Raw genomic sequence first — 49,374 nt, forward strand, 5'->3', positions numbered from 1 at the left:
TGTCGGTGACCTTGGAGCTGAAGGTCAGCGCGATCGGCATCGCGATGCCGTAGGTCTGGTTGTCGCCGACGTTCAGGCTGGCGGACAGCTGCTTGCGCGGGCTGACGGTGGTGAACGAGCCGCCGATGGCGACCTGCTTGCCGTCGCTGCCCAGCGCGGTGCCCGACCACGTGTACTTCTTGCCGTAGCCGAGCGGTTCGGTGATGGTCCAGCTGCGCTTGTCGGCGCCGAGCTGGCCCGCGACCTGCTTGCCCTCCGGGTTGGTGAGCGTGACCGACTGCAGCTCACCGTCCGTGACCGTAACCTGCGCGGAGTCCGCGGGCGCCACGTCCTTGGCGCCGTCCGCGGGCTGCACGGCGAGCTTGGCCGGCCCCGCCGAGGTCTGCTGCGCGTCGGCGGACGTGGTCTGCCCGGTCCCGGTCGTGCCCGGCGAATCGCCGCCGCTGCACGCACTCAGCGCCAGCAGCGCGGCCAGACCGAGCCCGATCAGCGCCAGCGGCTTGCGCCGCTTGTGAAGTCCTGTCACCTCTGAAGCCCCTTCTCCCCTGTCGCCAGACAGACGCGCGTCCGTAGGTGATCGTTGACGCTGAGGAGTGTGACTCGCCTCACTATCGAGGGACCCTCGATGCCGGAACGCCACGGTCGGCCGCTAGTTGATCAGCCTATCGAGTGGGTCCGACAGTGACCGGGTGACCGCACTACGCCATCTCAGTGACGGAATCAATGGGGTCCGAAATCGCTCACATCCGGGTAGGCTTCCGCGCAGGCCGTTGTTTTGCGTGGTCGTGGCTACACACTCGCGGAACTTTCGACGCGAGCCGGGAGCCGCACGCGCTCGTCGCTCACCCCGTCGGAACCGTCCGGGCGGCCCGAGTTATTGACGAGGAGCAACAGCGGTGGCGCAAGGCACTGTGAAGTGGTTCAACGCCGAGAAGGGCTTCGGCTTCATCGCCCAGGACGGCGGCGAGGGCGATGTCTTCGTGCACTACTCGGAGATCGAGGGCCGCGGGTTCCGCACCCTCGAAGAGAACCAGCGCGTGGAGTTCGAGATCGGCCAGGGGCAGAAGGGGCCGCAGGCCCAGAAGGTGCGCGTCATCTGACGCTCACCTGTCCATGAACGTCCCGTCCCCGGCGGTCCTCCGCCGGGGACGGTTTTTGTCTGCGGTCAGACGCGGCCGGCGCGCGGCCGGTCCCAGTTCTGGTCGAAGTGGTGCTGGTCGGTGTCGGCGACGCCGGTGTGGTCGGCGAACTGGCGGCGCTCCTGCGAGGCGGCCTGCGCCTCCCAGGCGAGGCGCTCGAGCACCCATTCGCGGGCCAGCGCCTGCGGCGAGGTGCCGCGCTCGGCGGCGATGTCCTTGAGCTGGGAGCTCGCGACCAGGTTCATGCGCAGCTGGTAGACCTGCGCCTCGCCGAAGCGCTTGCCGGTCCCGGTGCTTTCCGGGCCGGTTTCCGGCGCGAGCGCGGCGAGGTAGCTGGTGAGCTCGTGGTCCTCGACGGCGCCCTGCGATTCCTTGTCCGCCGAGTTCCGGTGCTTGCCCGGGTTGACCGGCTTCAGGTTGGTCCGGGTGTTGTTCCGGCGTCCGAGAGAGGGAAGAGGCACCCGGCCACGATAACGGTTAGGTCTCGAGACGATCCTCATTGTGGTGCACGACACACGGGTTCTTCCCGATATCCTGGGCCGTTCGGGTGGGACGTACGCCCACATGTCGCAATCCCGGGCTGACCGCGAGTCATTCACGCAGGCCGGAAATGCGGGCCGGAATGTGCCCTGGAAATGGAGGGGCCCCCGCGCCAGGGGGAGGAACGCGGGGGCCGGAGGGGATCTCCACAGGCGCTGACCGGGGGTGTGTCAGCAAGTCGATTGTTACATGATGCGGCCCGATGACGCGAGTGCTGGACGGGAAAAATTGCCCCAACCCGTCATCGCGCCGTCGCCTGCGGTTCATCTGCGCGGACGCGGAACGGGAACGTTGCGTGTTCACAGGTTCACTCTGCGGGGGGCTGCGTGGCCGACGCCCCGCTCGCTAGCCTCGCGGCGAAGTTGTTGGTGTGACAGTCCTTTCGGGAGGAGCTATGAGCGGGTCTGTGGAAGTTCGGCAGTTCCTCCTTCGATACGAAGGCGGCGATCCGGCCGGGGTCCCCACGCAGCGTTCCGGGCAGGCCGATGCGCCACGCGTGTCGGACGACCAGGTGCGACGTGCGAGGTTGGCGGTGGCCGCCGGCGCGATCGACGCGCAGGACTGCGCCCAGTTGCTGGACATGCTCGGACTGGTGCCGGACGAGGAAGGCGTCAACCCGGTCCAGCGGTGATGTTCCCGGTGCTTCCCGGTCAGGGGTGCACCCCCTGGTCGCACCCCTGACCGGCCCCAGGTCCGGAAAGATACCGGCGTTGCTCCGCTCGGGGCAAACAATTTCCACCCAGTTGCTTCGCTGTCGGTGAAATTGCCGCCATGGTTCTTCGCTACAGGTAACATAACACTGTTACCAGTCGAGAGGAGCCGGTCGTGCGGTGGAGATCGCGCGGGAGATCCGTCCTGCGGTGCAGAAGTACGGGGGCGCGTTCATGACGTCGCCGGAGCTGGCCGAGGTCGAGCGCGAGGTGGGGCTCGGGCGGCGGGCGTTGTACTTCCGCGGCCGGTCCGCCGTGCTCGGCGACCCGTCACCGTCCGTGGTCGCCGAGCTGTTCGGGATCTTCCCGCGCTGGGTGGTGGATCTTGTTTTGCCCTCGGCAACCGAGGTTTTGGGTTCGACCGCGGCGGTCTCGGCGTACACCGAGGCGCTGTACCGGTGGTCGAAGGCGCCCCTGCGGGAGTCGGCGCTCGGCGAGTTGCTGCCCCGCTTGGTGGCGGCCGCGGACGCGAGCGGGCTGGCGTTGTTCGCGGGGTGGCAGCGGGTTCCGTGGCCGGATGATCCGGTCGCTCGGATCGGCCACGGGTTGATGCTGCTGCGCGAGTACCGCGGCGGGTTGCACTTCGCGGCGCTGCGGGCGGTGGGGCTGACGGTGCCGGAGGCGGTGGTGGCGGACCCGGAGGGCGGCCGGGCGCGCCTGTTGCGGACGGCGTGGTCCCCGGAGGCGGCCGACGAGCTGATCGCCCGCGCCCGGCGGCGCCCGGACCTGGAAACCCGCTGGCGGCGCGCGGAGTCCCTGACGGATGAGCGGATGGGCGAGCTGCTGGAGGTGCTGCCTGAGGGCGATCGGGATGCCTTGGTGCGCTCGCTGGCTGACCTCGGTCGCGAAGAGTGACCGGGGACACGTTGGCGGCCGGCGGCTGCCCGGGCTGGGTCGCCGGGGGTTCGGCTCGCGTGTTTCCGCAGCTCAGGCCCGGTTTTTACCGTTAAGGGATACCCGGTGGAAGGGGGCTCGTGGAGTGCCCTATGCTTGTAATCGCTCCCAGGGAGACCTGAGAGCGCGGTCGGTCGGTCACCCGAGCCGGCCGGGCTCCCATCGTCTAGCGGCCTAGGACTCCGCCCTTTCAAGGCGGCAACGCGGGTTCGAATCCCGTTGGGAGTACGCATGACAAATGCATATGGCCCTGTGGCGCAGTTGGTTAGCGCGTCGCCCTGTCACGGCGAAGGTCGCGGGTTCGAGTCCCGTCAGGGTCGCAGTAGCGTCTGGCTTCAGCCGGCGTTTCCGGCCAGGTAGCTCAGTTGGTACGAGCGTCCGCCTGAAAAGCGGAAGGTCGCCGGTTCGACCCCGGCCCTGGCCACGGTCGATGAACCGCTCCGATGCAGGTCGGGGCGGTTTTTTCATGTCTGCGGTCGCGCCACCGGCCGGTGGTGATCTTGGTTCGCCGCCGATGGCCGCGTCTTGACCGGAGGGTGCTGTGGAGCTGGTTCGCCTTGGGGACGAACTCAACGGCGTCCTGGTGCGAGTGCTTGGTCGCTTCGGGGCGGGGGCCCTTCAATTTCACGATCACCTCGCCGCCGAGGTGGTTGTGGCGACCGAGTTCGTCAGCGGCAAGCTCGATCTCGTGCTCGCGCCCGCGGACCTCCAGGACTGGGAGCACGCCCTGGACGCGCTGGCGGTCGGCGGGGGCGTTCGATGGCTGGACGGCGGCCGCTCGCCCGAAATCCAGCTGTCCGGGCGGGAGTCCGGGAGCCTTGTCCGGGTGACCGTGGTCGATGAGCCCGCCTCCGGTGTCTCCGTGACTCTCGAGCTGTCCGTTGCCGACGGGTGGATCGACGACCACCGGGCGCGGCTGCGGGCGGTGCGGGAGGCGTGGCCGAGTGAGGTCGTGGAGGCCTCGCCCGGTGTGTACGAATGGCGCTGCCCGTAGTTCTCCCGTACCGCAAGCCCGCGGCGCTGCGTTCGGGGCCTTTCGCGTGGCTACGGAGCGTCAGCGGCGCCGCCTAGGGTGGGGGCGCTATGGACTCGCCCGTGGATGTCAACCTCGTCGTCTTCCAGGTCAACGGCAGGGATGACGACCTGCTCCACGGGGCCGCCCCGGCGCGGGCCGAGGACGCCGTCCGTCAGGCTTGGCGCCAGGTGCAGGAACAGCGCGACGTCCAGGCGAGCGAGGTCACCCGCATCCACAGCACCTGGCAACCCTCCCGCGTGGATCGCGTCTTCCTGGCCGGCACGTTCCCCCGCGCCGAACGCACCCACGACTTCGACCGGCCCGACGGCGACGACTGGGACACCGCCCTCGACGCCGCAGCCGCGGCCCGCGCCGGTCAGGACAGCTTCGTCCAGGCGGAACGGGACGGCGAGTGGCTGCCCATCCTCCACACCTACGACGGCCCGCTGAAGCTCTACGCCTCCCTCCCGCTCGTCGACGGCCGCCTGTACCTCGGCTTCGCCAAGACGACGATCACCCCCGCCGGCCGGATCGGCATGTCCCACCTGCTCAAGAACCGCTTCGAGGCGATGACCGGGGACGAGCTCCAGGAACTGCTCGACGAAGCGTGCGGCAACCTCGCGCGCGGGCTCCGCTTCGGCGTGCACGACGACGAGGCGAAGGGGCGCCTGGTCAGCGTGGAGCGCGGCGACGACAACCTGTGCGCGGCCTCGGCGATCGTGCTCGGCCAGTTCCACGACAACGTCGCCCACCACGTCGGTGAGGACAGGCTGATCGTCGGGCTGGTCAGTCCGGACCACATCTACGTCGCCGGCGCGAGTTCCGGCTGGGTGGAGGAGATCACGGACTGGGTGCGGACCTCGCCCGACACGAGCGGCGACCTGGTGCCGACCGTCCTCCTGATCGACGGCTCCGGAAACATGGAGATCATCGCCGAGCGCCCGACCGGGCGAGTGCCCGCCGACGCGACAGTCTGACCGGTCAGCGGGCCGCCACCCAGGCTTCGATCCCGTCCAGGAACCGGTCCACCCCGAACTCGAGCGCGGCCGGCAGCGCCTCGCCGTCCCCGAGGTCCTCAGCGGACTCGGCGGCCTGCACGGCGGCCAGCGCCGGGTAGTCCGCGGGGTTGATCAGCTCGCCCAGCACCTGCGTGAGTTCGGCTTCACTGCGCGGAAAACCGTCCTCGGTCTTGCCGGCGCCGCTCATACCGAGGCTGATCTGGGCGACGCCGCGCACCACCGCGGTCAGGTGCAGCGCCGCCGCGCGGGCCTGGCCGCCGACCAGCCCCGCCTTCAACAGGGGCCGCAGCAGACGGTCCAGCCACGCGAGCTGGTGCGGGCCCATCGGCGCGTGGTCGAGCGGCACGAGCAGGAGCCACGGCCGCGCCTGGAACCCCGCCCACAGCGCGGCCACCCACTGCCGCACCGCCTGCCGGAAGTCGTCCGTGTCGTCGAGCTCCGGCGGCTTCCCGGCCGCCACATCGGCGACCACCTCGAGCAGCAGGTCCTTGCCCGGGATGTGGTTGTAGATCGACATCGTCGAGTAGCCCAGCTCGGCGGCGATGCGTTGCATCGACAGCGCCTCCAGGCCGTCCGCGTCCGCGATCCGGACCGCGGCCTGCGCGATCCGCTCCACGTTCAGCCGCGCTCGCGGCCCGCGCCGGCCACGCGATCGCCCGGACCACAGCAACGTGAGGTTGCGCTGGAGGTTGGTCGCCTTGCTGTCGTCCGCCACCGCGTCATTCTAAAACTATGTACCTCATACGTTTATATGTATGGTGTACATAGTTTTGGAATCGGAGGAACAGACCATGACCTCGACGACGAACGCACCCCGCACCAAGCCGCCCAGCCGGCAACGGGCCTGGCGGCGCAGCCCTTGGATGGTCCCGCTGGCTCTCGTGGCGGTGGCGTTCCTGGCCTTCTCGGTGCCGCCCTACCTGACCTTCGACCCCGCCCGGTCCCGTCTGGAACCGCCGCCGGGCAACGACCTCTACTACCCGCTGCTCGTCGGGCACGTCCTGTTCGGCGCCGTCGCCATGGCCACGGCGTGCTTCCAGATCTGGCCCGCGTTCCGCGCGAAACACCCGCGCGGGCACCGCATCACCGGGCGGGTCTACGTCTTCGCGGGGGTGCTGCCGGCCGGGCTGCTCGGGCTGTACATCGGGTGGCACACCGCGGCCGGGCCCTCTGTCCGCGTGGCGAACCTCGTCGGTTCGGCGCTGTGGCTGGTCGTCACGGCCGTCGGGTGGCGGATGGCCCGTCGGCGCCGTTTCGGCGATCACCGCAGGTGGATGGCGCGCAGTTTCGCGCTGGCGATGTCGATCGTGCTCAGCCGGGTCGTCAACGTCGTCGCCACGATCGTCCTGACGCCCCAGGTGGACACGACCTTCCTCGGCAGCGCGGAGCTGATGACCTACAGCGCCGCGAGCATCGGGGTGTGGCTCAGCCCCTTCGTCCTGTGGGTGGTCACGGACCTGCTGCTGGAACGCCGCGGTCAGGGCCTGGTCAGGAAGAAGTAGGCGTAGCGCTCGTCCAGTTCGTTCTCCGGCACCAGTTCGATCGCCTCCGGGCGGAAGCCCACGCGCGCGGCCAGCTTCCAGAACTCCGGGATCGCGTAGGTCGTCATCTGCGACGGGCCCGTCCGGTACGAGCGGCGGCGCGGCCTGGTCAGCCAGCGGCCCTCGTCGTACTTGATCTGGATCAGGGCGAGGCCGCCGGGGGCGAGCACGCGGTGCGCGAGCCGCAGGATGCGTTCGCCGTACTCGGGGGTCGGCAGCACCTCGAAGACGTAGAGGCACAGGAACACGTCGCACGGCCCGGGGATCTCCCGCAGTGCCGCTTCCGGTGCCGGGACGTCGACGGCGACGCCGCGGAACGGGGTGTCGCACACCGCCTTCACCTGCTTTTCGCACTCCAGCAGGCTTTCCGTCGAGATGTCGACGCCGACGAACTCCTTCGCGTGCGGCGCGAAGTGCACCGCGTTCGCGCCGCCGCCGCAGCCCCACTCGAGGACCCTGTCCCACGGGCGGTCGAAACCGGCCATCCGCGCGCCGCGGCGGAACATGTCCAGGTGCCGCCTGCCGATCTCCTCCCACGGCACCTTCTCGCCGAACACCGGAGCGTCCGCCCAGTGCGAGTTGTCCTTCCAGTCCACGTCGGACCGGTCGGACCAGAAGGACTGCGCGTCGGCGGCGATGCGGCGTTCGGACTGCGTCAGGCCGATGGTGGCGAGCCCGCGGTGCCACGCGGCCAGCGCGAGCGAGACCGCGCGGCGTCTTCTTTCGGACATATCGGTCATCCTGCCGGATTCACCCGTTTGGGAGGAGTCCCGTCGGCAATGTGGTGCGGGATTCCGAGCACGGCGTGGTCGGCGTACCCGAGCGCCTCGGCGACCAGATCGGCCAGGTGGTCGCTCGTGATGCGGTAGAGCATCCGGCGGCCCTCCCGGCGCGCCCGCACCAGGCCGGCCAGCCGCAGCCTGCCGAGGTGCTGCGAAACCGACGACCGGGACGCCGGCACCTGCGCGACCAGGCTGGACACGTCCTGCTCGACCGACAACAGCCGCAACAGGTGCAGCCGCGTCGGGTCGGCCAGGTGGCCCAGCACCTCCGCCGCCACCCGCAGCCGGGCGGCATCAGTTGTGTCGTCATGCGCGCGCATGCTTGCATATTGCCATGGGGACCTCGCACGGACACGGACACGGCCACCGAGCGCGGCGGCTGCGGCACCTCGTCACGCCGCACAGCCACGACAGCGCCGACCGGTTGGACAGCGCGCTGGAGACCAGCAGGCGCGGGATGCGCACGCTCGTCTGGTCGTTCCTGGCGCTGTTCGTCACCGCGGCCGCGCAGCTGGTCGTCGTGTTGTTCACCGGCTCGGTCGCGCTGCTGGGCGACACCATCCACAACTTCGCCGACGCGCTCACCGCGGTCCCGGTCGGCATCGCCTTCGCGCTCGGCCGCCGCGCCGCGAGCCGCCGGTTCACCTACGGGCTGGGCCGGGCCGAGGACCTCGCCGGGGTGGTCGTCGTGGTGATCATCGCGGGGTCGGCGGCGCTCGCCGGGTACGAGGCGGTCCGGCGGCTGATCGAGCCGCGGCCGGTCACCGGGCTGTGGGTGGTGGCCGCGGCGGGCGTGATCGGGTTCCTCGGCAACGAGCTGGTCGCGCGGTGGCGCATCACGGTCGGCAGGCAGATCGGCTCCGCGGCGCTGGTCGCGGACGGGTTGCACGCGCGGACGGACGGGTTCACCTCGCTCGCGGTGGTGCTCGGCGCGCTCGGCGTCGCGCTCGGGTTCCCGATGACCGACCCGATCATCGGTCTCGTGATCACCGCCGCGATCCTGCTGGTGCTGCGCGACGCCGCGAAGGAGGTGTTCCGGCGGCTGATGGACGCGGTCGATCCGGCGACCGTCGACCTGGTCGAGCGGGCCGCGCGGTCCGTCGACGGGGTGCGCGCGGCGCGGGACGTGCGGGTGCGGTGGATCGGGCACAGCCTGCGCGCCGAGCTGGCGGTGGCGGTCGACCCGGCGCTGACCGTGACCGCGGCGCACCACCTCGCGCACCAGGTGGAGCACCGGCTGACGCAACGAGTGCCGCGACTGACGGCGGCGGTGGTGCACACGGAGCCGGCGCTGGGCGCGGAGGGGGCGCACGAGCTGGTGGGGCCGCGGTAGTGGAGGGGGTGTTGCGGGCGCCTCACGGGTTCGCGGTAGCGGGGGGGCGAGGTGGTTTTTCTTTAGGGGGGGCGGGTTGCGGGCGGGTGTTGGCATTGCGCGGCGGGGCGGCGGGCCGGTCTGTCGGTGGCGTCGCGGTAGTGGGGGCGAGGTGGTTTTCCTTTAGGCAGGCTGGTTCGCGGGCGGGTGTTGGCACTGCGGGACGGGCGCGCCTGAAGGGCTGCATCAGTGGGCGCGGTGGCTTTCTGCGGCGCAGGACATTCAATTGCTGTGATTCTCATCACTTGCTCCGCACATTGATCGTCTGTATTGTGCTTCCTTGGCGCAGTGGATATCGAGCACATTCGACAGGAACTGGCCACTTTCCAAGGCTCCCGGATCGTCGAGGCGAACGGGGACGTCTTCGCCATCTACGACCCCCGCGGGGACCTGCCGCCGCAGCGTCAGATGCCCTGGGCGACCATCGTGACCTCGGACAACCCGTACGACGACACCTCGAACCTGGATCGGCCCGGGGTCTTCCGCCTCAACATCGGGCTCACCCGCGACCGCTTCAAGGAAGTCGTGCCGCACGGGGACTACGACGTCACCGCCCTGGACGTCCTGTTCCCGCACCCGCTGTACGGCGGGCAGCACTGGGTCTGCGTGATCAACCCGGACGAAACCTGGCCGCAGGCCCGGAAACTCCTCGACGAGGCCTACGAGTTCGCGGTCCGCAAGTTCGAGAACGCGGAACGCCGGCGTCGGTAGCCTGCCCGCATGGACGTACGGCGCCGGCGGGTGGCGGCCCAGCTCTTGGACCGGTCGAAAACACCGACGCTCGTCGGCGCCGTGCGCCACCTCCTCGCCGTGCAGGCCCAGGAACCGACCGCCTTCCCGCTGGCGCTGCGGGCCCGGGTGCCCGGCCTGACCGCCGCCGAACTCGACGAAGCCCGCCGGGACGCCACGCTCGTCCGCTGCTGGGGCCCGCGCGGCACCCTGCACCTGATCGCCCGCGACGACCTGCCCTGGCTGTATCCGCTGGTGAAACCGAATCCGGTCACCTCGCTCCGGCGGCTCAAGGAACTCGGCGTCGACAACCCCGACGCCTCACGCGCTGCCGAGGCTCTCGACGGCCGCGGCCCGCTCACCAAGGCCGAACTCGGTGAGCGGACCGGGACCGAGGGGCAGGCGACGGTCCACCTGGCGATGCTCGCCGCCGCGCGCGGGCTCGTCGTGCTCGGGCCGGAACGCGCCGGCAAGCCCACCTACGTCCACGCCGCCGACTGGCTGGGCGCACCCCTGCCGACCGAACCCGGCGACACCGCCCTCGGCCAGCTCGTCGCCCGCTACCTGGCCGCGCACGTACCAGCCGAGCCCGCCGACCTCGCCGCCTGGTCCGGAATCCCCGTCACCAGGCTGAAACCCCACTGGCGCGAGTCCACAGTAGACGTCGAAGAAGCGGGCACCACAGTCCGCCTCATTCCGGCCTTCGACGAGTACCTCCTCGGCTGGCGCACCCGGGACCACGCCGTCGCCCCGGAACACCGCAGGCTCGTGCACCCCGGCGGCGGCATCGTCAAGGCAGCCGTCCTCGTCGACGGCCGCGTCGCGGGCACCTGGACCCGCGCGGGCGGCCGCGTCGACATCCAGCCCTTCGAAGACCTGCCGGACCTGACCGCGGAAATCGAGGACCTGCGCCGGTTCGACGGAAAATGAGTCGATCACCGCGACCGGCGCCAGCTATGCTGCCGGACGTGAACAGCCCCGAGTCGGACAGAGGCCGGCGGATCAGCCGCTGACCCTGTTTTCTCCGACTCGGGAGCTTTGTCATGCCCTTTGCCGTCTACCTGCTCGGGCTCGCCGTCTTCGCCCAGAGCACCTCGGAATTCATGCTGTCCGGGCTGGTCCCGGACATCGCCGCGGACCTGGACGTCTCGATCGCCGCCGCGGGTTACCTGACCTCGGCGTTCGCGGTCGGGATGATCGTCGGCGCGCCGCTGCTCGCCATCCTCGCCCGCCGCTGGCCGCAACGCCGGGCGGTCACCGCGTTCCTCGTCGTGTTCGCCGCCGCGCACGTGCTCGGCGCGCTCACCTCCAGCTACGCCGTCCTGCTCGTCACGCGGATCGTGGCGGCGCTGGCCAACGCCGGGTTCTGGGCGCTGGCCACCACGGTCGCCGTCGCGCTGGTCGCGCCGGACGCCAAGGGCCGGGCGATGTCCGTGGTGATGGGCGGCGTGACGCTCGCCTGCGTCGCGGGCGTGCCCGGTGGCGCCGTGCTCGGCCAGGCCTGGGGCTGGCGCTCCGCGTTCTGGGCCGTGGCCGCGCTTGCCGTCGCGGCGACGATCGCGGTGGTGCGCACCATCCCGGTGTCCAAACCGGACACCGAGGCGACCGCCGTCCGTCCGCTGCTGCGCCGTCCGCTGCTGCTCACCTACGCCACGAACGCCCTCGTCCAGGGCGCGACCTTCTGCACGTTCACCTACCTCGCGCCCCTGATCACCGAGGTGGCCGGGCTGTCCGAGGCGTGGGTGCCCGCGACGCTCGTGTTGTTCGGCGTCGGCGCGTGCGTCGGCATCGTGTTCGGCGGCCGCGTCGCCGACGCCCGGCCGCGCACGGTCCTGCTGACCGGCACGGCAGCGCTGACCGTCGGCTGGGCCGCGCTCGCGGTGAGCGCGTCCAGCCCGGTCGTCACGCTCGTTCTCGTGTTCCTGCAGGGGATGCTGGCGTTCGGGCTGGCGCCGGCGCTGACCGCGCGCGTGTTCTACCAGGCCCCGGGCAACGCGCTGGCCGGCGGCTTCACCACGGCCGCGTTCAACGTCGGCAACACGCTCGGCCCGGCACTGGGCGGGCTCGCGCTCGACGCGGGTCTCGGGTTCCGCTCGCCGGTCGTGGTCAGCGCGCTGCTCATGGTCGCATCAGTCGCGCAGGTGTACGGCCAGGTCCGACCGGCCAGGCGCGAGGTCGGCGCGTAGCACCAGGTCCTCGTCGTAGTCGCCGCGGTTCTGGTGGCGGAACGGGATCGGCTCCGCGCTCTCCAGGGTGCGGAGCCGATCCCGCAATCCGGCTACCGCCACGTCGAACCCGGCGTCGTCGAGGCGGTCGGCGCTCAGCACGGCGAACGGCGGCAGCGGCGCGATGCCGGTGTACCAGAATGTGCCGTGGTGCAAGGGGAACAGCAGGTCGTTCAGTTCACCGTGGACACCCCGCGGTCCGATGCTGGACGGCCGCGCGCCGATCGTCGTCACCACCATCGCACGCTTGCCGGTGAGCTTGCCGTCGCCGTAACGCAGCACCGTGCCGTCCTCGGCGGCGATCCCGTAGCCGAGGCCCTTCACGAAGACCCGGTCGAACCAGCCCTTGAGGATCGCCGGCAACCCGTACCACCACATCGGGAACTGCACCACGATCGCGTCCGCCCAGTCGAGCTTTTCCTGCTCCGCGCGGATGTCCGCGGGCAGGCGGCCGGACTCGTACGCCTCCTGCGAGGCCGAGGCGACCAGCATCCGCTCGGCCGGGTCGTGCTCGAAGTCGCCGTAGTCGACCACCGGGTTCCACTTCATCGCGTACAGGTCCGACACCCGGTAGGAGTGGCCGAACTCGTCCAGCGCCTTCAGCCCCTCGTCACGCAGCGCGGCGTTGAGCGAGCGTCCCTCCGGGTGGGCGAAGATCCACAACACGTTCATGCCACCAGGCTCCGCCGTCACGGCGCCTGCGACGAGTGGCCCGATGGTCAGCATGTGTCAGGATCGGGCCATGACGGTTTTCGCGAACGACGGCAGGCACCGGGTGGCCGTGCTGGTCCGCGACGGTCTGCTGCCGATCGAGGTCGGGATCGTGCACCGGCTGTTCGGGCAGGCCAGGGCGGGTGACGAACCGCTGTACGAGGTGCTCACCTGCACCCTCCACCCCGGCGTGGTGCGAACCGACGCCGACTTCACGGTCAACGTCGAGCACGGCCTGGACGCACTGGCCGAGGCCGACACGGTCATCGTGTCCTCCTCCGACGAGGACTACGGCCCGCAGCCCGGCGGTCCCCTGCAGGGCCCGCTCGCCGACGCCTTCGCGGCCATCGCGCCGGGCACCCGCATCGCGTCCATCTGCAGCGGCGCGTTCGTCCTCGCCGCGGCCGGGCTGCTCGACGGCCGCCCCGCCACCACGCACTGGCAGTCCGCCGACGACCTGCGCACCCTGTACCCGCGCGTGCAGGTCGACCCGAACGTCCTCTACACCGAGTCCGGCAACGTCCTGACCTCGGCCGGCGTCGCGTCCGGCATCGACCTGTGCCTGCACATGATCCGCCGCGACCACGGCGCCGCGGTGGCCAACGAGGTCGCGCGCGGCACGATCGTCGCGCCCCACCGCGAGGGCGGCCAGGCCCAGTACATCCCCCGGCCGGTGCCGCAGCCGACGGTGTCCTCGACCGGCGCGGCGCGGGCGTGGGCGCTGGAGAACCTGCACCGTCCGCTGACGCTGCGGCAGCTCGCCGCCCGCGAGTCGATGAGCGTGCGCACCTTCACCCGCCGCTTCCGCGAGGAAGTCGGCCTCTCGCCGGGGCAGTGGCTCACGCAGCAACGCGTCGAACGTGCCCGCCAGCTGCTGGAGGAGACCGATCTGCCGATCGACCGGGTCGCCGAGGACGCCGGGTTCGGCAGCGCCGGTTCGCTGCGCCAGCACCTGCAGGCCGCGCTGGGCGTCTCACCGAGCGGCTACCGCTACACCTTCCGCGGCAGCCGCACCGAGGATCAGGACCACAGCTCGGCGGCCGGGAGCGGCCGGCCCAGGTAGTAGCCCTGGGCCTGGTCGCAGCCGAGCCGCTTGAGGATCTCCAGCTGCTTGGCGTTCTCCACGCCCTCCGCGACGACGGTCAGGTGCACGGCGTGGGCCATCGCGATGATGCTCGTGACGATCACCTCCGCGTCCCCGGACTCGCCCAGCCCGGTGATGAAGGACCGGTCGATCTTCAACGTGTCCAGCGTCAGCCGCTGCAGCTGCGCCAGCGACGAGTAACCGGTGCCGAAGTCGTCGATCGCCAGGCACACCCCGAGCTCGCGCAGCGCGGCCAGCGTCTTGCTGGTGACCGTGGAATCCCGCATCAGCGCGCTCTCGGTGATCTCCAGGCACAGCGCGTCCGCGGGCAGCCCGGTCACCGCCAGCGCCTCCTCCACGGCCAGCACCAGCGCCGGGTCGTCGAGCTGCCGGGTGGACAGGTTGATCTTCAGCCCGACCTTCGCGCCCCGCGCCCGGCGCGACGCCACCTCCCGGGTGGTCTCCCGCAGCATGTGCGAGCCGAGCAGGTTGATCAGGTCGCTCTCCTCGGCCAGCGGGATGAACTCCGCGGGCGAGATCGGCCCGTGCACCGGGTGCGTCCAGCGCAGCAGGCCCTCGACCGCGACCATCTCGTCGGTGCGCAGGTCGACGACCGGCTGGTAGGCGGCCCACAGCCGGCCGTGCCGGACCGCGTCGCGCAGGTCCTGCTCCAGCCGCAGGCGCCGCTGCATCCGCATCCGCAGCTCGACGTCGAAGAACTCGTAGCGGCCGCGGCCCAGCGTCTTCGCGTGGTACATCGCGACGTCCGCGTCGCGCAGCAGCTCGTCGGCCTCACGCTGGTCGCCGGGGCCGGTCAGCACGATCCCGATGCTCGCGTCGACGTGCAGGCGGCGCCCGTCGACCGAGATCGGCGTGGTCACCGCGTCCCGGATGTGGTTGGTCAGCGCCCGCACGCCGGACTCGTCGTGCACGCCGAACGCGATCACCACGAACTCGTCCCCGCCGAGCCGCCCCACCACGTCCCCGGCGCGCACCGCGTGCCGCAGCCGCTCGCCGGCGATCTGCAGCACCCGGTCGCCGATCGTGTGACCGAGCGAGTCATTGATGACCTTGAACTTGTCCAGGTCGATGAACAGCACCGCGGTGGCGCCGTAACCCTCTTCGTGCAGGGCCGCGTTGAGCCGCTGCAGCACGAGCGTGCGGTTGGCCAGCCCGGTCAGCGGGTCGTGCGTGGCGTCGTGCGCGAGCCGCTCGCCGATCGCCTTGCGCTCGGTGATGTCGCTGAACGACAGCACGAACGCCGAGGAGGCCATGTCCTCCGGGTTCATCGCCCGGCAGGACACCGACAGCCACACGATCCGGCCGTCCGCGCGCTTGGCCCGCATCACCCGGCCCTGCTGCGGCTCGCCGCCGCGGCGCAGCTGCGCGGACGGGTACTCCGACGGGTCGAGCCGCCGCCCGTCCTCGTCGTAGAGCGGCCAGTTGTCCGGCGGCGTGGCCATCAGCTCCGCCTCGGTGGCGCCGAGGATGTGCTCGGCCGCCGGGTTCGCCGACATCACCCGGCCGTTCGGGCCGATCACCAGCACACCCTCGTCCAGGGCCGCGACAACCGTGCTGAACTGGCGTTCCGCGCGGCGGCGGGCGGTCTCGTCCGCGCACACCAGCACGTAGCCGTCGTCCATCTCGGCCGCCGACACCCGCACCGCCAGCGCGGAGCCGTCCGCGGCGCGGTGGGTCGTCTGCGCGACGCCGCCGTGGGCGAGCACGTCGGCCGGGTCGAGCGGCGCGCCGACCAGCCGGCCGACCTCCTGGCCCAGCGCGTCGGCCGCGCGCCAGCCGTAGATGTTCTCGGCCGCCGGGTTCCAGCTGGTCACGCGGCCCCGCGCGTCGGTCGCGATCAGCGCGTCGCTGACGTGCTGGACGAGCGCGGCCTGGTAGCGCAACGCGGCCTCGGCGGCCTTCTGCGCGCTGACGTCGCGCATGATCACCTGGAAGGCCGGCTTGCCCTCCCAGGTCGTGCGCACCGACACCGACTCCACGGCGATCCGCTCGCCGTCGAGCCTGGTCAGCACCGCCTCCGCCGGCTCGGACGTGGCGCCCGGCTCGCTCAGCCCGGCGATCCGGCGCAGCATCGACGGCACCGACGGCGGATCCACGAAGTCGGTGATCGGGCGCCCGATCAGCTCGGACGCGGTGATGGCCCCGACGAACCGGACCGCGGCGGGGTTGGCGTAGGTCAGCACGCCGTACTGGTGCACGACGATGCCGTCCGGGCTCAGCTCGACCAGCAGGCGGTAGCGGTCGGCGAGGTCGGCGAGCTCACGGCGGTCCTCGTGCCGGTCGGTGACGTCCGTGGCGATGCCGAACAGCCCGCCGTCGAACGTGCGGGCGCGGAACCGGATCCACCGCGAGTCGCCCGCCGGCGTCTCGTAGGGCTGCTCCAGCTCCAGGTCGTGCCACACCGGCGCGGTGCGGGCGGCCAGCATCAGCGGCTCGACCAGCTCGGCGAGCCGTGCGCGGATCTCCGCGTCGGGCGCGCCGGGCAGCGCGAGCAGGCGGTCGAGGCCGGGCCGCCAGGTGAGGACGTCGTCGGCGAAGCCGAAGGACCAGATCACGGCGCGATCGGCGGACAGGGCCAGGTCGATCACCTGTTCATGATCGACGGACAGGCCGGCCACGCCTTCCCCGGGGTTGGCGTTTGGCTCCATCTTCCGTCCGATCCGCCGAGCATCTTCTGCTGTCCGATTACACCATTCGGCCGCTTCACCGTGGTCCTTGTGCACCAATCTCCGGCAGCGGACTGCGCTCGGTTATGCCCTTCCGGCTGCTCGACGTTGGCTTGGAACGAGTCCGTTCCTCGGGACGGATCGTAGAGGCAATGACGAAGGAGGGGCGAGTGCGATGGACTCGCGGCAAATGGCAATCTGCGGAATCGGAGCGGTCACCGGCTACGGCTGGGGCCGCGAGCAGCTGTGGGACGGCCTGACGTCCGGCAAGCCCGCGGCCGGGCTGGAAGCCGGGTACGGCGCCCACCCGGACGAACCCGGCTGGGTGGCGAAGGTGACCGACGGCGGTAACCCGATGGACGGACCGAGCCGGTTCGCGCGGGCGATGCGGGCCGCGGCCAGGGAGGCGATCGCCGACGCGGGGGAGCGCGGCTGGCAGCCCGGGAAGCGCGTCGGACTCCTGCACGCGGTGGTGCTCGGCGAGGTGGACCTCTGGCGGGAGTTCTACCTCGACCGGGGCCGTGACCTGCGGCCCCGTGAGTACCTCGGGCTGATGCCGTCCACGCCGATGTCCACCTTCATGCAGGAGTACGGGTTCCACGGCCCGGCGATGAACGTCTCGGCGATGTGCGCCTCCGGCAACGCCGGGCTGCTCACCGCCAAGGCCTGGCTGGACGCCGGCATCGTGGACGACGTGGTGTTCGTCGCCACCGACATCTCCGCGACGCCGGAGAACGTCCTGCACTTCGTGCGGCTCGGGGTGGCGGTGACCGACACCGAGCCGCTCGAGGCGTGCCGTCCGTTCCAGGAGGGCAGCCGCGGCTTCCTGATGGGCGAGGCGTCCGTCGCGTTCGTGCTGTCGCGGAACGCGACCCGGCCGTACGCGGTCGCCCTCGGCGGCGCGATGACGCACGACGGGTACCACGTGACCTCGGTCGACCCGGACCTCGGCCAGGTCCGCGGCTGCTTCCGGGACGCGCTGGCCAACGCCGGGGTGCCCGCCGCGGCGGTGCGCTACCTCAACGCGCACGGACCGGGGACCAAGCAGTGCGACACCGCCGAGGCGACCATCCTCGAAGAGGAGTTCGGGTCGTCGACCGGGGTGTACTCGGTCAAGCCGCTCGTCGGGCACTGCCAGGGCGCGGCCTCGGCGGTGGAGGTGTCGGTCGCCGCGCTCGGGTACGACCGCGGCTACGTCCCGGCGCCGCCCGCGGTGGCCAAGGGGCACCCGCAGCTGCTCACCGGCCGGGTGCCGATCGGTGACGGCCTGACCGTGAAGTCGTCGCTCGGCATGGGCGGCCACAACTCGGTCGTCGTGCTCGGCCCGCCCGCCTGATCGCGGCCTCCGCCCCGCGGCTCGCAAGGGGGTTGCCGCGGGGCGGAAGGCGGGCTTGTGCGCGGTGGTGCGCTGCCCGAAGATCGGGGCATGACTGTGCGCACGACACCGCCGTTCCGCGCCGATCACGTGGGCAGCCTGCTGCGGCCCGCCGAACTCCACCGGGCCCGCGAGGACTTCGCCAAGGGCGCCATCGGCGCCGGCGACCTGAAGGCCGTGGAGGACAGCGCCATCCGCGACGTCGTCGCGATGCAGCGCGAGGTCGGGCTGCGCTCGGCCACCGACGGCGAATTCCGCCGCGCCTCCTGGCACATGGACTTCATCTACGCCCTCGACGGGATCTCCCGCAGCGACGAGAAGCTGCACGTCAAGTTCCACAACGCGGCCGGGGACATCGAGTTCAGCCCGGCCGGGCTGAAGGTGGACGGCAAGGTCGGGCTGTCCGGCACGATCTTCGGTGACCACTTCGCGTTCCTCAAGTCCATTGTGGACGACACCCAGACGCCGAAGCAGACCATCCCGTCGCCCAGCATGATCTACTACCGGGGCGGTCGCCGCGCCGTCTCCGAGCAGGTCTACCCCGACCTGGAGGAGTTCTACCGCGATCTGGCCGACGCGTACGCCAAGGAGATCGCCGGGATGGCCGAGCTGGGCTGCACCTACCTGCAGCTCGACGACACCAGCCTCGCCTACCTCAACGACCCGGCGCAGCGGCAGCTCGTCGCGGAGATGGGCGGCGACCCGGACAAGCAGCACGTGCGCAACATCAAGACGATGAACGCCGCGCTCGCCGGCCGCCCGGAGGGGCTGACCGTCACCACCCACCTGTGCCGCGGCAACTTCCGCTCCTCGTGGGTGGCCTCCGGCGGGTACGACTTCGTCGCCGACGCGCTGTTCAACGAGCTGGAGGTGGACGGCTACTTCCTCGAGTTCGACGACGAGCGCTCCGGCGGGTTCGAGCCGCTGCGGTTCGTGCCGAAGGGCAAGTACGTCGTGCTCGGCCTGGTCACCACCAAGCGCGGCGAGCTGGAGTCGGTCGACTCGCTGCGGCGGCGCATCGACGAGGCGGCGCGCTACGTCGACCTGGACCAGCTGTGCCTGTCCGGGCAGTGCGGGTTCTCCTCGACGGAGGAGGGCAACGACCTCACCCAGGACGAGCAGAAGGCGAAGCTGGAGCGGATCGTCGAAACCGCCGAGCTCGTGTGGGGCCGTTAACCTGGGCTGATGCGGCACACATCGGCGCAGGCGCCCTCGGTCGTCGACCGCGTGCTGGACGTGCTGGCCGCGTTCACCCCCGAACGTCCGGCGATGACGCTGTCCGAGCTGAGCCGCCGCACCGGGCTGCCGTTGTCGACCACGCACCGGCTGGTCGGCGAGCTGGCGCGGCGCGGGGCGCTGGAGCGGCAGGACGACGGGCAGTACCGGGTCGGGCTGTGGCTGTGGGAGGTCGCGTCGCTGTCCCCGCGCGGGCCGGTGCTGCGTGACGCGGCCATGCCGTTCCTGGAGGACCTGTACGAGGCCACGCACGAGAACGTGCAGCTCGCGGTGCTCGACGTGCCGGACGTCGTGTACGTGGAGCGGATCTCCGGGCGCAACGCGGTGAGCATCGTGTCCCGCCCCGGCGGGCGGCTGGCGGCGCACGCGACCGGCGTCGGGCTGGTGCTGCTCGCGCACGCGCCGTCCGACGTGCAGGAACAGGTGCTGGCCGCGCCGCTGCGCCGGTACACGCCCAAGACGATCACCGGGGCCGACGAGCTGCGCCGGGTACTGGCCGACGTGCGGCGCGACGGGTACGTGATCAGCGACCGGCAGGTGGAGATGGTGTCCCTGTCCGTGGCGGCGCCGGTGTACGGGGCCGACGACGCGGTGGTGGCGGCGATCTCGATCGTCATCCCGGCCGCTGGGCCGGATCCGAGGTCGATGGTGCCGGCCGTGCGGGCGGCGGCGCGGGGGATTTCGCGGACCTTGGGGGCGCCACGCGCCTTGCGGCAGCCCAGCTGAGGGGGTTGGGTTTTGCGGGCTGGTGTGATGCCGGTGCCAGCGAGCGGTGGACGCTGCGACGCCCCCAGTTGAGCCGAGGGGATCTCGGGGGCTGGGCGCGTCCGGGGCACCTCGGCCCAGCTGAGCCAGGCCTCAGCTGATCCGCCGGGCCGGGGTGATGCCGGTCAGCAGGCGGCGCGTGCGTTCGGGTGCCCACTCCGGCAGCCCGGCCACGATGTCGCCGAGGGACTGCGCCGCCAGGCTGGCCCGCCAGGCCTCGTGGGCCTCTGCCATCTTCGCCGCCAGCACGCACGTGTCCCGGCAGTCCTCGGGCGGCAGCGCGCCCCTGCCCCGCTGCCGGATCTCCCGGCACTCGTACGGCGCGGACGCCCCATCGACCGCCTCGACGATCTCCAGCAGTGTGATCTCCGACGCGGGCCTGGCGAGCCGGAAACCGCCGCGGGGGCCGGTCGTCGCCGTCAGCACGCCGGCCCGGACCAGCGCTTTCAGCTGCTTGGCGAGGTAGGGCGCCGGCAAGTCGAAGTACTCCGCGAGCTGCGCCGTCGACGCGGTGGACCCCGGCTCGAGCTGCGCCAGCGAGGTGGCGCAGTGCAGAACCCACTCGGTGCTCGATGGCAGCTTCACAACCCCAGTGTATCTCCGATATTATGGACCTAAGACATCCACAATAGGAGGAAGCAATGCGAATCGCAGTCGCCGGAGCCACTGGCAACATCGGCAGCCGCACCGTGGCCGCGCTCGAGCGGGACGGGCACGAGGTCGTGCGGATCAGTCGCTCGCTCGGGGTCGACCTCGCCACCGGCGCGGGCCTGGACGACGCCCTGACCGGCGTCGACGCGGTCGTCGACGCCCTCAGCGCGCCACCGATGAGCAGAGACGAAACGGTGGCCTACTTCGGGAACGCCACGCGCAACCTGCTCGCCGCCGAGGAGCGCGCCGGCGTGCGGCACCACGTCCTGCTGTCGATCCTCGGCGTCGACCGCGTCGAGGGCAACGCGCACTACGCGGGCAAGCGCGAGCAGGAGGACCTGGTCGCCGCCGGCGTGGTGCCGTGGTCGATCGTCCGCGCCGCCCAGTTCCACGACTTCGCCGAGATGGCCGCGGGCTGGGGCGAGCAGGACGGGGTCGTGACCATCGCGCCGCTGCTGGTGCAGCCGATCGCCCCCGCGGACGTGGCCGCCGTGCTCGCCGAGGTCGCCACCGGCGAACCGCTCCGCGACCGCCTCGACCTCGCCGGCCCGGAGCCGCAGGACCTCGTCGACATGGCGCGCCGCACGTACGCGGCGCGCGGCCGGTCGGCGAAGTTCGTGCCGACCTGGTCCGGCCTGTTCGGGCCGGAGATGGCCGGTGAGGTGATGCTGCCCGGCGAGGGCGCCCGGCTCGCGCCGACGACGTTCGACGACTGGCTCGCCGAGCAGCACTGAGCTCCCACTGAGTGGAAGCCCTGCTGGCCCACGGCCCGGGCCGACCCGCATGCTGGGTGCCGGAACAGCGGAGTTTGGAGGACGCAGTGACGCGCACACAGGTCGGGATCATCGGCGCCGGGCCGGCCGGTCTGCTCTTGTCGTACCTGCTGCACGCCGAGGGTGTCGACGCCGTGGTCCTCGAGACGCGCAGCCGCGCCTACGTGGAGAAGCGGGTGCGCGCCGGGGTCTGCGAGCACCCGACGGTCGAGCTGCTGCGGGAGATCGGCGTCGGCACGCGGTTGGACGCCGAAGGCCTGCCGCACCACGGGTTTTCGCTGCGGTTCGACGGGCAGGACCACCGAATCGCGCTCACCGAGCTGACCGGCAAGTCGATCACGGTGTACGGGCAGCAGGAGATCGTCAAGGACCTGATCGCCGCGCACGAGGCCAAGGGCTACCCGATCCACTTCGAGGTCAGCGACGTCGAACTCCACGACGTGGACACCGACAACCCGCGCATCACCTACCGGGACGCCGACGGTGCGGCGCAGACCCTGGCGTGCGACGTGATCGCCGGGTGCGACGGCTTCCACGGCGTCAGCCGCCCGACGATCCCCGCGGACAAGGTCAAGACCTTCGACCGCGAGTACCCGTTCGCGTGGCTGGGGGTGCTGGCGCAGACCCCGCCGTCGCACGAGGAGCTGATCTACACCCACCACGAGCGCGGGTTCGCCCTGCACAGCATGCGCTCGCCGGAGATCACGCGGCTCTACCTGCAGGTGCCCAGCGACGAGAAGATCGAGAACTGGTCCGACGATCGCATCTGGTCCGAGTTGGACGTCCGGCTCACCACGAACGCGCACGACTTCGTGTTGCGTGAGGGGCCGATCCTGGACAAGGGCATCACGCCGATGCGCAGCTTCGTCACCGAGCCCATGCAGTACGGACGGCTCTTCCTCGCCGGCGACGCGGCGCACATCGTGCCGCCGACCGGGGCGAAGGGCATGAACCTGGCCGTCGCCGACGTGCGCGTGCTGTCCCGCGCGCTGGTGGAACTGTTGCAGCACAAGCGGAGCGAGCTGGCGGAGTCCTATTCGGACACCTGCCTGCGGCGCGTGTGGCGGGCCGAGCACTTCTCCTGGTACATGACCTCGATGCTGCACGTGGACCCCTCGGCGGACGACTTCACCCGGCGGCTCCAGCTGTCGCAACTGCGGTACACGGCGTCCTCCCGCGCCGCGGCGACCAGCGTGGCGGAGAACTACGTGGGGCTGCCGTTCGCCTAGGGGGCGCCACGTGTTTTCCGCGCGTGCGTCGAAATCGCGGTGCGCTCCCGGCCACGCCAGAGAAATTGACGGGAAGCGCCGACGAGGCGGTTGATCTCAGTTCGCCTCAAGCGGAAACGTCAACCTTGGGTTGACGACCCAACATCGTCAACCTAGGGTTGACGCATGACCAGTTCAGTTCGCCTCGACGACTTGATCGAGGCCATCAAGCGGCAGCACCCGGACTCCGATCCCCTCCAGCAGCTCTCCGACGCGGTGCTCCTCGGTGAGCACCTCGGCGACGTGGCCGACCACCTGATCGGCCACTTCGTCGACCAGGCACGGCGGAGCGGCGCGTCGTGGACGGAGATCGGCGCCAGCATGGGCGTTTCCAAGCAGGCGGCGCAGAAGCGGTTCGTGCCGAAGGATTCCCCCGGCGCCGGCATGGAGGCGTTCAGCCGCTTCACCGAGCGCGCCCGCCGGGCGGTCGTGAACGCCGAGAAGGTGGCGCGCGGCGCCGGCAACGAGCAGATCGAGACCACGCACATCCTGATCGGCGTGATCGGCGAGCGGGACGGCCTCGCCGCGAAGGCGGTGGAAAACCTCGGCGTCACACCGGAATCGGTCGGCGAACGGGTCAACGCGACCCTCCCGCCGCCGGTGGACGGCGAGCTGCCCGCGCACATCCCGTTCAGCCAGGACGGCCGCAAGGTCATCCAGCTCACCGTGCGCGAAGCGCTCCGACTGGGGCACAACTACGTCGGCACCGAGCACATGCTGCTCGCCCTGCTCGACCAGGCCGAGGGGCCTGCCTACGAGGTGCTCACCGAACTCGGCATCACGAAGGACGCCGTCGAGGGGCAGATCCGCGAGATGCTGCGGGGCATGTTCCCGGACGCGTGACGGGCGCCGCGCGGGCGCCCGTCACGCGCGCCGGCTATGGCCAGCCGCTTCCCGCCACCATCCTCAACGGCGACGCTTCGCGTCCAGCTATGCCCCGACCTCGGGGCGGCCGTCCTCGGCCCAGCGGGTGTGGAACGAGCCCTCCCGGTCGACCCGGCGGTAGGTGTGCGCGCCGAAGAAGTCGCGCTGCCCCTGCACCAGGGCGGCCGGGAGGCGCTCGGCGCGCAGGCCGTCGTAGTAGGCCAGCGCGGTCGAGAAGCCCGGCGTCGGGATGCCCAGCCGGACCGCGGTGGAGATCACCGACCGCCACGAGTCCTGCGCGTCCTCCACGGCCTTGCGGAAGTCGCCCGCCGTGAGCAGCGTCGGCAGGCCCGGCTCGGCCGCGTAGGCGGAGCGGATGTCGTCCAGGAACTTCGCCCGGATGATGCAGCCGCCGCGCCAGATCGCGGCCAGCGCGCCGAGGTCGATGTCCCAGCCGTACTCCGCGCCACCCGCCTGGATCTGGTTGAAGCCCTGCGCGTAGGCGACGATCTTCGACGCGTACAGCGCGCGCTCGACATCGTCGGCGAAGGTTTCCGCCGCCGCGCCGGTCAGCGGGGCGCGCGACGGGCCGGGCAGGCCGCGGCTGGCCGCGCGCAGGTCCGCGCTGCCGGACAGCGACCGCGCGAACACCGCCTCCGCGATGCCGCTGATCGGCACACCGAGGTCCAGGCCGATCTGCACGGTCCAGCGGCCGGTGCCCTTCTGCTCGGCCTGGTCGGTGACCACGTCGACGAACGGCTTGCCGGTCGCGGCGTCGGTGTGCGCCAGCACCTCGGCGGTGATCTCGATCAGGTACGAGTCCAGCCGACCGGTGTTCCAGGTGCGGAACACCTCCGCGATCTGTGCCGGCTCGTACCCGAGCGCGCCGCGCAGCAGGTCGAACGACTCCGCGATCAGCTGCATGTCGGAGTACTCGATGCCGTTGTGCACCATCTTCACGAAGTGCCCGGCGCCGTCCGGGCCGATGTGGGTGCAGCACGGGTCGCCGTCGACCTTGGCCGAGATGCTCTCGAACAGCGGGCCGAGCGACTCGTAGGACTCCTTCGAACCGCCGGGCATGATGCTCGGCCCGTGCAGCGCGCCCTCCTCGCCGCCGGAGACGCCGGTGCCGACGAAGTGCAGCCCGCGCTCGCGCAGGGCGGCCTCGCGCCGCCGGGTGTCGGCGAAGTGCGCGTTGCCCGCGTCGACGATCACGTCGCCCTCTTCCAGCAGCGGCGCGAACTCCTCGATGACCGCGTCCGTCGGGGCGCCGGCCTTGACCATGATCACCAGCTTGCGCGGCCGTTCGAGCGCGTTCACGAACTCCTGCGCGGAGTAGGTGGGGATGAATTCGCCTTCGTCGCCGAACTGCTCCACCAGGTCGCGTGTGCGCTGTTCCGAGCGGTTGTGCAGGGCGACGGTGTGCCCGTGCCGCGCCAGGTTGCGCGCCAGGTTCCGGCCCATGACGGCCAGGCCCGTGACGCCGATGCTCGCCTTCTTGCTCATGCGCAGCCTTCCCTCTCGAAGCTCTCTCCGCACCCTAGCGCGAAGCCCTGTTCCCGCAGGTGAACGCGTGAGTAACTAGCGTTCAACCACTTTTCCTGCCAAACTCCATCCAGTCATCGCCGCGCTACGGTGCGGCATGGAGTACGGTCATGGGTTCCACTACGAGGGGACGAGGCGGGACGAGGTGCCGTGGAGCGGGTGAGGGCGCGGAAATAGGCAATGGCTAGCACCGTTACTTCCCGTCGCAAGCAACTCGGCAACGAGCTCCGGCACGCGCGACTGGCCGCGAAGATGACCCAGCAGCAGGTCGCCGAAGTGCTCGGGTGCACGCAGGGCAAGGTCAACAAGATCGAGTCCGGCGCGGTGGGCGTCAAGCTCGGCGACGTGCGCACCATGCTGGAGGCGTTCGGCATCAACGGCGACGAGTCGGAGGCGCTCATGAGCCTGGCGCGCGCCGCGGCCGGGCAGCGGGGCGCCTGGTCCGGCTACCGGTCCGTCGTGCCGCACTGGTTCCGGACGTTTACCGACCTCGAGCCGGCCGCCGTCGAGATCATGACGTGGCACGGCGAGCGCATCCCCGGCCCGCTGCAGTCCGAGCACTACATGCTCAAGCAGTTCACCGAGTTCGGCGCCACCGACGTGACGTCGCTGGTGCGCAACCGGCTGGACCGCAAGGCCGTCTTCGACCAGCCGCAGCCGCCGTACTACCGGTTCATCATCAGCGAGGCCGCGCTGCACCGGGCGCCCGGCGGCCGGGCGCCCGCCGTGATGCTGGACCAGATCGAGCACCTGCTGGAGCTGGACCGGCGCCAGCGCGTGTACATCCACGTGCTGCCGTTTGGGGCCAGGCTGGCCGCGGTGCCCAACGACTTCACGATCATGCGCTTCCCCGACCGCACCCGGGACTTCGTCTACATCGAACACTCGGCGGGCGGGATCTACCTGGACGACCAGAAGGACTTCCAGCTGTTCGTCGACGCGTGGGACCGCCTGCGCGGCGCGGCGCTGGAACGGCAGGAGACGCGCGAGTTCCTGAAGAACATGGCCGATCAGTACCGCGTCGCGATGGGAGCCTAGGCTTCGTTCAAGATCAACTTGTTGGGGGCTGGGCGTGGCTGAACCGGATCAGGACAACGTGGACCTGGACCGTCCCAACGCCGTCCGGATGTACGACTACTACCTGGGCGGCACGGGGAACTGGGCGATGGACCGCGTCCTCGGGGACAAGGTCCTGGCCGAGGTCCCGTTCGCGCCCCTGATCGCGCGCGCCAACCTGGAGTTCCTGGAACGGGTCCTGCGGTACTGCGTGCGCAACGGGATCGACCAGTTCCTCGACGTCGGCTCCGGCGGGCCGACGGTCGGCACCGTGCACCGGATCGCCGACGCGCTCGACCCGCGCAGCCGGTGCGTGTACGTGGATCGCGAACAGGTCGCCGTCGCACACGGGCAGCTGCTGCTGGAGCGCGAGGGCGACCCCGAGCGGCACGCGATCGTCCGCGCGGACCAGCGCGATCCGGACGCTGTGTGGCAGGCCGCGATGGGGGCCGGAGTGCTCGACCGGACCCGGCCGATCGCGTTGATCTTCTGCGCGGCGCTGCACTTCATCCCGAACGCCGAGCCGGCAGGCGAAATGCTGGCCCGTTACCGCGCGCCCCTGCCCGTCGGCTCGTACCTGGTGATTTCCCACGCGACGTTCGACGACCTGGACGTGCCAGCGGAGTACGCGGCGAGCATCCGGGCGGCGTTCGAGTTGTACGAGAAGTCCGGCACGCCCGCGTTCTCCCGGCGGCACGACGAGATCGTGTCGTTCTTCGGCGACTTCGAGATGGTGGAGCCGGGCGTGGTGTGGCTGCCGCAGTGGCGGCTGGACGAGGCGCCGTCCCCGGTGACGCAGAACTTCGTGGCGAACCCGTCGATGTCGATCGGGTGGTGCGGAGTGGGCCGGAAGCGCTGAATCGTTCGTCCCGCACCCGCCCGGGTGTCAGCCGACCGATATCCGGCGCCCGGCTGACCGTTCCGGCGAACGGTAGTCCTCAGCTGCGGAACCCGGTCGACCTGGTCGTGCCGGGGGACTCCGACACGACGATCGCGACCATCCAGCGGTTCCCCGTCAGGGTCGGGCAGTAGCCGTCAGCCGCGGGGCCGGGGCAGCGCCAGTTCCGCGTTGTGCCGCCACGCGTGCCAGTGCCGCCGGAACGAGCGCGGCAGCAGCGTCCACCGGCGACGGCCGGGGGTGTGCACCGCGGGCTCGCTCCGGTGCGGAGCCGTCGAGTCGGTCAGGATCCGGACGGTCATCTCCGTCCCCCTTCCAGTAGCGGCCGGGGATTCCGGCAGACGCCCGCCGTGGCGAGGCAGTGCTCGCACGGCATGCCGGCCCCGATGGGCAGCCATTCGATCTCCGGCAGCCGGAGGCGCGCGCCGCAGCCGGCGGTCAGCGCGCCACGCAGGACCGTGCCGGGTTCGAGCGGGAACAGGTGCGCGCAGCGCCGGGTCTCGCGCGCGGTGCCGGGGGCCGGCCTGCCGATCACGGTGACCGGGCCCGGCCAGTCCTCGCGCAGGTACCAGACCGCCGAGGCGTCGGCGTCCGCCGCGAGCCAGCCGAGCATCCGGGAAAGCGCTTCCGCCGGGCTGCCCACGCGAGCGGCCTCGTCCCGGCCGTTGACCTTGCCGACGACCACGAACGGGTCCGGCCGGCACGGGGCCGCGGGCCGCTCCGCGACATCCACTCCGAGCACCGTCGACCTCCCCCAGAACACGCGACGCGGGTCTGTGATCGACCCGACCGGCGGGAATAATCCTACTCCTGGAATAATCCCAGTGTCGAGTGGTCAAAGTTTGCATCACCCGACTGGACCCACGTGGTTCCAACGAAAGGACCAGGGATCGCCCCGCTTCGCCACGCGGCGGGACGGGACCTCAGGCACGGAGGTAGGGACTGATGCCGGAATACCCGCGACCGGTGGATTACGACCCGCAGACGGCGGCGCACCTGTTCGACGAGTCGAAGTGGCAGAAGTCCTTCGCCAGCGAGCCCAACGGCGGGAACTGCGTGGAGGTCAACATGGCCGCGCCGGGGCTGGTCGGGGTCCGCGACACCAAGCTGGCGAGCAGCCCGGTGTTCGTGTTCGACGCCGGCGAGTGGGCGGCCTTCCTCGAAGGGGTCAAGGCGGGCCAGTTCGACCTGCGCTGATCCGGGATTATCGAAACTCGTGTGTTATTGACCACATCCGGGCGAGTGGCGCTTCCGGGTCGCCGGACGACCCGGAAGCGCCTGCCGGATCAGTTGGACGGCCTGCTGCCGCCGCCCGGAAACCCGCCCTGACCACCGGGGAAGCCGCCCTGCTGTCCACCAGGGAAGCCCTGCTGGGCCGAGCCGTCGGTGACCGACGTGGCGGTGGCGGTGTCGCCGGAGACCTTCGCCAGCACCGTGACCGTCGAGCCGGTGGCCAGGTTGCCAGCCTTCTCCGTCGACGAGTCGATCACGTAGGTCTGGGTGTAGCCGTCCTTGCTCTTGACCGTGATCGAGGTGGCGCTCAGCGCGCTGACCTCGCCGGTCTGGAACCGCTCGATGGCGTAGCCGCCGTCGGCCGACACCGTGAAGTCGCCGTGCAGCGCCTCGCGCAGGATCGACGCGGTGCCGCCGGCGCCACCCATCATGCGTCCGCCGCCGGGGAAGCCACCCATCCCGCCCTGCTGGTTCGCCTCGGACGAGGTGCCCGCGTAGATCGCGACCCCGCCGACGGCGGCGATGACGACCGCGACGGCCGCGGCGATCGCGGTCTTCCTGCCGGACCACTTCGGCGCGGGCGGTTGCGGGTCGCCCCACGCGGCGGCAGGTGCCTCGGTGGTCGTCGGCTCCGTGCTCATCGTGTCCCTTTCGCGTTCGGTCGCGGCAGGGTCCGCCCCTGCCACCCCACAGGTTCGGCGGCCCGGCTGTGCGGAGGCTGTGTGCGAGGTGGGCGGACCCTGTGCGCGTCCACCGCTCACAGGGAACACACAGACGGGTCACAGGGAAGACCCACCGGAGCGGTCGAAGATGGGACCATGACCAGCATGAACGCCGCGACGTCCGGTGCGGGCAAGGCCGATCTCAAGCACCCAGACGGCTCGGCGGTGCGCGTCCTCGTGGTCGACGACGAGGAGACCCTGGCCGAGCTGGTGTCGATGGCCCTGCGCATGGAGGGCTGGGAGACCCGCAGCGCGGGCACCGGCACCGAGGCGGTCCGCGTGGCTCGCGACTTCCGCCCGGACGCCGTCGTCCTCGACGTGATGCTGCCCGACTTCAGCGGCCTGGAAGTGCTGAGCAAGCTGCGTGCCGAGGCGCCGCACCTGCCCGTGCTGTTCCTCACCGCGCGGGACGCGGTCGAGGACCGCATCGCCGGGCTGACCGCGGGCGGCGACGACTACGTGACCAAGCCGTTCAGCCTGGAAGAGGTCGTGCTGCGGCTGCGTGCGCTGCTGCGCCGCTCGCGGGTGGTGTCCGCCAACGAGGGCTCGACGCTGACGGTCGGCGACCTGACCCTGGACGAGGACAGCCGCGAGGTGTTCCGCGGCGGCGACCCGATCTCGCTGACCGCGACCGAGTTCGAGCTGCTCCGCTTCCTGATGCGCAACCCGAAGCGGGTGCTGTCCAAGGCCCAGATCCTGGACCGGGTGTGGAGTTACGACTTCGGCGGACAGGCCAACATCGTGGAGCTCTACATTTCCTACCTGCGGAAGAAGATCGACGCGGGCAGGGAGCCGATGATCCACACCATGCGCGGCGCGGGGTATGTCCTCAAACCGGCAGGCTGAGCACGCCCGCCCGCGGCGGCTCCTGCCCTCCTCCCTGCGCGGCAAGCTGATCGCGCAGGTCATCGCGCTGCTCGCGCTCGTGTGCCTGGTCGTCGGCCTGGTCACCGAGATCGCGCTGCGCAGCTTCCTCTACCACCAGCTCGACGACCGCCTGGCCGCCGCGAGCGAGCGCGGCACCCGCCAGCCGCCGCCGGGCTCCTGGAACGGCTCGCCCAACCAGCCGCCGCCGGACTCGCTCCGGGTCCCCGGGCAGGGCATCGGCACGCTGGCCGTCGTCGTCTTCCCGGACGGCGCCGTGCGGGCCGGGGTGCTGCGCGGGGGTTCGACTTCCTCGGACAACCCGTTCCCCAGCGATCCGGTGCCGTCCGCGGAGCTGCGCACCCTGCTCGCGCTGCCCGCCGACGGCAAGCGGCGCAGTGTCGACCTCGGCGACCTGGGCGACTACCGGGTCGTGTCGGTGCGCGCGCACGACGGCGCGCTGCTGATCACCGGTCTGCCGCTGGCGGAGGTGAACGAGACGCTGTGGCGGCTCGGCTTCATCTTCGGCGGGGTCGCGCTCGGCGGCCTGCTCATCGCGGGCGGGCTCGGCGCGATCACCATCCGCCGCACCATGCGCCCGCTGGACCGGCTCGCGGACACCGCGTCGAAGGTGTCCCAGCTGCAGCTCGACCGCGGTGAGGTGGCGTTGTCGATCCGGGTGCCGCCGGTGGACACCGACACCCGCACCGAGGTCGGCAAGGTCGGCGCGGCGTTCAACCAGATGCTCGGGCACGTCGGCGCGGCGCTGAACGCGCGGCAGGCCAGCGAAAGCCGGGTGCGCCAGTTCGTCGCCGACGCGAGCCACGAGCTGCGCACGCCGCTCGCGGCCATCCGCGGGTACGCCGAGCTGGCCCGGCGCAGCGGTGATCAGGTACCGCCGGACATCGCGTTCGCGATGGGCCGGGTCGAGTCCGAATCGGCCCGGATGACCACCCTGGTCGAGGACCTGCTGCTGCTCGCGCGCCTGGACTCCGGGCGGCACCGCGTCTACGAGCCGGTCGACTTGTCCCGCATCGTCGCCGACGCGGTGTCCGACGCGCACGTCGCCGGGCCGGACCACCGGTGGCAGTTGGACGTGCCTGCCGACCCGATCACCGTCGTCGGCGACGCCGACCAGTTGCACCAGGTCGTGCTCAACCTGCTCAACAACGCCCGCACCCACACCCCGCCGGACACGGTGGTCACCACCAAGCTGTCCGTCGAGGACGACGAGGTCGTGCTGCGGGTGACCGACAACGGACCCGGCATCGCGCCGGAGGTCCTGCCGACCGTGTTCGAGCGGTTTGCCCGCGGCGACACGTCCCGGTCCCGCGCGGCCGGCAGCACCGGGCTCGGGCTGGCGATCGTGGCCGCCGTCGTCGCCGCCCACCGCGGCCGCGTCGGCGTCCAGAGCAAGCCGGGTCACACCGAATTCACGGTGTGTTTTCCCAGGTAGCCCGTTCGGGAGCCGCTCACAGGCTCCGCACAGCTCGGGCACATGATCGCCACAACGCGGCGGGCCACCGTCGGTGTCATGACGACCTCCGCCGACGCCTCTCCCGCACCTCGGCCGGCCGACCCGCAACGGAGCACGTCCCCGGTCCTCGACGTCGTCGTCCCCGTGTACAACGAGGAGACCGACCTCGCGCCCTGCGTGCGCCGCCTGCACACCTACCTCTCCGACGCGCTGCCCTACCCGTTCCGCATCACCGTCGCCGACAACGCGAGCACCGACTCGACGCTGTCGATCGCGCGGGCGCTCGCCGCCGAGCTGCCCGAGGTCGAGGTGCGCCACCTGGACCAGAAGGGCCGCGGCCGCGCGCTCAACGCCGTCTGGTCCGCCTCCGACGCCCAGGTGCTGGCCTACATGGACGTCGACCTGTCCACCGACCTCGCCGCGCTGTTCCCACTGGTCGCGCCGCTCATCTCGGGGCACTCCGACCTGGCGATCGGCTCCCGGCTGGCCCGCGGCGCCCGGGTGGTGCGCGGGCCCAAGCGCGAGTTCATCTCGCGCTGCTACAACCTGATCCTGCGCGGCGCGCTGGCCGCCCGGTTCACCGACGCGCAGTGCGGCTTCAAGGCGATCCGCGCCGAGGTCGCCCGCGAGCTGTTGCCGCTGGTCGAGGACACCGGCTGGTTCTTCGACACCGAGCTGCTCGTCCTCGCGCAGCGCTCCGGCCTGCGCATCCACGAGGTGCCGGTGGACTGGGTGGACGACCCGAACTCGTCGGTCGACATCGTCGCCACCGCCACCGCGGACCTCAAGGGCGTCGCCAGGATGATCCGCGGCTTCGCCCGCGGCACCCTGCCCATCAGCCAGATCCGCGCCCAGCTGGGGAGGCACCCGATCGCCGTCACCGAACCCGGCGTCCCGCCGAAACTGGCCAGGCAGCTCGTCCGGTTCGCCGCGATCGGCGTCGGCAGCACCCTGGCCTACCTGGTGCTCTACGTGCTTCTGCGCACCGGCGTCGGCGCGCAGGCCGCGAACCTGATCGCGTTGCTGGTCACCGCGGTCGCCAACACCGCGGCCAACCGGCGGTTCACCTTCGGCGTGCGCGGGTCGAAGGGCGCGGGGCGGCACCAGTTCGAGGGCCTGATCGTCTTCGGGCTCGGGCTGGCGCTGACCAGCGGATCACTCGCGCTCCTGCACGCCGGCGCCGAACCGGGCCGGTTCGCCGAGCTGGTGGTGCTCGTGCTGGCCAACCTGGCCGCGACCGTCCTGCGGTTCCTGCTGTTCCGCAACTGGGTCTTCCGAAAGAACCGATAGGAGAACCGACTCGACATGTCGACTGCGGCTGTTTCCTCCGATCCGGCCCGCCTCGGGCCGGTCCCCGCCGCGGCGCGAACGCGGACCGCGGGCCGTCCGCCGTGGGTCCGGCCGTCGGTCGCCGTCCTGCTGGTCGCGACCGCCGCGCTGTACCTGTGGAACCTGAGCGCGTCCGGGTACGCCAACGACTTCTACGCCATGGCCGTGCAGGCGGGCACGAAGAACTGGGAGGCGCTGTTCTTCGGGTCGCTGGACCCGGGCAACGTCATCACCGTCGACAAACCGCCCGCGTCGCTGTGGCTGATGGCGCTGTCCGGGCGGCTGCTCGGCTTCTCCAGCTTCAGCATGCTGCTGCCCAACGCGTTGTGCGGCGTGGGTTCGGTGGCGCTGCTGTACGCCGCGGTGCGGCGCACGTCGGGTCCGCTGGCCGGGCTGATCGCCGGGGCGGCGCTCGCGCTGACGCCGGTCGCGGCGCTGATGTTCAAGTTCAACAACCCGGACGCGCTGCTGGTGCTGCTGATGGTGGCCGGCGCGTACTGCACCGTCCGGGCGCTTGACCGGGCGAGCACCGTCTGGCTGATGCTCGCCGGCGCCGCGCTCGGCTTCGGGTTCCTCACCAAGATGCTGCAGGCGTTCCTGGTGCTGCCCGCGTTCGCGCTGGTGTACCTGGTCGCGGCGCCGACCGGGCTGGGCAGGCGGCTGCTGCAGCTGGTTTACGCCGCGGTCGCGCTCGTCGTCGCGACCGGGTGGTGGATCGTCGCCGTCGCGCTGTGGCCCACCGAGTCCCGGCCCTACATCGGCGGGTCCACCGACAACACGCCGCTGGAGCTGGCGTTCGGCTACAACGGCCTCGGCCGCATCTTCGGCGGCGACGGCAACGGTGGCGGTGGTGGCGGCATGGGCGGCAACACCATGTTCGGCGGCGAGACCGGCCTGTTCCGCATGTTCGGCGCCGCGTTCGGGGTGGAGATCTCGTGGCTGCTGCCCGCCGCGCTGATCGCGCTGGCCGCCGGGCTGTGGTTCACCCGGTTCGCGCCGCGCCTGGACCGGACGCGTGCCGCGCTGCTGCTGTGGGGCGGCTGGACGGTCGTCACCGCGCTGGTGTTCAGCTTCATGAGCGGCACGATCCACCCGTACTACACGGTGGCGCTCGCCCCGGGCATCGCCGGGCTGGTCGGCATCGGCGCGGTGGAACTGTGGCGCGGACGGCACAACTTCGCCGCGCGGATCGTGCTGGCGCTGATGCTCGCGGCGACCGGTGTGTGGGACTTCATCCTGCTGGCGCGGACGCCGTCCTGGCAGCCGTGGCTGAGGTGGGTGCTGCTGGTGCTGACCGCGCTGGTGGTGGCCGGGCTGCTGTTCGGGCTGGACCGGATCCGGCGCGCGGGAATCGTGCTCGCCGTCGCCGGGGTGATCACCGGGCTGCTCGCGCCAGGGGCGTACGCCGTGGTCACCGCGAGCCAGGGGCACACCGGGTCCATCCCGACGTCCGGGCCGTCCGGCAACTCGATGGGCTTCGGCGACCGGGCAGGAGTCGAGTCGGCCGAACTGATCGCGCTGCTCCGGCAGACCACCACCAAGTGGTCCGCGGCGACCAACGGCTCCCAGTCCGCGGCCGGCCTCGCGCTGAACTCGGACACCGCGGTGATCGCCATCGGCGGCTTCAACGGCGGCGACCCCGCACCGACGCTGGCGGAGTTCCAGCAGTACGTCGCCCGCGGCGAGATCACGTACTACGTCTCCGGCGGCATGGGCCGCGGCGGCTCCGGCGAGATCGCGCAGTGGGTGGCGGAGAACTTCACAGCTCAGACGGTGGGCGGCAGCACGGTCTACGACCTGACGACAGGTGCGACGACCGGTTGAGTACACTGAAGGCGGACCCCCGCGGCGTCCATCCTGTGAACCTCCCCAGGGCCGGAAGGCAGCAAGGATAAGCAGGCTCTGACGGGTGCGGGGGTCCCCTTTCATGAAGGGCCTCGCCCTTCTTGAAAGGGGACTTCGTCCACTGTGTCTTTCGGGGGGCGACCCCCCGGGCCCCCACGGTGCGAGCTCCTCGGCCTGGCGGGCGCTGGGCGCGTTGGGTTTGGACCAGCTCAGGTTTCGGCTGTCAGGATCGGCTGGAAGAAGCCGCTCTCCTCAGGCTCGTGCCACATCGGTCCGGAGAATCCAGCCACGTCGACCAGGTCCTGCAACTCAGCGCGGGTGATCGCCCAGTACGTCGTCGCGTGGATCTTGACTGTCAGGTCGGGGAGTACCTGGAACAGCTCCACGTCGTAACGTTCGCCATCGGGGTGCCAGTGCCAGAGTTGGAAAGTGATCGTGCGGCCGTCCGGGGCCTCGTGCACTGACGGGGGTGTGGCGGCGGGGTGGGTGCGTCTTGCCTCGTCGTAGTCGCGGGTGCTCAGGATCAGCCGGCCGGGTTCGCGCAGGACGCGGTGCATCTCGGTGAGCGCCCGGAGCACGTCCTCGGGCGTGAGCAGGTGTGGGAGTGAGTTGTCGGCGCAGACGACGGCGTCGAAGGTCGCGGCCGGGAACGGCAGGGCGCGCATGTCGGCGGCGGCGACCGGGAGGTCGGGCACCCGGGCCAGCGCGCCGGGGCTGAGATCGGTGCCGACCACACGGTGCCCGAGCGCGGCCAGGCCGACGGCCTGCGTGCCGATGCCGCACGCGCAGTCCAGCACCCGCTGCGGGTGTCCGCCCAGCAGCCGGTGCAGCGCTTCGCCCTGGCGGCGGACGCTCGACGGCCAGTCCGCGTAGATGCGGTGGTAGTCCGCGGCCAGCCGGTCGTAGAAGCGGCGGGTCACGCCCAGCAGGCTAGTCCGAGCTTGTCGGTGGCGGCCGGTACTCTCGCCTCGTGGCCCTGGCTCTCTACCGCAAGTACCGTCCGGCGACCTTCGCCGAGGTCGTCGGGCAGGAGCACGTCACCGAACCGCTGCGTGCCGCCCTCACCGCGGGCCGCATCAACCACGCGTACCTGTTCAGCGGGCCGCGCGGTTGCGGCAAGACGTCCAGCGCGCGCATCATGGCCCGTTCGCTGAACTGCGTCGAAGGCCCCACCCCGGACCCGTGCGGCAAGTGCGATTCGTGCCGCGCGCTGGCGCCCGAGGGGCCGGGCAGCATCGACGTCACCGAGCTCGACGCGGCCAGCCACGGTGGTGTCGACGACGCCCGCGAGCTGCGCGACCGCGCCTTCTACGCGCCCGCCGAGTCGCGGTACCGGGTGTTCATCATCGACGAGGCCCACATGGTCACGACGCAGGGTTTCAACGCCCTGCTGAAGATCGTCGAGGAGCCGCCGGAGCACCTGATCTTCATCTTCGCGACCACCGAACCGGACAAGGTGCTGCCCACCATCCGGTCGCGGACGCACCACTACCCCTTCCGGCTGATCCCGCCGAGCGCGATGCGTGACCTGCTGGAGCGCAACGTCGCGGCCGAGGGCATCCACGTCGACCCGGCCGTGTACCCGCTGGTGATCCGCGCGGGCGGCGGCTCGGCGCGCGACACCCAGTCGGTGCTGGACCAGCTGCTGGCCGGCGCGGGCCCGGACGGCGTGACGTACGACAGGGCCATCTCGCTGCTCGGCGTCACCGACTCGGCGCTGATTGACGACATGATCGACGGCCTCGCCGCGGACGACTCGGCTGCGGTGTTCGGAACGGTCGAGCGCCTGGTCGAGGCCGGGCACGAGCCGCGACGCTTCGCCAGCGACCTGCTTGACCGGCTGCGTGACCTGGTGCTGCTGCGGTCGGTCCCGGACGCGGCGGCGCGCAACCTGGTGTCGGCGCCCGCGGACGAGCTGGACCGCATGACGGCGCAGGCCGAGCGCGCCGGCCTGGCGACGCTGACCCGGTACGCGGAGATCGTGCACAACGGCCTGCTGGAGATGCGGGGCGCCACCGCGCCGCGGCTGCTGCTGGAGCTGTTGTGCGCCCGGATGCTGCTGCCGTCGGCGTCGGAAAGCGAAGCGGCGGTGCTGCAGCGGTTGGAGCGCCTGGAGCGGCGGGTCACCGTGAGCGGCGGGGGAAGCCTGCCCGCCGCTGATGGGCAGGTCGCCGCTGCCGCACCCGAGCGGTTCCAGCGGCCGTCGCAACGCGCGGCGGCTCCGGCGGCTGCCGCCGAGGTGGCTGCCGCGCCGTCACGGCCGGCCGCTGAGGCTGCTGCCCGTCCGGCGCCGGAAGCACCGGTCCGCCGGGCCACTGAGCCGACCGCCGCGCCGGAGCCCGCGGCTGCGCGCCCGGCTCCGGCGGCGTCGCGTCCTGCTGCCGGTCCTGCTGCCGGTCCCGCGGCGCCGGAGGCGCCGGTGCGGCGCCCCACCGAGCCCGCGGTCCCCGACGAGGCTCCCGCCGGGGCGCCCGCGCCGGGCGGGATCGACGCGGCCGCGATCCGCCGGGTCTGGCCGGACCTGCTGGCCGCCATCCGCAAGACGAGCCGCAGCACCGAAGCGATGATGATCAACGCGACGGTGCAGAGCGTCGAGGGTTCGACGGTCGTGCTGGCGCACAGCGCGGAGCCCCTCGCGCGGCGGTTGTCGGAGCCGCGCAACGCGGACTTCATCGCCGGCGCGCTGCACGAGGTGCTCGGCGGAACGTGGCAGGTGCGGTGCGTGCACGGCGGTGGCGGCGGAGGAGGTTCTGCCCGCCGCGACGGCGGCCCGAGCCCGCGCCCGAACCCGCCCACGCGGGAGGCCCCGCAGCAGCAACAGCGAACCTTCCAGCGCCCGACGCCGGCGGCCGCCCCGGCCCCACCGCCCGAGCCCGCGCCGAGGGCGCCGCAGCCGCCCCCGGAGCCCGCGGACGACATCCCCCTCCCGCCCGAGCCGGAGGACGAGGAATCGATGATGGCCGAAACGGGCGGGCCGGTGCCGGACATCGCGCCCGCACCGCAGAACGACCCGGAGGAACAGGCGCGCCGCCTGCTGGCCGAACACCTGGGCGCACGGCCGATCGACTGACCCCCGCGGTGGGCGGGTCGGGCGCTGGCGGCCACGGAGCGGCCAACGCTGCGCGGTGGCTGCGGGAGCCGCACCCGGTGGGGGCTGGTGCCGCGGGAGTGGATTCACGGGTGCGCGGTGGCTGCGTGAAGGGCTGCGGGGGCCGCGCCCGGTGGCCTGGCGGCCACGGAGCGGCCACTGCGCGGTGGCTGCGGGGGCGGCACCCGGTGGGGGCTGGTGCCGCGGGAGTGGATTCACGGTGCGCGGTGGCTGCGTACAGGGTTGCGGGGGCCGCGCCCGGTGTGGCCTGGTGGCGCGGGAGCGGATCAACACCGCACAGTGGCTGCGTGCAGAGCCGCGGGAGCCGCACTCGGTGTGGCCTGGTGGCGCGGGAGCGCGGGCCACACCGCGCAGTGGCTGCACACAGGGTTGCGGGAGCCGCGCCCGGTGTGGCCTGGCGGCCACGGGAGCGGGCCAACGCGGTGTGCTGTGCTCCGGCGGCTCGCCTGAGCCGGTGGCCCCCACGGAGTGGGGCTGCGCGAAGCGCCGCGGACTCCGCGCGTGGCGCCGCTTCCACAGTTGGGGGTCAACGGCGTGGGGCTGGTGGGCGCGGGAGCGGGGCAGTGCTGCGCGGTGGGCAGGCTGGCTTGCCGGGCTGGAGTTGCTGGCCCCACGGAGTGGGGGAAGGCGGCGGAATCCGGGCGTGGCGTGGGACAGAGGCTGCGGATGCGGGCCAGCTCGGGGTGCCGGAGCCGCTGGCCCCACGGAGTGGGGCATGCCCTGGAACGAGCCAAACCCGCCCAGGGATCAGAAACCCGCGTGCTCCCGCAAGAAAGCCACCACGCCGGAAGCGATCGCCGCGGCGTAGCGGGCTCGTCCGTCCACACTGGACATCGCCGCGGCCTCCGCGGCATTTCGCATGTTCCCGCACTCCACCAGGACCGCGGGGCGTTCCGAGAGGTTCAACCCGGCCAGATCATCCCGCGGGGCCAAGCCGTCGGACCCCAGGTAGTTGGACAACGGGAAACCCCCGGCGAGCAAACCCGAACGCACCGCCTCGGCCAGCTCCACCGACGGCGCGCCCTGCGCCGCGTTCAGTGGGGGTGCCGAGTACGCCACGTGGAAGCCCCTGGCGCCCGCCGACGTGGCGCCGTCCGCGTGGATCGACACCACCGCCGCCGCGCCGGCTCGGTTTCCGATCGCCGCCCGCTCGTTCACGCACGGGCCCACCCCGGTGTCGTCGGCGCGCGTGTAGACCACCCGCACCCCCTGCGCCTCCAACAGCGAACCCACCCGCTGCGCCACGTCCCAGTTGAACGCGTGCTCCGCGTACCCCCGGTCCGTCGCGGTCCCCGTCGTGTTGCACGGCTTCGTCTCGCCGCGTCCGGCGGGCACCGGGGCGTTGATCACGTCCGGCCGCCGCGCGTTGCCGCCGTTGTGCCCGGGGTCCAGCACCACCGTCACCGGTTCCCGCGCGACCGACGAGGTCACAGACGACGACGCCGGTGCGGGAGCCGAAGACACCCGCGCCGCCGCGGACGGAACGGGCGGTGGCGGCACGGGCGACGAGCACCCCGCGACCAGCAGCACCCCGCTCAGCACCAACCCCACGAGACTGCGCACGGCGAACACGGTGCCACAGCCGACCGAGCTACGCTGGGACCCACAGGACAGCACGACGAAACGGGGATCATGGTGCAACCCGGCGGTGGAATGCCCGACATGCAGGCCATCCTGCAGCAGGCGCAGCAGATGCAGCAGCAGCTCGTCGCCGCGCAGGAGGAGCTCGCCCGCACCGAGGTGACCGGCACCTCCGGCGGTGGCCTGGTCAAGGCGACCGTCACCGGCGGCATGGAGCTGAAGTCCCTGCAGATCGACCCGAAGGCGGTCGACCCTGACGACACCGAGACGCTCGCCGACCTGGTGGTCGCCGCGGTGCGGGACGCGATGAGCAGCGCCCAGAAGCTCACCGAGGAGAAGCTCGGCCCGGTCGCCGGCGCCCTCGGCGGTGGCGGCGGCATGCCCGACCTCGGCGGACTCGGTCTGCCCGGCCTGAAGTAGCGGGCCCCGTTGTACGAAGGCGTAGTCCAGGACCTGATCGACGAGCTGGGACACCTGCCCGGCATCGGTCCGAAGAGCGCGCAGCGGATCGCGTTCCACCTGCTCGCCGCCGACCCGGCCGACATCGCCCGGCTGCAGGACGTGCTCGGCAAGGTCCGCGAGGGCGTGCAGTTCTGCGAGATCTGCGGCAACGTCTCCGAACAGCAGCAGTGCCGCATCTGCCGGGACGCCCGGCGTGACACGTCGCTGATCTGCGTGGTCGAGGAACCCAAGGACGTGCTCGCCGTCGAGCGCACCCGCGAGTTCAAGGGCCGCTACCACGTGCTGGGCGGCGCGCTCGACCCGCTGTCCGGCATCGGTCCGGACCAGCTGCGCATCCGCGAGCTGCTGGCCAGGCTCGGCGCGGAACAGGTCACCGAGGTGATCATCGCGACCGACCCGAACACCGAGGGCGAGGCCACCGCGACCTACCTGGTGCGGATGCTGCGGGACTTCCCCGGCCTGACCGTCACCCGGCTCGCGTCCGGCCTGCCGATGGGCGGCGACCTCGAGTTCGCCGACGAGCTCACCCTCGGCCGCGCCCTCTCCGGCCGCCGCGCCCTTTGACGCTGGCCGACGACGTGCTGGCCGGCCCGCCCCGCTGCGGGCGGGTCCGGCTGGTCGCCGTCGACGGCCCGTCCGGCGCGGGCAAGACCACCTTCGCGGCGCGACTCGCCGCCGACTTCCGGGCACGCGGCGCGGCGACCGCGGTCGTCGCCACCGACCACTACGCGACGTGGGACGACCCGGTCGCCTGGTGGCCGCGGCTCGTCTCCGAGGTCCTCGACCCGCTCGCCGCGGGCCGTCCCGCCGTCTACCGCCCACTGGACTGGACCACCGGTGAGCCGCGGCCGGGGCCCGTCCGCACGGTTCACCCGGTCGACGTAGTCGTCCTCGAAGGGGTGTCCTCCGGCCGCGCCTCGATCCGGCCCCGCCTGTCCGCGCTGTGCTGGGTCGCGGGCCCGGACGCCGAAACTCGGCTCGAACGGGCAGTGTCGAGGGACGGCGAGGGCATTCGAGGCCCGCTGACCGCGTGGCAGCGGTTCGAATGTGGTTGGTTCGCCGTTGACCTTACCCACCAGTACGTACACCCGAACGGCCTAGTACTTTCGTCCGAACTTACGCAGGGTGAGCACTGAACGTAACCCCGTAAGCCAAATGTGTTCGCACGTCCGGTTTGACGTAGCGCGATCGTAACCTCACGCGCTTAACGAATTCCCAACATGCGGACTAGGGTCGTCGATCACGTACCCGAACTTTCTCCTAGGAGTGCCACCATGCTCCCAACGCGGGCAGTTGGGTTGCGCCGCATCGCCCTGATCGGGCTTGCCGGCGCCCTCGCGGTCACGACGGCCGCTTGCGCTTCCGAGCGCGGCTCGGGCGACAGCGCCAGCGACACCTTCATCTTCGGCGCGGCCGGTGCCCCGAAGAACTTCGATCCGATCTTCAACGACGACGGCGAAAGCTTCCGCCCCGCCCGCCAGATGTTCGACACCCTGGTCACCTACAAGCCGGGCACCACCGAACTGGAGGGCGGCCTGGCCACGGCGTGGACGCCGAGCAACGGCAACACCACCTGGACCTTCACGCTGCGGCAGGGCGTCAAGTTCCACGACGGCACCCCGTTCAACGCCGCGGCGGTCTGCTTCAACTTCGACCGCTGGTACAACATGAAGGGCGCCGCCGCCCAGAGCCAGATGATCTACTACGGCGACGTCTTCGAGGGCTTCGCGCAGAACGAAGGCGACATCAGCGGCGACCCGGTCTACAAGAGCTGCGAGGCCAAGGACGAGCACACCGCCGTCCTCAACCTCAACAAGGCCAAGGGCGCCTTCCCGGACGCGTTCGGCCTGACCTCGCTGTCCATGTCGAGCCCGGACGCGCTGAAGAAGTACGACGCCGACAACGTGACCCAGAGCGGTGAGGCGTTCACCTACCCGGCCTACGCCACGGACCACCCGACGGGCACCGGGCCGTACAAGTTCGAGAGCTTCGACAAGGCCAACAACACGATCACCCTGGTCCGCAACGAGGACTACTGGGGCGAGAAGGCCAAGACGGCCAGGCTGATCTTCAAGATCATCCCGGACGAGAACGCCCGTAAGCAGGAGCTGGCCGCGGGCACCATCGACGGCTACGACTTCCCGAGCCCGGCGGACTACAACTCGCTCAAGCAGGCAGGCGACCAGGTCCTGATCCGGCCCGCCTTCAACATCCTGTACCTGGGCATCAACCAGAAGAACAACCCGAAGCTGCAGGACGTGCGGGTCCGCAAGGCGATCGAGTTCGCGATCAACAAGGACCAGCTGGTCAAGAACCGGATGCCGTCCGGCGCCTACCCGCAGGACCAGTTCCTGCCGAACAACGTGCCCGGCTACACCCCCGCGGTGGAGAAGCACAGCTACAACGCCGACACCGCCCGGCAGTTGCTGGCCGAGGCCGGCGCGAGCGACCTGACGCTGAACTTCTACGTCCCGACCGAGGTCACCCGGCCCTACATGCCGAACCCGGTGGACATCGCCGCCGCGATCACCGACGACCTGAAGGCCGTCGGCATCAAGGTCAACGTGGTCCAGGAGCCGTGGAACGGCGGGTACAAGGACTCCGTGCAGAAGGCGGGCAAGCACGACCTGCACCTGCTCGGCTGGACCGGTGACTACGCCGACCCGGGCAACTTCGTCGGCACGTTCTTCGGGCGCACCAAGCCGGAGTTCGGCTTCGACAACCCGCAGATCTTCGACGCGCTGTCCAACGCCGACGCCCAGACGACGCCGGAGACCAAGAAGTCGGCCTACGAGAGCGCCAGCGTGCTGATCTCGCAGTACGTCCCGGCGGTCCCGCTCTCGTCGTCGCCGCCGGGGATCGTGGTGCGGTCCGATGTCCAGGGCCTGATCCCGACCCCGCTGACCGACGAGCGCTTCTACACGGTCACCAAGGGCTGAGTTCCGCCACCGAGGGCGGGGAAGCGTGCCCGGCGCGCTTTCCCGCTTCGGTGCGGTCTCCGAGGCACTCACATGCTCCGATTCCTCACGCGTCGGCTGCTGCAAGCGATCCCGACGCTCCTCGTGCTCTCCATCCTGGTCTTCGCCTGGCTCCGCCTGCTGCCCGGTGGCCCCGCTACCGCGCTGCTCGGCGACAAGGCGACGCCGGAGAAGGTCGCGTCCCTGAACAGCGTGCTCGGACTGGATCAACCGATCTTCGTCCAGTACTTCAAGTTCCTCGGCCGCGTCGTCACCGGTGACTTCGGCTCGTCCCTGATCAGCGGCGACACCGTGCTCGCCGAGATCGGGCGCGCCTTCCCCGCCACCATCGAACTCGCGCTCGCGGCGCTGGTCCTCGCGGTCGGTTTCGGCATCCCGATGGGATACCTCGCCGCCCGCTACCGGGGCCGGTTCCTGGACAACGCCACCGTGCTGACCACCCTGGTCGGCGTCGCGGTGCCGGTGTTCTTCTTCGGCGTGCTGCTCAAGTACGTGTTCGCGCAGAAGCTGGGCATCCTGCCGCCGTCCGGGCGCCAGGACGTGACCATCGACGCCACGCACATCACCGGCTTCTTCACCCTGGACGGCCTGCTCACCGGTGAGCTGGACGCGACGTGGGACGCGATCAAGCACCTGATCCTGCCCTCGATCGCGCTGGCCAGCATCCCGTTCGCGGTGATCGTGCGGATCACCCGCGCCTCGGTGCTGGACGTGCAGCAGGAGGACTTCGTGCGCACCGCGGAGTCCAAGGGCCTGACCACGACGACGATCCGCCAGCGGCACGTGCTGCGCAACGCGCTGCTGCCGGTGTCGACGACGATCGGCCTGCAAACCGGTCTGCTGCTCGCCGGGGCCGTGCTCACCGAGAAGGTGTTCAACTGGAACGGGCTCGGATCCCTGCTGGCGCAGGGGATCGAGCGCCGTGACTACCCGCGGCTGCAGGCGTTGCTGCTGCTGGCCGCGCTGGTGTACGTCGTCGTCAACATCCTGGTCGACATCTCCTACGCCATCATCGATCCGAGGGTGCGGGTGCGATGACCTCCATGTTGCGGCGCAAGGCCGAACGCATCGACGACCTGGCGGAGGCCGGTGGCACCAGCCTGGCGGCGGACGCGGTCCGGCGGATGCTGCGGAACCCGGTGGCGATCACCGGCGCGGTCATCACGGTCCTGTTCGTGCTGCTGGCGATCCTGGCCCCGTTCCTGGCGCCGAAGAACCCCTACATCCCCTACGACGAGCTGCGCGTGAACCTGCGGCCGGACTTCATCCCCGGCCCGATGGACGGGTTCGTGCTCGGCAGCGACCACCGCGGGTACGACTTCTTCTCCCGCCTGCTGGTCGGCGCGCAGCAGACACTGATCGTCGGTGTCGTCGCCACCTTGATCGGGCTGGCGGTCGGCATGGTCATCGGCGGTCTGGCCGGCGCGCTGGGCGGCTGGGTGGACACGCTGCTGATGCGGTTCACCGACATCCTGCTCGCGATTCCCTCGCTGCTGCTGGCGATCTCGGTGGCCGCGCTGTTCTCGCAAGGGACACAGTGGACGGTCATCATCGCGGTCGCGGTGGTGAGCGTGCCGATCTTCGCCCGGCTGCTGCGCGGCGCGATGCTCTCACAGAGATCGAGCGACCACGTGCTGGCGGCGACCGCGCTGGGCGTGCGGCGCAGCACGATCGTGTTCCGGCACATGCTGCCGAACTCGCTCGGGCCGGTGGTCGTGCAGGCGACGCTGACGCTGGCGACGTCGATCATCGACGTGGCGGCGCTGTCGTTCCTCGGCCTCGGCGACAACGATCCCAGCCGCGCCGAGTGGGGGCTGATGCTGGCACAGGCCCAGACCCTGCTGGACGTCAAGCCGAGCCTGGCGTTCTACCCGGCCATCGCGATCGTCGTGGTGGCGCTGGGGTTCACGCTGCTCGGCGAGTCGCTGCGCGAGGCGCTCGACCCGAAGAACAGGCGGTAGCGCGTTGAGTCTCCTGCAAGTACGCGACCTGTCGGTCGTCTTCTCCCGCAAGGGAACCCGCCCGTTCACCGCGGTGGACGGGGTCAGTTTCGACGTCGAGCCGGGCCGCACGGTCGGCTTGGTCGGCGAGTCCGGCAGCGGCAAGTCGGTGACCGCGCTCGCGATCATGGGCCTGCTGCCCAAGCGCGGCGCGAAGGTCACCGGCCAGGTGATGTTCGAGGACACCGACCTGCTGCGGCTGTCCGACAAGCAGCTGCGCGACCGGCGCGGCCGCGACCTGGGCATGGTGTTCCAGGACCCGCTGTCGTCGCTGAACCCGGTGATCCCGATCGGCCTGCAGATCACCGAGGTGCTGGAACGGCACCGGAAGATGGACCGCAAGCAGGCGACGGTCGAGGCGGCGGACCTGCTCGACCGCGTCGGCATCCCGGACCCGAACCGGCGGTTGTCGGAGTACCCGCACCAGCTCTCCGGCGGCATGCGGCAGCGCGCGCTCATCGCGATCGCGCTGGCCTGCCGTCCGCGGCTGCTGATCGCGGACGAGCCGACCACCGCGCTGGACGTGACGATCCAGGCGCAGATCCTGGCGCTGCTGTCCGAGCTGGTGCGCGACACCGGCACCGCGCTGATCATGATCACGCACGACCTCGGCGTGGTCGCCGGGCTGTGCGACGAGGTCAACGTCATGTACGGCGGCCGGGTGGTCGAGCGGGCGGAGCGGCACGCGTTGTTCGCCTCCGCCCGGCACCCGTACACGCACGGGCTGCTGTCCTCGATCCCGCGGCTGGACGCGCCGCGCGGGGAGAAGCTGGTGCCGATCAAGGGGTCGGTCGCCGACAACATCCCGTGGTCGCAGGGGTGCGCGTTCGCGCCCCGCTGCCCGAACGCGCTGGACCTGTGCCGGGAGGTCACGCCGGAACTCGAACCCGATTCGAACGGCATGCTGCGGTGCCACAATCCGGTGGGCCGTCCGGTCGCGGCAGGCGAGGGGGTGCGCTGATGTCGGAACCGCTGGTGCGCGTGGAAGGCCTGCAGGTGCACTTCCCGATCAAGCGCGGGCTCGTGCTGGACCGCACGGTCGGGCACGTCTACGCGGTGGACGGGGTGGATCTGGAGATCCAGCGCGGCGAGACGTACGGCCTGGTCGGCGAGTCCGGCTGCGGCAAGACGACGCTGGGCCGCAGCCTGCTGCGGCTGGTGGAGCCGACCGGTGGACGCGCGGTGTTCGACGGCACCGACCTGTCGACGCTCAAGGGCGAGTCGCTGCGGAAGATGCGGCGGCGGATGCAGATGGTGTTCCAGGACCCGCTGTCCAGCCTCGACCCGCGGCAGTCGGTGGAGTCGATCCTCATCGAGGGCATGCGGGCGCACGGCCTGGACAAGGACCGGGAGAGCACGCGCAAGCGCTTGCGAGAGCTGCTGAACGCCGTGGGTCTGCCGGAGAGCTCGCTGCGGAAGTACCCGCACGAGTTCTCCGGCGGGCAGCGCCAGCGCATCGGCATCGCGCGGGCACTGGCCGTCGAACCGGACCTGATCGTCGCCGACGAGCCGGTGTCCGCGCTGGACGTGTCCGTGCAGGCGCAGGTGATCAACCTGCTGGAGGAGCTGCAGGACTCGCTGGGCCTGACCTACCTGGTGATCGCCCACGACCTGGCGGTCGTCCGGCACATCTCCGACCGCATCGGCGTGATGTACCTCGGCTCGCTGGTCGAGGAGACCGACTCGGAGTCGCTCTACGCCGAGCCGCTGCACCCGTACACGCGGGCGCTGCTGTCGGCGATCCCGGTGCCGGACCCGGTGGTCGAGGACAGCCGCGAGCAGATCCTGCTCGCCGGCGACCTGCCCTCGCCCGCCAATCCGCCGTCGGGCTGCCGGTTCCACACCCGCTGCCCGTGGCGGCAGGAGACCAAGTGCGACACCGAGCGGCCCGCGCTGCGGGAGCTCGCCGCCGGGCACCGGGTCGCCTGCCACTGGGCGGAGGACATCCAGGCCGGCCGGATCACGCCGCACGAGGTGAAACCGGAATTGGTGACCGCGCAGTTGTCACCCGATGCGGGTATTCCGCAGGCCGCTTCGGTGGCCGAAATGCTGGAGCCCTGACGCGGGTACCCTGACGGAGAATTTCGCCGGGGTATCCGAAGGGGCTTTCACCGTGCACATCGACGCGTGGCTGGAGACCATCCCGCCGCTCCTGGTCTACCTCACGGTCGGCGTGGTGATCGGCGCGGAGAGCCTCGGGATCCCGTTGCCGGGAGAGATCGTGCTGGTCAGCGCGGCTCTCCTGGCATCGCACCACGACGGGCTGGACCCCTGGCTGATCGGCGCCGTCGCCGCGGGCGGCGCCATCGCCGGGGACAGCATCGGTTACCTGATCGGGCGGAAGGGCGGGCGGCGCCTGTTCGACTGGGCCGGGCGGAAATTCCCCAAGCATTTCGGGCCGGCGCATGTCGCCGCCGCCGAGCGAATGTTCCGGAAACGCGGGGTTTGGGCGGTTTTCTTCGGCCGCTTTGTCGCGATTCTGCGCATTCTGTGCGGCCCGCTCGCCGGGTCGCTGCACATGCACTACCCGCGGTTCCTGTTCGCCAACGCGCTCGGCGGCATCGTCTGGGCGGGCGGCACGACGGCGCTGGTGTACTCGCTCGGCGTGGTCGCGGAGAAGTGGCTGTCCCGGTTCTCCTACGTCGCGCTGGCGGTCGCCGTCGTGGTGGGCGTGGTGGTCGGCCTCGTCGTCAAGAAGCGGATGGGCCGCCGTCACGAGGAGACGAGTTCGGGCAGCGCGCCCGCCGAGCGCTGACGCCTCGGCAGCGAGCCGTACAGCACCCCGGCCACCACGACCAGGCCGGCCAGCACTTCGACCAGCGCCGGGGTCTCGCCGAGCACGAAGAACGCCGCGGACATCCCGACCACCGGCACGAGCAGCGAGAAGGGCGCGACCACGTTGGCCGGGTTGCGGCGCATCAGCACGGTCCAGATGCTCGACCCGAGGACCGTGCCGATCAGCACCACGTAGGCGAACCCGGCCAGGCCGAGCAGGCCTTCGCCGGTGCCCAGCGTGACCAGCGACTGCCACTGCACGGCCGGGCCTTCGAAGATCGTGGACAACGCGAACATCGGGATCGGCGGGACCACCGACATCCACAGCGTGAAGTGGATCGGGTTGTCCGGCCTGGCCTGACGCGAGCACAGGTTCCCCGCGGCCCAGCACAGCGCGCCGAGCAGGGTGAGCACGACCGGCAGCAGCACGGCGTTCTCCGCGCGGTGCCAGGCGATCACGCCCATCCCGGCCACCGCGGCCAGGATTCCGATCAGCTGCCGCGCGGAGAGCGGTTCGCGCAGGAAGATCCCGCCGAGCAGGACCGTGAACGGCGCGGACGCCTGCAGCACCAGCGACGCGAGACCGGTCGGCATGCCGTGGGTCAGCGCGAGGAACAGGAACGCGAACTGGCCGGTGCCGAACCCGAGCCCGAACCCGATGAGCCAGCGCAGCTTCACCTTCGGGCGCGGGATGAACAGGATCGTCGGGATCGCGATCACTGCGAAGCGCAGCGCCGCCGCGAACAGCGGCGGGAAGTGCTCGAGCATCGGGTGCATCGCGATGAAGTTGAGGCCCCACAGGACGACGACGAACAGGGCGAGGAAGCGGTCGCGAACAGACATCGGCGCGCAGCGCCTCCTTCAGGGGTGGTGGTCGGGCGGCGGGTGGGGACGTGTTCAGCGTGCCTCCCGCAACTATGAAGCACAATCGAGATTGTTTGCACCTACTGTGTAGCGTTGCTTCATGGACGTCGGTCGGTTGCGGGTGCTGCGCGAGTTCGCGGACCGCGGGAGCGTGACGGCGGCGGCGAAAGCGCTGCACTGCACGCCGTCGGCGGTGTCGCAGCAGCTCCGGGCGTTGCAGGCGGAGGTCGGGCTGGTGCTGACCGAACCGGCGGGGCGGGGGTTGCGGCTCACCGACGCCGGGCGGGCGCTGGTGGTGCGGGCGGACGAGGTGATCGCCGCGGTGGACCGGGCCGAGGCCGAGCTGGACGTGTTCCGCAGCCTGCCGCGCGGGCGGGTGCGGGTGGCGATCTTCCCGTCCGCGGCGCTGATGCTGCTGCCCGGGCTGCTGCACCGGTTCGCCGAGGTCGAGGGCCTGGAGGTCGAGGTGCGGGACGTCGACATGACGCCGGCGGAGGTGCCCGGGCTGGTCGCCGACTTCGACATCGTGGTCACCCACCGGGACGAGCACGCCGAGCCGTTCCCGCCGGACCGGCTTGACGTGGTGCCGCTGCTGCGCGAACCGCTGGACGTCGCGCTGCCGCTGGGCCACCGCCTCGCGCGCCGCCGCCGGGTCGACCTCACCGAGCTGGCCGGGGAGCAGTGGATCTCGGTGGACGTCGGCTTCCCGGTCGACGACGTGCTGCGCTCGCTGGCGGTGCGGACCGGTGTGCGGCCGCAGATCAAGCAGCGGATCAACGACTTCCGGATCATCGAGGCGCTGGTCGCCGCCGGGCACGGCATCGCGTTGCTGCCGCGGTACACGCTGGCCGGCACGTGGTCGCGCCGCATCGTGCGCCGCCCGCTGGCAGGCATCCGCGCGGCGAGGCTCATCGAAGCCGTCCTGCGCACCGGGGCCGGCACCAGACCGCCGGTGGCCACCGTGCTGGAGCTGCTGCACGCCGAGGCCGCCGCGGTGACGAAACAGCCCTAGGAGTGCCGCCGGGTCACCCATTGGCGGCGGCGATCGTGGTGGAACCTGCTGCAAGCTGGGCCCCGCGGTGACCAAGCAGCCCTCTAGACGAGTAATGCGTAACTCGGTCAGTGGTCGTAGGCGGTCAGGGATCGGGTGACGGGTTGGCCGGTGGCGCGGTTGTGCCAGATGGCGGCGGTGAGGGCCAGGAGTCGTTGGGCGATGCGGACTCCGACGCCCTCGATGGTGCGGCCACCGTGCTGTT

General features: G+C 71.3%; 50 protein-coding genes, 3 tRNA genes, 1 other RNA gene and 1 pseudogene (1 of these 55 running past the window's edge). 39 read left to right on the forward strand and 16 right to left on the reverse strand.

Annotated features, from left to right (window positions below):
* Positions 1 to 526, reverse strand: partial view of an Ig-like domain-containing protein gene (locus ABZ215_RS04510; RefSeq protein WP_354947713.1) — the 5' portion only. 677 nt of this gene lie to the left of the window's left edge; the window shows 526 of its 1,203 coding nt (coding positions 1-526); its start codon is at positions 524 to 526; its stop codon lies off the left edge, out of view.
* Positions 527 to 896: 370 nt separating this feature from the next.
* On the opposite strand from ABZ215_RS04510, the gene ABZ215_RS04515 reads away from it, so the two are divergent.
* Positions 897 to 1,100 (forward strand): cold-shock protein, encoded by a 204-nt coding sequence (locus tag ABZ215_RS04515; RefSeq protein ID WP_017985566.1) that lies wholly within the window; start codon positions 897 to 899, stop codon positions 1,098 to 1,100.
* Positions 1,101 to 1,165: 65 nt separating this feature from the next.
* Here the strand turns inward: ABZ215_RS04515 and ABZ215_RS04520 are convergent, their stop codons facing one another.
* Positions 1,166 to 1,600: a hypothetical protein gene (locus tag ABZ215_RS04520; protein WP_020418282.1), complete on the reverse strand. Its 435-nt coding sequence runs from the start codon at positions 1,598 to 1,600 to the stop codon at positions 1,166 to 1,168.
* 473 nt (positions 1,601 to 2,073) lie between these two features.
* Here ABZ215_RS04520 and ABZ215_RS04525 point away from each other — a divergent pair, with 473 nt between their 5' ends.
* The 7 genes from ABZ215_RS04525 (at position 2,074) to ABZ215_RS04555 (ending at position 5,275) form a co-directional block, all read left to right on the forward strand.
* Complete coding sequence (locus tag ABZ215_RS04525) at positions 2,074 to 2,310, forward strand: hypothetical protein (RefSeq protein WP_020418281.1); 237 nt, start codon at positions 2,074 to 2,076, stop codon at positions 2,308 to 2,310.
* 253 nt (positions 2,311 to 2,563) lie between these two features.
* Entirely contained in the window at positions 2,564 to 3,244 is a 681-nt protein-coding gene (locus ABZ215_RS04530) for a hypothetical protein (protein ID WP_354947773.1), read from the forward strand.
* Positions 3,245 to 3,438: 194 nt separating this feature from the next.
* A tRNA-Glu gene (locus ABZ215_RS04535) sits at positions 3,439 to 3,511 on the forward strand.
* Between the two features lie 18 nt (positions 3,512 to 3,529).
* Positions 3,530 to 3,603, forward strand: a tRNA-Asp gene (locus ABZ215_RS04540).
* A gap of 30 nt (positions 3,604 to 3,633) precedes the next feature.
* Positions 3,634 to 3,707, forward strand: a tRNA-Phe gene (locus tag ABZ215_RS04545).
* Positions 3,708 to 3,824: 117 nt separating this feature from the next.
* Entirely contained in the window at positions 3,825 to 4,277 is a 453-nt protein-coding gene (locus ABZ215_RS04550; RefSeq protein ID WP_354947715.1) for a DUF5959 family protein, read from the forward strand.
* An 89-nt stretch (positions 4,278 to 4,366) separates the two neighbouring features.
* Complete coding sequence (locus ABZ215_RS04555; protein WP_354947717.1) at positions 4,367 to 5,275, forward strand: hypothetical protein; 909 nt, start codon at positions 4,367 to 4,369, stop codon at positions 5,273 to 5,275.
* Positions 5,276 to 5,279: 4 nt separating this feature from the next.
* Here ABZ215_RS04555 and ABZ215_RS04560 read toward each other — a convergent pair whose 3' ends face one another.
* A complete protein-coding gene (locus ABZ215_RS04560; RefSeq protein WP_354947719.1) occupies positions 5,280 to 6,032 on the reverse strand; it encodes a TetR/AcrR family transcriptional regulator in 753 nt (250 codons plus the stop codon).
* 76 nt (positions 6,033 to 6,108) lie between these two features.
* Between ABZ215_RS04560 and ABZ215_RS04565 the strand changes: the two genes are divergently transcribed.
* Entirely contained in the window at positions 6,109 to 6,819 is a 711-nt protein-coding gene (locus ABZ215_RS04565; RefSeq protein WP_354947721.1) for a DUF2306 domain-containing protein, read from the forward strand.
* Here the strand turns inward: ABZ215_RS04565 and ABZ215_RS04570 are convergent.
* Positions 6,795 to 7,589 (reverse strand): class I SAM-dependent methyltransferase, encoded by a 795-nt coding sequence (locus ABZ215_RS04570; protein ID WP_354947723.1) that lies wholly within the window; start codon positions 7,587 to 7,589, stop codon positions 6,795 to 6,797. The genes ABZ215_RS04565 and ABZ215_RS04570 overlap by 25 nt on opposite strands.
* A gap of 5 nt (positions 7,590 to 7,594) precedes the next feature.
* Complete coding sequence (locus ABZ215_RS04575; protein WP_354711694.1) at positions 7,595 to 7,960, reverse strand: metalloregulator ArsR/SmtB family transcription factor; 366 nt, start codon at positions 7,958 to 7,960, stop codon at positions 7,595 to 7,597.
* A 14-nt stretch (positions 7,961 to 7,974) separates the two neighbouring features.
* Between ABZ215_RS04575 and ABZ215_RS04580 the strand changes: the two genes are divergently transcribed.
* The 4 genes from ABZ215_RS04580 to ABZ215_RS04595 all read left to right on the forward strand — a co-directional run bounded on the left by ABZ215_RS04580 (position 7,975) and on the right by ABZ215_RS04595 (position 11,927).
* Positions 7,975 to 8,973, forward strand: a complete 999-nt coding sequence (locus tag ABZ215_RS04580) for a cation diffusion facilitator family transporter (protein WP_354947725.1) — start codon at positions 7,975 to 7,977, stop codon at positions 8,971 to 8,973.
* Positions 8,974 to 9,300: 327 nt separating this feature from the next.
* Entirely contained in the window at positions 9,301 to 9,723 is a 423-nt protein-coding gene (locus tag ABZ215_RS04585) for a DUF6194 family protein (protein ID WP_354947727.1), read from the forward strand.
* Positions 9,724 to 9,732: 9 nt separating this feature from the next.
* Positions 9,733 to 10,671 (forward strand): winged helix DNA-binding domain-containing protein, encoded by a 939-nt coding sequence (locus tag ABZ215_RS04590; protein ID WP_354947729.1) that lies wholly within the window; start codon positions 9,733 to 9,735, stop codon positions 10,669 to 10,671.
* Positions 10,672 to 10,784: 113 nt separating this feature from the next.
* On the forward strand, positions 10,785 to 11,927 hold the full coding sequence (locus ABZ215_RS04595; RefSeq protein WP_237335618.1) for a Cmx/CmrA family chloramphenicol efflux MFS transporter: 1,143 nt from the start codon (positions 10,785 to 10,787) through the stop codon (positions 11,925 to 11,927).
* Here the strand turns inward: ABZ215_RS04595 and ABZ215_RS04600 are convergent.
* Positions 11,871 to 12,638, reverse strand: a complete 768-nt coding sequence (locus ABZ215_RS04600; protein WP_354947732.1) for an NAD(P)H-dependent oxidoreductase — start codon at positions 12,636 to 12,638, stop codon at positions 11,871 to 11,873. The genes ABZ215_RS04595 and ABZ215_RS04600 overlap by 57 nt on opposite strands.
* Before the next feature lie 70 nt (positions 12,639 to 12,708).
* On the opposite strand from ABZ215_RS04600, the gene ABZ215_RS04605 reads away from it, so the two are divergent.
* Positions 12,709 to 13,740, forward strand: coding sequence for a helix-turn-helix domain-containing protein (locus ABZ215_RS04605; protein ID WP_354947733.1), 1,032 nt, complete (start codon positions 12,709 to 12,711; stop codon positions 13,738 to 13,740).
* Here the strand turns inward: ABZ215_RS04605 and ABZ215_RS04610 are convergent.
* Complete coding sequence (locus ABZ215_RS04610; protein WP_027935908.1) at positions 13,698 to 16,430, reverse strand: EAL domain-containing protein; 2,733 nt, start codon at positions 16,428 to 16,430, stop codon at positions 13,698 to 13,700. The two genes, ABZ215_RS04605 and ABZ215_RS04610, sit on opposite strands and share 43 nt — an antisense overlap.
* A 193-nt stretch (positions 16,431 to 16,623) precedes the next feature.
* On the opposite strand from ABZ215_RS04610, the gene ABZ215_RS04615 reads away from it, so the two are divergent.
* From ABZ215_RS04615 to ABZ215_RS04625, 3 genes are all read left to right on the forward strand, one after another.
* Positions 16,624 to 17,784, forward strand: a complete 1,161-nt coding sequence (locus ABZ215_RS04615; protein WP_027935907.1) for a beta-ketoacyl synthase N-terminal-like domain-containing protein — start codon at positions 16,624 to 16,626, stop codon at positions 17,782 to 17,784.
* A gap of 90 nt (positions 17,785 to 17,874) precedes the next feature.
* Positions 17,875 to 18,999 carry a 5-methyltetrahydropteroyltriglutamate--homocysteine S-methyltransferase gene (locus tag ABZ215_RS04620; protein WP_020418265.1) on the forward strand — a complete coding sequence of 375 codons (1,125 nt, stop codon included), beginning with the start codon at positions 17,875 to 17,877 and terminating at the stop codon, positions 18,997 to 18,999.
* Positions 19,000 to 19,008: 9 nt separating this feature from the next.
* On the forward strand, positions 19,009 to 19,785 hold the full coding sequence (locus tag ABZ215_RS04625; RefSeq protein ID WP_020418264.1) for an IclR family transcriptional regulator: 777 nt from the start codon (positions 19,009 to 19,011) through the stop codon (positions 19,783 to 19,785).
* A gap of 132 nt (positions 19,786 to 19,917) precedes the next feature.
* Here ABZ215_RS04625 and ABZ215_RS04630 read toward each other — a convergent pair whose 3' ends face one another.
* A complete protein-coding gene (locus tag ABZ215_RS04630) occupies positions 19,918 to 20,409 on the reverse strand; it encodes an Rrf2 family transcriptional regulator (RefSeq protein ID WP_020418263.1) in 492 nt (163 codons plus the stop codon).
* A gap of 56 nt (positions 20,410 to 20,465) precedes the next feature.
* Here ABZ215_RS04630 and ABZ215_RS04635 point away from each other — a divergent pair, with 56 nt between their 5' ends.
* The 3 genes from ABZ215_RS04635 (at position 20,466) to ABZ215_RS04645 (ending at position 23,359) form a co-directional block, all read left to right on the forward strand.
* Complete coding sequence (locus ABZ215_RS04635; RefSeq protein ID WP_354947735.1) at positions 20,466 to 21,209, forward strand: NAD(P)H-binding protein; 744 nt, start codon at positions 20,466 to 20,468, stop codon at positions 21,207 to 21,209.
* A gap of 86 nt (positions 21,210 to 21,295) precedes the next feature.
* Positions 21,296 to 22,477, forward strand: coding sequence for a 4-hydroxybenzoate 3-monooxygenase (gene pobA / locus ABZ215_RS04640; protein ID WP_354947737.1), 1,182 nt, complete (start codon positions 21,296 to 21,298; stop codon positions 22,475 to 22,477).
* A 165-nt stretch (positions 22,478 to 22,642) separates the two neighbouring features.
* Entirely contained in the window at positions 22,643 to 23,359 is a 717-nt protein-coding gene (locus tag ABZ215_RS04645) for a Clp protease N-terminal domain-containing protein (protein ID WP_020418260.1), read from the forward strand.
* A gap of 87 nt (positions 23,360 to 23,446) precedes the next feature.
* Here ABZ215_RS04645 and gndA read toward each other — a convergent pair whose 3' ends face one another.
* Positions 23,447 to 24,886 (reverse strand): NADP-dependent phosphogluconate dehydrogenase, encoded by a 1,440-nt coding sequence (gene gndA / locus ABZ215_RS04650; RefSeq protein ID WP_020418259.1) that lies wholly within the window; start codon positions 24,884 to 24,886, stop codon positions 23,447 to 23,449.
* 219 nt (positions 24,887 to 25,105) lie between these two features.
* Here gndA and ABZ215_RS04655 point away from each other — a divergent pair, with 219 nt between their 5' ends.
* Positions 25,106 to 25,963, forward strand: a complete 858-nt coding sequence (locus tag ABZ215_RS04655; protein WP_027935906.1) for a helix-turn-helix transcriptional regulator — start codon at positions 25,106 to 25,108, stop codon at positions 25,961 to 25,963.
* A gap of 34 nt (positions 25,964 to 25,997) precedes the next feature.
* The gene (locus tag ABZ215_RS04660; protein ID WP_354947740.1) at positions 25,998 to 26,840 is read left to right on the forward strand and encodes an SAM-dependent methyltransferase; all 843 of its coding nucleotides are present in this window, start codon (positions 25,998 to 26,000) and stop codon (positions 26,838 to 26,840) included.
* A gap of 176 nt (positions 26,841 to 27,016) precedes the next feature.
* On the opposite strand, the gene ABZ215_RS04665 is transcribed toward ABZ215_RS04660, so the two are convergent.
* Together ABZ215_RS04665 and ABZ215_RS04670 are read right to left on the reverse strand one after the other, a co-directional pair.
* Positions 27,017 to 27,181: a hypothetical protein gene (locus tag ABZ215_RS04665; protein WP_020418256.1), complete on the reverse strand. Its 165-nt coding sequence runs from the start codon at positions 27,179 to 27,181 to the stop codon at positions 27,017 to 27,019.
* On the reverse strand, positions 27,178 to 27,621 hold the full coding sequence (locus tag ABZ215_RS04670) for a hypothetical protein (protein WP_354711682.1): 444 nt from the start codon (positions 27,619 to 27,621) through the stop codon (positions 27,178 to 27,180). The genes ABZ215_RS04665 and ABZ215_RS04670 overlap by 4 nt, the downstream gene beginning before the upstream one ends.
* A gap of 203 nt (positions 27,622 to 27,824) precedes the next feature.
* Here ABZ215_RS04670 and ABZ215_RS04675 point away from each other — a divergent pair, with 203 nt between their 5' ends.
* Positions 27,825 to 28,076 (forward strand): DUF397 domain-containing protein, encoded by a 252-nt coding sequence (locus ABZ215_RS04675; RefSeq protein WP_020418254.1) that lies wholly within the window; start codon positions 27,825 to 27,827, stop codon positions 28,074 to 28,076.
* Positions 28,077 to 28,165: 89 nt separating this feature from the next.
* Here the strand turns inward: ABZ215_RS04675 and ABZ215_RS04680 are convergent, their stop codons facing one another.
* Positions 28,166 to 28,753, reverse strand: coding sequence for a hypothetical protein (locus tag ABZ215_RS04680; protein ID WP_354947742.1), 588 nt, complete (start codon positions 28,751 to 28,753; stop codon positions 28,166 to 28,168).
* Between the two features lie 177 nt (positions 28,754 to 28,930).
* Between ABZ215_RS04680 and ABZ215_RS04685 the strand changes: the two genes are divergently transcribed.
* From ABZ215_RS04685 to ffs, 5 genes are all read left to right on the forward strand, one after another.
* Complete coding sequence (locus ABZ215_RS04685) at positions 28,931 to 29,680, forward strand: response regulator transcription factor (RefSeq protein ID WP_272882129.1); 750 nt, start codon at positions 28,931 to 28,933, stop codon at positions 29,678 to 29,680.
* Complete coding sequence (locus ABZ215_RS04690; RefSeq protein WP_354947744.1) at positions 29,658 to 31,154, forward strand: ATP-binding protein; 1,497 nt, start codon at positions 29,658 to 29,660, stop codon at positions 31,152 to 31,154. The genes ABZ215_RS04685 and ABZ215_RS04690 overlap by 23 nt, the downstream gene beginning before the upstream one ends.
* A gap of 78 nt (positions 31,155 to 31,232) precedes the next feature.
* Positions 31,233 to 32,465, forward strand: a complete 1,233-nt coding sequence (locus tag ABZ215_RS04695; RefSeq protein WP_027935902.1) for a bifunctional glycosyltransferase family 2/GtrA family protein — start codon at positions 31,233 to 31,235, stop codon at positions 32,463 to 32,465.
* Positions 32,466 to 32,480: 15 nt separating this feature from the next.
* On the forward strand, positions 32,481 to 34,328 hold the full coding sequence (locus ABZ215_RS04700) for a glycosyltransferase family 39 protein (protein WP_354947747.1): 1,848 nt from the start codon (positions 32,481 to 32,483) through the stop codon (positions 34,326 to 34,328).
* Between the two features lie 8 nt (positions 34,329 to 34,336).
* Positions 34,337 to 34,433: signal recognition particle sRNA small type (gene ffs / locus ABZ215_RS04705), an RNA gene on the forward strand.
* 125 nt (positions 34,434 to 34,558) lie between these two features.
* Here ffs and ABZ215_RS04710 read toward each other — a convergent pair.
* A complete protein-coding gene (locus ABZ215_RS04710; RefSeq protein WP_354947749.1) occupies positions 34,559 to 35,269 on the reverse strand; it encodes a class I SAM-dependent methyltransferase in 711 nt (236 codons plus the stop codon).
* Between the two features lie 50 nt (positions 35,270 to 35,319).
* Between ABZ215_RS04710 and ABZ215_RS04715 the strand changes: the two genes are divergently transcribed.
* A complete protein-coding gene (locus ABZ215_RS04715) occupies positions 35,320 to 37,419 on the forward strand; it encodes a DNA polymerase III subunit gamma and tau (protein WP_354947751.1) in 2,100 nt (699 codons plus the stop codon).
* A gap of 786 nt (positions 37,420 to 38,205) precedes the next feature.
* Here the strand turns inward: ABZ215_RS04715 and ABZ215_RS04720 are convergent.
* Positions 38,206 to 39,030 carry an N-acetylmuramoyl-L-alanine amidase gene (locus ABZ215_RS04720; RefSeq protein ID WP_354947753.1) on the reverse strand — a complete coding sequence of 275 codons (825 nt, stop codon included), beginning with the start codon at positions 39,028 to 39,030 and terminating at the stop codon, positions 38,206 to 38,208.
* A gap of 60 nt (positions 39,031 to 39,090) precedes the next feature.
* Here ABZ215_RS04720 and ABZ215_RS04725 point away from each other — a divergent pair, with 60 nt between their 5' ends.
* From ABZ215_RS04725 to ABZ215_RS04765, 9 genes are all read left to right on the forward strand, one after another.
* Positions 39,091 to 39,459 (forward strand): YbaB/EbfC family nucleoid-associated protein, encoded by a 369-nt coding sequence (locus ABZ215_RS04725; protein WP_027936203.1) that lies wholly within the window; start codon positions 39,091 to 39,093, stop codon positions 39,457 to 39,459.
* 9 nt (positions 39,460 to 39,468) lie between these two features.
* Positions 39,469 to 40,065: a recombination mediator RecR gene (recR, locus tag ABZ215_RS04730; RefSeq protein ID WP_017985548.1), complete on the forward strand. Its 597-nt coding sequence runs from the start codon at positions 39,469 to 39,471 to the stop codon at positions 40,063 to 40,065.
* Between the two features lie 14 nt (positions 40,066 to 40,079).
* Positions 40,080 to 40,637: a uridine kinase gene (locus ABZ215_RS04735; RefSeq protein WP_020420267.1), complete on the forward strand. Its 558-nt coding sequence runs from the start codon at positions 40,080 to 40,082 to the stop codon at positions 40,635 to 40,637.
* A 138-nt stretch (positions 40,638 to 40,775) separates the two neighbouring features.
* Positions 40,776 to 42,440 carry an ABC transporter substrate-binding protein gene (locus ABZ215_RS04740; RefSeq protein WP_354947755.1) on the forward strand — a complete coding sequence of 555 codons (1,665 nt, stop codon included), beginning with the start codon at positions 40,776 to 40,778 and terminating at the stop codon, positions 42,438 to 42,440.
* A gap of 72 nt (positions 42,441 to 42,512) precedes the next feature.
* Positions 42,513 to 43,517, forward strand: a complete 1,005-nt coding sequence (locus tag ABZ215_RS04745) for an ABC transporter permease (protein WP_354712687.1) — start codon at positions 42,513 to 42,515, stop codon at positions 43,515 to 43,517.
* The gene (locus ABZ215_RS04750) at positions 43,514 to 44,440 is read left to right on the forward strand and encodes an ABC transporter permease (RefSeq protein ID WP_020420270.1); all 927 of its coding nucleotides are present in this window, start codon (positions 43,514 to 43,516) and stop codon (positions 44,438 to 44,440) included. The genes ABZ215_RS04745 and ABZ215_RS04750 overlap by 4 nt, the downstream gene beginning before the upstream one ends.
* Before the next feature lie 4 nt (positions 44,441 to 44,444).
* Positions 44,445 to 45,440: an ABC transporter ATP-binding protein gene (locus tag ABZ215_RS04755; protein WP_354947757.1), complete on the forward strand. Its 996-nt coding sequence runs from the start codon at positions 44,445 to 44,447 to the stop codon at positions 45,438 to 45,440.
* Positions 45,440 to 46,540 carry an ABC transporter ATP-binding protein gene (locus tag ABZ215_RS04760; RefSeq protein ID WP_020420272.1) on the forward strand — a complete coding sequence of 367 codons (1,101 nt, stop codon included), beginning with the start codon at positions 45,440 to 45,442 and terminating at the stop codon, positions 46,538 to 46,540. Before ABZ215_RS04755 ends, ABZ215_RS04760 begins: the two co-directional genes overlap by 1 nt.
* 52 nt (positions 46,541 to 46,592) lie before the next feature.
* Positions 46,593 to 47,234, forward strand: a complete 642-nt coding sequence (locus tag ABZ215_RS04765) for a DedA family protein (protein ID WP_354947759.1) — start codon at positions 46,593 to 46,595, stop codon at positions 47,232 to 47,234.
* Here ABZ215_RS04765 and ABZ215_RS04770 read toward each other — a convergent pair.
* Entirely contained in the window at positions 47,192 to 48,097 is a 906-nt protein-coding gene (locus ABZ215_RS04770; protein WP_354947761.1) for an EamA family transporter, read from the reverse strand. The two genes, ABZ215_RS04765 and ABZ215_RS04770, sit on opposite strands and share 43 nt — an antisense overlap.
* 121 nt (positions 48,098 to 48,218) lie before the next feature.
* Here ABZ215_RS04770 and ABZ215_RS04775 point away from each other — a divergent pair, with 121 nt between their 5' ends.
* The gene (locus ABZ215_RS04775; protein ID WP_237335637.1) at positions 48,219 to 49,130 is read left to right on the forward strand and encodes a LysR family transcriptional regulator; all 912 of its coding nucleotides are present in this window, start codon (positions 48,219 to 48,221) and stop codon (positions 49,128 to 49,130) included.
* Positions 49,131 to 49,237: 107 nt separating this feature from the next.
* On the opposite strand, the pseudogene ABZ215_RS04780 reads toward ABZ215_RS04775, so the two are convergent.
* Positions 49,238 to 49,374: pseudogene (locus ABZ215_RS04780) on the reverse strand (IS982 family transposase); the annotation flags it as partial.

Origin of the sequence: Amycolatopsis sp. NPDC006131, assembly GCF_040614175.1 — a bacterium.
Classification (GTDB): domain Bacteria; phylum Actinomycetota; class Actinomycetes; order Mycobacteriales; family Pseudonocardiaceae; genus Amycolatopsis_E; species Amycolatopsis_E tucumanensis.

What these genes read in the sequence shown, in the direction of transcription:
- ABZ215_RS04525 (WP_020418281.1), top strand. Translation starts at nt 2,074, where the DNA reads ATGAGCGGGTCTGTGGAAGTTCGGCAGTTCCTCCTTCGATACGAAGGC.
- ABZ215_RS04530 (WP_354947773.1), top strand. Translation starts at nt 2,564, where the DNA reads ATGACGTCGCCGGAGCTGGCCGAGGTCGAGCGCGAGGTGGGGCTCGGG.
- ABZ215_RS04555 (WP_354947717.1), top strand. Translation starts at nt 4,367, where the DNA reads ATGGACTCGCCCGTGGATGTCAACCTCGTCGTCTTCCAGGTCAACGGC.
- ABZ215_RS04565 (WP_354947721.1), top strand. Translation starts at nt 6,109, where the DNA reads ATGACCTCGACGACGAACGCACCCCGCACCAAGCCGCCCAGCCGGCAA.
- ABZ215_RS04570 (WP_354947723.1), bottom strand. Translation starts at nt 7,589, where the DNA reads ATGTCCGAAAGAAGACGCCGCGCGGTCTCGCTCGCGCTGGCCGCGTGG.
- ABZ215_RS04575 (WP_354711694.1), bottom strand. Translation starts at nt 7,960, where the DNA reads ATGCGCGCGCATGACGACACAACTGATGCCGCCCGGCTGCGGGTGGCG.
- ABZ215_RS04580 (WP_354947725.1), top strand. Translation starts at nt 7,975, where the DNA reads ATGGGGACCTCGCACGGACACGGACACGGCCACCGAGCGCGGCGGCTG.
- ABZ215_RS04590 (WP_354947729.1), top strand. Translation starts at nt 9,733, where the DNA reads ATGGACGTACGGCGCCGGCGGGTGGCGGCCCAGCTCTTGGACCGGTCG.
- ABZ215_RS04595 (WP_237335618.1), top strand. Translation starts at nt 10,785, where the DNA reads ATGCCCTTTGCCGTCTACCTGCTCGGGCTCGCCGTCTTCGCCCAGAGC.
- ABZ215_RS04600 (WP_354947732.1), bottom strand. Translation starts at nt 12,638, where the DNA reads ATGAACGTGTTGTGGATCTTCGCCCACCCGGAGGGACGCTCGCTCAAC.
- ABZ215_RS04605 (WP_354947733.1), top strand. Translation starts at nt 12,709, where the DNA reads ATGACGGTTTTCGCGAACGACGGCAGGCACCGGGTGGCCGTGCTGGTC.
- ABZ215_RS04610 (WP_027935908.1), bottom strand. Translation starts at nt 16,430, where the DNA reads ATGGAGCCAAACGCCAACCCCGGGGAAGGCGTGGCCGGCCTGTCCGTC.
- ABZ215_RS04615 (WP_027935907.1), top strand. Translation starts at nt 16,624, where the DNA reads ATGGACTCGCGGCAAATGGCAATCTGCGGAATCGGAGCGGTCACCGGC.
- ABZ215_RS04620 (WP_020418265.1), top strand. Translation starts at nt 17,875, where the DNA reads ATGACTGTGCGCACGACACCGCCGTTCCGCGCCGATCACGTGGGCAGC.
- ABZ215_RS04625 (WP_020418264.1), top strand. Translation starts at nt 19,009, where the DNA reads ATGCGGCACACATCGGCGCAGGCGCCCTCGGTCGTCGACCGCGTGCTG.
- ABZ215_RS04635 (WP_354947735.1), top strand. Translation starts at nt 20,466, where the DNA reads ATGCGAATCGCAGTCGCCGGAGCCACTGGCAACATCGGCAGCCGCACC.
- ABZ215_RS04645 (WP_020418260.1), top strand. Translation starts at nt 22,643, where the DNA reads ATGACCAGTTCAGTTCGCCTCGACGACTTGATCGAGGCCATCAAGCGG.
- gndA (WP_020418259.1), bottom strand. Translation starts at nt 24,886, where the DNA reads ATGAGCAAGAAGGCGAGCATCGGCGTCACGGGCCTGGCCGTCATGGGC.
- ABZ215_RS04655 (WP_027935906.1), top strand. Translation starts at nt 25,106, where the DNA reads ATGGCTAGCACCGTTACTTCCCGTCGCAAGCAACTCGGCAACGAGCTC.
- ABZ215_RS04665 (WP_020418256.1), bottom strand. Translation starts at nt 27,181, where the DNA reads ATGACCGTCCGGATCCTGACCGACTCGACGGCTCCGCACCGGAGCGAG.
- ABZ215_RS04675 (WP_020418254.1), top strand. Translation starts at nt 27,825, where the DNA reads ATGCCGGAATACCCGCGACCGGTGGATTACGACCCGCAGACGGCGGCG.
- ABZ215_RS04680 (WP_354947742.1), bottom strand. Translation starts at nt 28,753, where the DNA reads ATGAGCACGGAGCCGACGACCACCGAGGCACCTGCCGCCGCGTGGGGC.
- ABZ215_RS04685 (WP_272882129.1), top strand. Translation starts at nt 28,931, where the DNA reads ATGACCAGCATGAACGCCGCGACGTCCGGTGCGGGCAAGGCCGATCTC.
- ABZ215_RS04690 (WP_354947744.1), top strand. Translation starts at nt 29,658, where the DNA reads ATGTCCTCAAACCGGCAGGCTGAGCACGCCCGCCCGCGGCGGCTCCTG.
- ABZ215_RS04695 (WP_027935902.1), top strand. Translation starts at nt 31,233, where the DNA reads ATGACGACCTCCGCCGACGCCTCTCCCGCACCTCGGCCGGCCGACCCG.
- ABZ215_RS04700 (WP_354947747.1), top strand. Translation starts at nt 32,481, where the DNA reads ATGTCGACTGCGGCTGTTTCCTCCGATCCGGCCCGCCTCGGGCCGGTC.
- ABZ215_RS04725 (WP_027936203.1), top strand. Translation starts at nt 39,091, where the DNA reads ATGGTGCAACCCGGCGGTGGAATGCCCGACATGCAGGCCATCCTGCAG.
- ABZ215_RS04740 (WP_354947755.1), top strand. Translation starts at nt 40,776, where the DNA reads ATGCTCCCAACGCGGGCAGTTGGGTTGCGCCGCATCGCCCTGATCGGG.
- ABZ215_RS04745 (WP_354712687.1), top strand. Translation starts at nt 42,513, where the DNA reads ATGCTCCGATTCCTCACGCGTCGGCTGCTGCAAGCGATCCCGACGCTC.
- ABZ215_RS04750 (WP_020420270.1), top strand. Translation starts at nt 43,514, where the DNA reads ATGACCTCCATGTTGCGGCGCAAGGCCGAACGCATCGACGACCTGGCG.
- ABZ215_RS04760 (WP_020420272.1), top strand. Translation starts at nt 45,440, where the DNA reads ATGTCGGAACCGCTGGTGCGCGTGGAAGGCCTGCAGGTGCACTTCCCG.
- ABZ215_RS04770 (WP_354947761.1), bottom strand. Translation starts at nt 48,097, where the DNA reads ATGTCTGTTCGCGACCGCTTCCTCGCCCTGTTCGTCGTCGTCCTGTGG.
- ABZ215_RS04775 (WP_237335637.1), top strand. Translation starts at nt 48,219, where the DNA reads ATGGACGTCGGTCGGTTGCGGGTGCTGCGCGAGTTCGCGGACCGCGGG.